Below are 55,595 nucleotides of genomic sequence, written 5' to 3'. Positions count from 1 at the left end.
CAGCGCCCCGGCGAGGTCGGCGGTGATCGCGCGATCGTAGCCGGCCTGCCAATTTCCGCCGTGCAACAGCAATACCAGCGGCGCCGGCTCGCTGCCCGGCGGCAGGTACAGGTCGGCGACCTGATCCGGATGAGCGCCGTAGGCGATGGTGGTGCCGGGCGACGAGGTGGCAGCTGACATGGAACGCGACCTTACGGCCGGCCGGCCGCGGAGTCCGATCGGGCAGCGATGTCCGCCTCGAGTGTTCACCTCGGTGAACAACCGGATTCGCCGCCGCGCAGTGGTCCCGACGCGACCGGGCGGCACGGTATCCGATGTGAAATCCCCGCGCTATCTGGAGATCGCCGATCAGCTCGCCGCCGAGCTGGCCGACTGCCGGCCCGGCACCCGGGTCGCCAGCGAGCACGACATCTCGGTCCGGTTCGGGGTCGGCCGCGCGGCATCCCGATCGGCCTTGCAGGAACTGGAACGCCGCTTGGTCGTGCGGCGGGTGCAGGGCGCGGGCACCTTCGTCAACCGCCGCATCGACTACGTCATCGCCCAGGACCGGCAGCCGTCGTTCACCGCCACCGTCCGCGCGGCGGGCGCGACACCCCGGGTGCAGGTCCGGGTGACCGAGCGGATGCCGCTACCGGCGGACCTGGCCCCGCTGCTGGAGCTCCCGCCCGGCGCCCCGATCCACCACGTGATCCGGGTCGGCTTCATCGACGACGTCCCCTCCGGCTGGTCCCAGGAGTGGATCCCGGTGGAGGTCACCGCCGACCTCGGCCCGGCCCTGCGCGCGACGGAATCACTGGAACTGGTGCTGCGTCAACTGGGCCGGGTCCAACCGGTCCGCTCCTGGTGCCGCGTCGGCCTGGACGTCCCGCCACCCGAGGTGCCGGTCGGACTCGGCACCGACCACGGAATCCCGTTGTGGCACATCGAAAGTCTCAGCCGCGACGCCGACACCACCCGCCCCCTGCTGTACAGCGAGACCTGGCACCGCACCGACTGCCTACGCGTGGTGGTCGAACTCGGCGCCCCCGGCGCGCCCCCGCACCCGTGAATTCCGTTCGGCCCGATACCCTGGTCGGTACCCGTCACCTCCGCCGCCGGGGCGATACCGTCGATGGTGTCGGTGGCGCTGGCGGCCGTCCCGGAGTATCTGTTGATCGACCCACGCGACGGGGTGTGTCTCCGGTTGCGCGAGCCACTGCTCGCCGCGCGCGACTGGCGATTGAAGGCCGACTTCGCATTCGGCGACCGCATCGACCTGTTGTGTTGTCCCGGTACACCTTTGGATACCTCCCGGTTCCCGGCCTACCGCTGAACCGCCTCGCGGCGTGGGCTGCGAGGCGGTTCGACGTCAGGAACCGGAGACCGCGCTCAGTGCCCGGTCCAGGATCTCCAGGGCCGTGGTGACCTCGGCGGCCGTCACGGTCAGCGGGGGTACCAGGTGGATGCGGTTGGCGTTGATCATCGGGAGCAGGCCGCCGGAGCGGCAGGCCGCGGTGATCCGGGCGATGGTGGCGGCGTCCAGGGGTTCGCGGGTGGCCGGGTCGGCGACCAGTTCCACCGCCCAGAAGGCGCCCACGCCGCGGACCTCGCCGATCCACGGGTGCCGCTCCGCGAGCCGGGCCAGGCCCGGTCCGAAGACCTCCTTGCCCAGGGCCTCGGCGTGTTCGACGACCCGGTCGTCCTCCATCGCGCCGATCGCGGCGACCGCCGCCGCACATCCCAGCGGATGACCGGAGTAGGTCAGGCCGCCGGGATACACCGTGGTGGCGAAGGTGCGGTGGATCGGATCGCTGATCGCGACCCCGCCCAGCGGCACGTAACCGGAGTTGACGCCCTTGGCGAAGGTGAGCAGGTCCGGGACGATCGGGCCGTGCTCCACGGCGAACCACTTGCCGGTGCGGCCGAAGCCGGCCATCACCTCGTCGGCGATGTAGACGATGCCGTACCGATCGCACAGCTCCCGCACACCCCGCAGATAGCCCGGCGGGGGCACCATGATGCCCGCTGTCCCGGGCACCGACTCCAGGATGATCGCCGCGATGGTGTGCGGGCCCTCCAGCTCGATCACCCGTTCCAGATGTTCGAGCGCCCGCCGGCTCTCCTCCGCCTCGGTGGTCGCGGCGAAGGCGCTGCGATAGCTGTACGGGCCGAAGAAGTGCACCACACCCTGGGACGCCTGGTCGTTGGCCCAGCGCCGCCAGTCGCCGGTCACGTTCACCGTCAACTGGGTGCCGCCGTGGTACGAGCGGTAGCGCGAGAGCACCTTCGGCCGGCCGGTGTGCAGCCGGGCCATCCGGATCGCGTGCTCGTTGGCGTCGGCGCCGCCGTTGGTGAAGAAGATCCGGTCCAGACCCTCGGGGGTGTGCGAGGCGATCAGCCGCGCGGCCTCGGACCGGGTGCCGTTCACGTAACCGGGCGCCACCGTCGCCAGCACGCCGGCCTGTTCCTGGATCGCCCGCACGATCCGCGGATGCTGGTGACCGAGATTGGTGAACACCAGCTGCGAGGTGAAGTCCAGCAGCTTGGCGTCGTTCTCGTCCCAGATGTAGGAACCCTCGGCCTTGGTGACCACCATCTGGCTGCGGTTGTCCTGGGCCAGCCAGGAGTGGAACACGTGCTTGCGATCGAGGTCGCAGGCGCGCGCGGCGTCCTTGGTCAGGGTTTCGAAATCGGTGCGGGCGGGGTCAGTCATTGCGGGGGAATCCCAGGTTCAGGCCGCCCTCGGGGCGGTTGGACGGATCGATCCAGCGGGTCGTGACCACCTTGGCACGGGTGAAGAAGTGCACACCCTCCGGACCGTAGGCGTGCGAGTCGCCGAACAGCGACGACTTCCAGCCACCGAACGAGTAGTAGCCGACCGGCACCGGGATCGGGACGTTGACGCCGATCATGCCGACCTGGACGTCCTGTTCGAAGCGCCGGGCCGCACCACCGTCGTTGGTGAAGATCGCGGTGCCGTTACCGTACTTGTTGGCGTTGATCAGTGCCACCGCCTCGTCGTAGCTGCTCGCGCGGACCACCGACAGCACCGGTCCGAAGATCTCCTCGGTGTAGACCTCCATGTCCGGGGTGACGTTGTCGAACAGGGTCGGGCCCAGCCAGAAGCCGTCGGCGCCGCCGCGGGCCTGCACGTCGCGGCCGTCGACGACGACCTTGGCGCCGGCCTTCTCGCCGGATTCGATGAAGCCCGCCACCTTGTCCCGGTGCGCGCGGGTGACCAGCGGGCCCATGTCCGCTTCCTTCTCCGCGTACCCCTTGGCGCCGTCGCCGACGACGACGCGGCCGGTGCGCTCGGCGATCTTGGCGACCAGCTCGTCACCGATCGGGTCGACCGCGACCAGCACCGACACCGCCATGCAGCGCTCGCCGGCGGAGCCGTAGCCGGCGTTGACCGCGGCGTCGGCGGCCAGGTCCAGATCGGCGTCGGGCAGCACCACCATGTGGTTCTTGGCGCCCCCGAGGGCCTGCACCCGCTTGCCGTTGCGCGCGGCGTTCTCGTACACGTACTGCGCGATCGGGGTGGACCCCACGAAGCTGATCGCCTTGATGTCCGGGCTGGTCAGCAGCGCGTCGACGGCGGTCTTGTCACCCTGCAACACGTTGAACACGCCGTCGGGCAGGCCCGCGGCCTTCCACAGCCCCGCCAGCCACAGCGCGGCCGAGGGATCCTTCTCCGACGGCTTGAGCACCACCGCGTTGCCCGCGGCCAGCGCGATCGGGAAGAACCACATCGGCACCATGGCCGGGAAGTTGAACGGGCTGATGATGCCGACCACGCCCAGCGGCTCCCGGCGCGAATGCACGTCGTGCCCGGTGGAGACGTTCGGCGACTGCCCGCCCTTGAGCAGATGCGCGATACCGGTGGCGAATTCGACGACCTCCAGGCCGCGGGCGATCTCGCCGAGCGCGTCGGAGTGCACCTTGCCGTGCTCGGCGGTGATGAGCTGCGCCAACTCGTCCTTGCGGGCGTTGAGCAACTCGCGGAAGGCGAACAGGATCTGGGTGCGGCGGGCCAGTGAGGTGCCCGCCCAGCCCGCGCTCGCCCGGACGGCGGCGTCGATGACGGTCTTCGCGTCGGCCTCGTTCGCCAGCGCGACCCGTCCGCTCACCGCGCCGGTGGCCGGATTGGTGACATCGGCCCAGTTGTCGGCGGTTCCGGTGAACGCGGCGCCATCCACCCAGTGGACGATCGGATTGCTCATGTCGGGCTCTCTTCGCTAGTCGCGAGACACGTCGCGGGGACGGTCCTACCGCCTCGATTGTCGCCCGCGGCGGGCCGGGAGGCGAGGTACAGACTGTAGGATCGGACCGCGTTGTTCCGACAGTATGTAGCCGGGGTGCTCGATTGCTCACAATTCGCGACGTCCTCCGCATGCCGGTGCTGCGGGCCGGTGGCGCCGTCCTGGTCGGCGGCCGGTCCGGCGCCGACGGCCAGGTCCGTTGGGTGCACGCCACCGAACTGGCCGATGTCGCACCGCTGTTGCGCGCCGGTGACCTGGTCCTCACTACCGGTATCGCGTTACCCGAGAGCGCCGACGGGCTGGACGAGTTCGTCGCCAGTCTGGTGGCCCGCGGCGTCGCCGGGCTGGTGGTCGAACTGGGCCGGCGCTGGACGGCGGTGCCGCGCGCGCTGGTGTCGGCCTGTGACGCCCGCGGGCTGCCGCTGATCGCGCTGGCCCGGGAGACCAGTTTCGCCGCGGTGACCCAATCCGTCGGCGAGCGCATCGTGGAGCAGCAGCTGGAGGAGTTGCGCGAGGCGCAGCGGGTGCACGACACCTTCACCGAACTCGGCATCGCCGAGGCGGGCCCGGCGCAGATCCTGGACGCGGTGCAGCAGTTGTCCGGGGCCGCGGTGGTGCTGGAGGACGAACAGCACCGGGTGGTCGACTACCGCTCCGGCAGCGCCGACATCGCGGAATTCCTGGTCAACTGGCAGGCCCGCTCCCGGGCGGTGGAGACGACCAGCCGCACGCTGTGGCACGAGGCCGGCGGCTGGCTGGTCACCCGGCTGGGCCGTCGCGACCGCGGCTGGGGCCGGCTGGTGTTGCAGGTGCCGGGCCCGCCGTCGCAACGGCTGATCGCGATGATCGAGCGGGCCGCCGCCGCGCTGGCCATGTACCGGCTGCACGACCAGAATCGCAGCGGCCTGGTCCGCCGCACCCACCACGAACTGCTGCTGGCCCTGCTGACCGACCCGGACGCCCCCGATCTGGCGCAGCGCTGCGAGGTGCTGGGCCTGGAGGTGTCCGGGCGGGTGTTCGTCGGCGTGACCGTGCGCCCGGTGCTGCCGATGGACCGCCCCGGCGGCCCGCCCTCGTCGCTGGCCGACGATGTCATCGCCGCGGTCGTGCGCGCCGCGCACGAGTTGGCGGTGCCGGTCCTGATCGCCACGGTGGAGGGGGAGATCCGGGCGCTGCTGTCGATCGCCGGATCGGCCGACGCCCGGTCGGCGGTCGACGAACTCGCCGACCGGGTGGCCCGGCGGCATCCGGTGGTGCTGGGCGTCGGCCGGACGGTGACGCAGATCAATCTGGCCGACCGGACCCTGAAGGAGGCCCGGCATGTGGCCGAATCGGTGCCGCAGGAGTCCTCCGGCCGGGTGGTGCACCGCATCGACGACGTCCACGTCCGCGGCCTGCTGACCGTCCTCGGCGACGACGAGCGGTTGAGCCTGTTCGTCGATCGTGAGCTGCGCCCGTTGCGCGAATACGACCGTCGCTACGCCGGGGACCTGATGGCGGCCCTGCGCGCGCTGCTGCGTTTCCCGGGCAACAAATCCGAGGCCGCCGCCGCCCTCGGCCTGTCCCGGCCCGCGTTCTACGACCGGCTGGCGAAGATCTCCGCACTGCTCGGGGTGGATCTGGACGATCCCGATATCCGGGTGTCCCTGCATCTGGCCGTGATAGCCGATGAGATGCTGCCCGGTCACAATCGCGTTGCGAATCCGGGCGATCAGCACTAGTTGACAGAGGCAAGCCGTTGTCACGGAACGGTTTCCGGCGTTGCCGCCGCTCGTGTCGTCGTGTTGTCTGGAGACCTGCCGATCTTCGTACGGCAGTGCCGGAACGACAGCGAACGCTCGGAGAGGTCGATGCGATGACGACGCCGGTTGCCGGGTCCGAGGCCCGGCGAATCATCGAGACCGCCGCCGCGTTCTGCGGTGCGGTGGTGGCGAGCATGTCGCTGATGGTCCCGCTGGATCCCCGCATGATGGGCAACACCTCGGCCCTCGAGTTCAGCCTCACGGTGCTGAACGTGCCCCGCTCGGCCGCGGCCGGCGCGATGCTGGCCGTGGTGGCGGCGGTCTACGCGGTGGTCTTCGGCGCGAGGGTGGCGTGGAGTGCGTCCTTCGCCAGTGCCGCGGTGCTGCTGATCGGCGCGGCCGCGGTGCAGGGTTCGGTCAGCAGTGGTTCGCTGGCGATGCTCAGCTTCATCGAATGCATCATGGGCGGCATCCTGATCGGCGCCCTGGCGGCGGCGACCCTGCGGCGGCCCGGCCTGAGCACCGCGTACACCATCGGCATCCTGTCCGGAATCGTCATCGGCGATCAGATCCAGCCGCCGGGGCCGACGGAGCTGGAGTCGCCGTGGCACTGGCTGCTCACCGGCGCGCCGCCGCTGTGGTTGTCGGTGGCGGCGGTCCTGCTGATCGGAGCCGGTCTGTACTGGCATCGCAATCAGGCCCCGATCGTGTCCGAGAGCACCGTGATCAGCGGCATCCCGCTGGTGCCGATCCTGGCCGGCGCGCTGATGCTCAGCGTCATCACGGTCACCTCGGAATGGACCGCCCGCTACGACCTGGGCGCGCCCGGCCTGGTGGCCGCGATCGTGGTGCCGGTCGCGGCCGCGGTGGTGGCGGCGCTGCTGTTGCCGGGGCAGGACGGCACCCTGATGGTGCTGGCCACCGCGATCGCGGCGGCGGGCAGTGCGGTGGTGGCCGTGCCCCATCCGCTCTGGGTCGCGCCGCTGGCCATCCCGACCGTCGCGGCCGGCTTCCTGATCGGGCGGCGCCGGTCGGCGCCACTGGTGGCGGCCGTGCTGGCCACCGCGCTGGCGCTGTTCGCCACACTCACCTGCGGTATCGCGCACACCTATCTGGTGCTGCCGGTGATCGGTTGTCTCGCAACGGCATTCGTTCTCGGCTACGGCTTCGGCGCAGCATTGCCGCACACCGTCTCGGGCATGGTGCTGGGCATCGTGACCGTGGTGGCGCCCGGCATGATCGTGGCCCTGCGGGGCCGGGAGAACGGCACGGTCGGCTACTCGCTGAACTGGTATCGCGATCCGAACCGGACCGAAGGGCTGTTGCCGCCGATCACGGCCATCGCGGTCACCCTCGCCGGCCTGCTCGGCATCCTGCTGGTCCGGCATCTGCGGCCGATCGCCGTGGGGCATGTCCGGCGGCTGCCGGGCCGGGCACCGGGCGGCAAGTTCGCCTGAGGCGATACCGCCTCGCGCCCTGTGTCGATACCGCCTCGCGCCCTGTGTCGATACCGCGTCGCGCCCTGTGTTGATACCGCCTCAGGCGCCGCGCCGGTACAGCGCGGCCGCCGCGGCCTCCGGGGCCTGCCGCAGGCTGTCGCGCTCGCGGGCGAGCAGCCTTCCGACGTGCCGGTGGATGCCGAGTACGCTCGCAGCGCTGGCCTCGGCGATCAGCGCGCGAGCGGTCGCGTCGTGCGCGGAGTCGGGGTGGTACAGCGTGCCGCGGGTGAAGGTGGTGTGCCCGGCGTCGTCCTCGACCAGCCGGTAGCGCAGGCCGACGCCGAGGGTCTCCTCCACCAGCAGGGAATCCCTGCCGTAATCCTGTTCGACGCAGCGCCACACCAGATGGTGTTCGGTGCCGTCGTCGAGCTGCCCGAATTCGTAGACGATGTCGCCGACCCGATACGGCCGCTGGGTCACCCCGGCGATGCCGTGACTCGACACGTGCCACTCCGGCCAGAACCGGGCCTGGGTCACGAGGTCGAACACGGCGTAGGCCGGGGCGTCGAAGGTGACGGTATTGCAGTCGCCGACGATCCAGGTGTCGTAATCGGGCATGGGTTACCGGGGACCGGCCTTGTACCCGACGCCGCGGACGGTGACGACGATCTCCGGGTTGTCCGGATCCTTCTCCAGCTTGGCGCGCAGTCGCTGCACGTGCACGTTGACCAGCCGGGTATCGGCCGAATGCCGGTAGCCCCAGACCTGCTCCAGCAGCATCTCGCGGGTGAACACCTGATTCGGCTTGCGGGCCAGGGTGACCAGCAGATCGAATTCGATCGGGGTCAGCGAGATCATCCGCTCACCGCGGACCACCTTGTGCGCGGGCACATCGATGTCCACGTCGCCGATGGACAGCTGCTCGATCGGCTCGTCGGTGGCGCGGCGCAGGCGGGCGCGGACGCGGGCGATGAGCTCCTTCGGCTTGAACGGCTTGGCGACGTAGTCGTCGGCGCCGGATTCCAGGCCGACCACCACGTCGATGGTGTCGGTCTTCGCGGTGAGCATCAGAATCGGCACATTGACCGATTCACCGCGCAGCGTGCGGCACACGTCCACACCGTTCATCCCCGGCAACATCAGATCCAGCAGCACCAGATCCGGCCGCAGATCGCGGACCGCGTCCAGCGCTTGGGCGCCGTTGTTGATGGCGTACGGTTCGTACCCCTGTTTGCCCAGCACGATGGTGAGCATTTCGGTGAGCGCCAGATCGTCGTCGACGATCAGGATCCGCGGTTTGACCTGACGGTCGCGATTCTGGACCGGCCCGGCATCGATCGCGGTGCGGATCTGCGGGCGGTGTGTGATGCGAATGCCGCCGCGATTCAGATCCTCGACGGGCCGCGGTTCGGTCGCGGTCCGCAGCATCACGTCGGGACCTGCCGGTTCGGCGGTCTCCGCGTACTTCGTGTAATCCGGTAGATACCTGGGCGTGCCGGGACGGATTTGTTGACTCACACCGACTCCATTCTGTCTGCCGCGCTCCGTATCGGTTTTTCCTCCCGTACCCGGACCGGCGGGGCAAATATGTCCTGGTCGTGACCGACGCTAGTTTCGTTACCCGAGTAAAGGCAACCTCCGGCGGTCCAAAATACGTCCGACGAGGCCATTTGATCCCGAGTCGTTACTCTAATTCGACAGAAATGATATTTCGGCGGATCAATTTCGCACCGATGGTACGGCAAACGATCGGCAAATCATGTATTCCCGGTAGCTTCGGTGTCGTGCGCGCGGTACGCGACGTCGTCGACACGGTCACCGTGTGGTCGGCGGCCGTGGTCGCCGGGCTGACGTTGACGATCCCACTGAAATCCGCCTGGATGGCCGACCGGCCGCTGCAGGTGGATCTCATGATCTTCGACGTGCCCCGGGCCACGGCCGCCGGTTCGTTCGCGGCGGTGATCGCGGTGGCGGTCACGGTCACCCTCGGCCACCCCGCTGGCCGGATCGGCGCGCTGATCGCGACGGTCGTGCTGCTGGTGGACCGGTTGCTGCTGCACGGCGCCGGCACCGAATCGCTGACCACGCTGAACTACCTGGACTCCATCTTCGGCGGCGTGCTGCTCGGTGCGATCGGCGCGGTCGGCTGGCGGCGGTACCGGACCGCGGCGGCCTATCTCTTCGGCGGGCTGCTCGGCGCCGAACTCGGCGATCTCGCCGAATCCCCGATCGACCGGTCCGGGATGTCGCCGACCGAGTTGGTGATGTTACAGGCGCCGTCGGTGCTCGCGGTGGCCGCGGTGGGCGCCCTGCTGGTGGCGGCGATCGTGACCCATCGCCACGATGTCGACTCCGTGAACAGCCCGCTCGGGCTCATCCCGAGCGGGCCGTTGCTGGCCGCGGTGATCGTGATTCCCGGGGTGCTGCTGACCTCGGAATGGCTGGTGCGCTCCGGCGATCGGAGCCCGGTGGTGGTCGCCGCCACCGGGCTGGTGGTGCTGGCGGCCGTGGCGGCGGCGCTGGTGCTGCCGGGTCGCGAGGGGATACCGCTGCTGCTCGCGGTGGCCTTCTCGGCCGCCGGTAGCGCGCTGGTCCTGGTGCCGCGGCCGGACTGGGCGCTGCCGGTGCCGATCGGCTGTCTCGCGCTCGGCCTGTATGCCGGGCATCGGCGGCCCTCGCCGGGGTGGGCCGCGATCGCGCTGGTCGCGCTCGGCCTGGCGGGCAGCGTCGGCGCGGTCATCGAGCCGCGCAGCTTCGTGATGCCGCTACTCGGCTGTGCCGCAGCCACATTCGCCGTCGGGTACGCGTTCGCCTCGGCTGCCCCGGTCTATCCGACCAGTATCGTGGTCGCGCTGGCGGTGCTGGTGGTGCCGTCGGCCGGAATGGCGATGCGGGGCCGGTATTTCGGCCGGCTGGCGTACTCGCCGTACTGGTACCGCTCCTCCGGTGTGGCGCAGCACTGGACCGCCGGAGTGGTCGCGGCGGCCGTGGCGGCGGGGTGCGGACTCGGTGTCGTGCTGGTGGATCGGCGCCGCGCCGCCCGGTCCGCTGGCCACCGTGCGGCACCGGCACTCGCGTCAGCACATCCGCCGCGGGACTTGATAGCAATATTCTGGCAAATTGTCGGTGGTGGCCGTAATGCCATCGGATTTCGGCCTCGGACAGAGGGTTTCGGACACGAATCCGCAGCGGTAACAGCGGGGTTTCACGATGGATAACGGAACGCATCGGCCCATGTACGACGAAGATGCCCGGTGTTAGGTTCAATACCGAAGCTCGTCGAATCCCATGAAAGGCAGCGCATCCGGCAGCACATCCGAGCCGGGTCGATCACCCGTGCGTTCGCACGGGCGCGCCCCCTCGACGTCACCGTGCACGGACCGACGACGGTCCGACGTCCCCATCCGCAATTCTTCTGCACGATCGGAGTCCCGGATGAACGATACAGACCTTTCCGTCGTCACCACGGCAGCGCTGCCGGTGAGTTCGGCGAACCGGGGCATGCGGTGGTCGTCCGATCGTCCGGACGCGCCGCGGTCATGAGCACCTCGAGAACGGTCGCGACCGTCGCGGCGCTGCTGGACGCGGTGGATCGCCGGTTCGAGGTGATCGAGGTGCTCGGCACCATCTGCGGGGTCCCCCGGATCACGCTGGCGCCCGGGGTGATGCTGACCGGGGGAGCGCTCTGCTTCGGCGGCAAGGGTGTGCGGCTGACCTGTGACAATGTGCTGGACGACATCTCGGTCGTGACACCGGTCGACGAGGTCGCGATCTACAACGACCTCGAGGTCGAGGATTTCGGCACGCTGTGGCTGCGGCAGGTGCACACCATCGGGCAGGTCTCGTTCACCGTGGGCGGCCGGGTGCGCACCGGACATCTGTGCATCGAGGGCCTGCACGTCGACGAGGCCGATGTCCGCGGCCGCAGCGACCGACCGTCCGGCTACGGGGTCGAGACGATCCAGGGCGCGTTCACGCTGTGGAATCGCAGCGCCGATCCGGAGGTGGTGGTCACCGCCGATCTGACCGATATCGGCGCGGGCACCGCCGAACATCCGATCCGCGGCTGCGGGGTACTGGTCTGCGGGGTACCCGGCGGCGGCACCCTGGGCGTGAAACGCTTGCGCACCGGTGAGATCCACGCGGACGGGCATATCCCGCCGGCCACCACCGATCTGATCGGCGGCGGCGTGCTGGTGCTGTCCGGCGCGCAGATCGGCCAGGTGGTGGCGGCCGGTCCGGTGACCACCTACGGGCACAACGATCTCGCCTTCGACAACTGGGGTGAGGTGGCGCAGTGGACCGTGCAGGGCCCGGCCGTCTCGAAAGGCACCGGCGGCAGCGGTTTTCGCAATCGCGGCGCGATCACCCGGCTGGAGTTCCGGGCGCCGCTGGAGACGTTCGGCCACCGCGCCAACGGATTCGACCTGGAGAGCGGCTCGGTGGGGGAGGCGCGGTTCACCACCATCGTCACCCACGGCGACGGCGCGGTCGGGGCCCGGATCGGCTGCCGGCTGCGGCGGCTGGAGATCACCGGGACGCTGTGCACGCACGGCGGTGAGGCGTTCGCCGGAAACTATCGGGAACCGTTGCCGCCGAAGGCGTTCGCGCTACGCGTCGATCCGGGCAGCGTCGTCGAGGCGGTGCTGATCGGTGGCGGGATCCACACCTGCGGAGACGGTCTGGCCTCGCTGCACGTCGACGGGACGATCGGCGGACTGCGGGTGGGCGGTGAGATCCGCGCCACCGGACGGGGATCGGACGCGGTGCGCTCCGAGGCGCACATCCCCGGTCTGGAGGAGATCACCCTCGTCGCGCGGGACGGCGCCGGACTGGTCCTCCAGCGCGAAACCCGGGCCGATGCGGCCGATCCGGCCGGGACCGTGGTGCCGGCCGCAGAACCGGTCGCCACCCGCGGCGGCGACGGTCTCGGCGGCGGTCGCCGCGGCCGTACCCCGTACACCCCGACGTCGACCGACACCGGCACCGGCACCGAGGATCCGTCGCTGCGGCAACCGGTCTGAGCCACCGGCCCGGCGGCGGTGTCGCCGGGCCGGTTACTTCGTGCGGCTCACTTCTTGCGGCCGACGCCGCCGACGACGCAGCGGCGGACGGGGGACAGTGGCGCCAGATGCGGTCCGGAGGGCCACCAGTCGTCCGCGGCGACCAGGCCCGGCGGCACCATCTCCAGATCGCCGAACATCGCCTCGATCTCGGGAAAGGTACGGAATCGGCCGCTACCCATCGGGCTGTGGATGAACTTGTCCTCCATTTGCTCGGCCAATTCGGTCAATTCGGGCTCCTCGGGATCGAAGAAATGGCAGATCGCCACGTAGGAGCCGGGCGCGAGCGCATCGATGTAGGTCTGCATCAACGCTGCCGAATCATCGCCGAGATAATGGTGCAGGGTGCCGATCTGGAACAGCGCGATCGGCGCGGTGAAATCCAGCTCGTCCCGGATGATCCGGTCGCCGAGCACCTCCAGCGGCTGGAAGATGTCGGCGGTGACGATCGAGGTATCCGGATTGTCCTCCAGCAACGCTCGCGCGTGGGCCAGCACCATCGGGTCGTTGTCGACGTAGACGACCCGCGCGGCCGGGGCGATACGCTGCACCACCTGGTGGGTGTTCTCCGCGGTCGGCAGGCCGGAGCCGAGATCGAGATATTGGCGGATTCCGGCCTTCTGCGCCAGGAATCTCGCCACCCGGATCAGGAAGTCGCGATTGGCGAGCGCCAATTCGGCCGCACCCGGCGCCACTTTCTTCACGTTCTCGAAGACCTGGCGGTCGATCTCGAAGTTGTCCTTACCTCCGAGGAAGGCATCGTAAACTCGCGCGATGCTGGCGCGCGAGATGTCCACTCCCACCGGGACGGCACTCGGATATGTGGCCGACGATTGCGATGACATCGGGAACTCCCCTGGCATCCTCTGTTCAGACATTGCTGTCAAGTCTCCCGCATCCCGGGCATTTTCGCGGAAGTACCGCCGACATTCCCACCCGCCGCGGGCCCGCGCCGCGGTCCGATCACCGATCGCGCGGGCGATCGGTTCGGAATCACGATCGGTACAACCCTGGTGCGCGGGCCCCGGCGCGGTGATGATGGATCGCTGTTTCCGGTAGGAGCGTTGATCGGGAGGACACTCATGGGTCGTGCGAGCATGGCGGCGTTCACCGGCGAGGTGCGCACCGGCGCCGCGATTCCCGAGCGCTATCGGGTGGATCGGTCCGGGTACGAGCCGGTCGGCGCGCCGGAGGTGCTGGTGTGCGCCGCCGACGTCGACGACGTGCGGCACGCGGTGACCTACGCCGCCGAGCGGGGATTGTCGGTCGTGGTGCGCGGCGCGGGGACCGGACTGGCCGGTGGGGCCTGCGCGGGGGCGGGCACGCTGGTGCTCGACGTCACCGGGCTGGATCGCATCCTGGAACTCGCTCCCGCGGACGAACTCGCGGTGGTGCAGCCGGGTGTGTCCGCGGCCGTACTCGACACCGCCGCAGCCGAATTCGGTCTCCGCTACGCCCCCGATCCGGCGAGCGCGGCGATCTCGACCATCGGCGGCAACATCGCCACCGCAGCAGGCGGATTGCGCTGCGTGAAGTACGGCGTCACCGCCGACGCGGTGCTGGGGCTGAGCGTGGTGCTCGCCGACGGGCAGCTGCTGCACACCGGCCGCCGCACCGTGAAAGGGGTTGCGGGCCTGGACCTCACCCGATTGTTCACCGGATCCGAGGGCACCCTCGGCGTGATCGTCGCCGCGACCGTCCGCTTGCAGCCCGTGCCGGTCGATACCGTCACCGTCGCAGCGAGTTTCGACAGCGTGACCGAGGCGGCGGCCGCCGCCTCGGCGGTGATCGCGGCCCGGGTCCGACCGGCGCTGCTGGAACTGCTGGACGAGGCGTCGCTGCGGGAGGCCCGGGATCTGCTCGGCATCGAGGAGCGGGCCGCGGGCGCCTTCGTGGTCGCGCAGGCCGACGGCTTCGGCGCCCGCGCGGAGGCCGACCTGATCGCGGATGCGTTCCGGCAGTTCACCTCCCGGGTCGAGGTCGGCGCCGACGCGGCCGCCGCCGACGAACTGCTGGCGGTCCGCCGGGCGGCGCTGCCCGCACTCGAACGGCACGGCCGGGTGCTGATCGAGGACATCGCGGTGCCGCGCTCGGCCATCGCGGCCGCGGTGCACCGGATCACCGCGATCGCGCAGCGGCACGCCGCCCGCATCCACACCTTCGGGCACGCCGGTGACGGCAACCTGCACCCGATCATCGTGGTACCGCCCGGCGATCCGGCGGCGCAGCAGCGCGCCACCGAGGCCGCCGACGAGATCTTCGCCACCGCACTGGAACTCGGCGGCACCATCACCGGCGAACACGGCGTCGGCGTGCTGAAGCGCCGCTGGCTGGAGCGTGAGCAGGGCCCGGCGGCGCTGGAGGTGCAGCGCTCGATCCGCCGGGCGCTCGACCCCGCCGGGCTGTTCAATCCCGGCAAGGTGGTGTGAATCTCGCGCTCAGTCGGTTCCGGCGCCGCCCGCGACCGGGCGGTCCGGCTCCGAACTCCACTGGGACCAGGAGCCGGGGAACAGGGCCGCATCGATGCCGAGGATGCGCAGGGCGGCCAGGTCGACGGCGGCGGTGACCCCCGAGCCGCAGTAGGCGCCGACCCGCTCGGCGCCCTCGGTCTCGGCGAAGAGGGTCTCCAATTCGCTTGTGGGCCGGAAGAATCCGCGTTCGTCGAGCACCGAGACGCTGGGTACGTTGCGGGCGCCGGGGATGTGGCCGGGCACCCGGTCCACCGGTTCGACCTCGCCGCGGTAGCGCTCGGGGGCGCGGGCGTCGAGCAGGACGCCGGTGGTCGCGAGGGCGGCGGCCTCGTCGGCGGTCAGCGTTTCCGCCGCGCCGGAATACAGGTCGTCGTGGGCGATGTCGATATCGCCGGGCCGCGGCTGGTCGGAGCCCGCGGCGACGGCGTGGCCGTCGGCGATCCAGCCCGCCAGGCCGCCGTCGAGGATGCGCACATCGGTCAGCCCGGCGGCGCGCAGCACCCACCAGGCGCGGGCGGAGCCGGCGCGATTCCAGTTGTCGTACACCACGATCGGGACGCCGGCCCGCAGGCCCGAGCGGCGGGCCGCCGCGCGCAGGTCCGCGCCGGACGGCAACGGGTGGCGGCCGCGGCCGGTCACCTCGTGGTCGGACAGCTCGGTCTCCAGATCCACGTAGACCGCGCCGGGAATGTGGCCCGCCGCGAACGCTTCCCGGCCGTCGGGGTGGTCCAGCTGCCAGCGCACGTCCAGCACGCCGGTCGGGGTCCCGCTGCCGAGTCGCTCGGCGAGTTCGGCGGCCGTGATGAGAGTGTCCGGGCGGGAAGGCATTACGCGACTCCTCGAAGCTGTCGGTCGGATGCGGAACGGTAGTGCGCCGCGATCGCCGCGACGGCGGTCGCCTCGATGCCGCTGCCCAGCCCGCGCCGGGCCACCAGCCGGACGTCGACCGCGCCCATCGCGGGCAGGCCGCGCACCTCGGCGACACCGTCGGGGATGGCGGTGTGGAAGGGTAGCAGGGCGATGCCGAGTCCGGCCCGCGCCGCGGCCAGCACCCCGTCCAGGCTGCCGGATTCGGCGGTCACCGACACCTCGAAGCCGATCTCGGTGAGCCGGTGCACCGCGCGCCGGCGCAGCCCGCAGGGCTCCTCGAAGGCCACCAGCGAGATCGGTCCCGGCGGCACGGGCAACTGCCAGCGCGGCCCGGCGACCCAGCGCAACTCCAGCGCGCCCACCTCGGTCCCCACCGGATCGCCGTTACCGCCCAGCACCACGGCCAGATCGAGGGCGCCCTTCAGCACCGCCTCGGTGAGCGCGGTGGACCGTTCGATCCGGAAATGCAGGTACACGTCCGGATAGGCGGCTCGCAGCACACCCAGCAGTTGCGGTAGCAGGCCGTCGGCGGCGTGTTCGGTCGAGCCGATGGTGATGCGGCGCGGGTCGGCGGGAGCGAATCGGGCCAGCACACTGTCGTGGGCCGCCAGCAGTTTCCGGGCCTCCACGACCAGGCGCTCACCGTCGGCGGTGAAGCGGGAGCCGCGGCCGTCCTTCTCCACGAGCGGGATCTTGAGCCGGCGCTCCAGCAGCCGGACGTGCTGGCTGACCGTCGGCTGGCTCAGGTGCAGGGCATCGGCGGCCCGCCGGAAACCGCCGGTATCGGCGATCGTCACCAACGTGCGCAGATGGGTGAGATCCAAAGGTTCCGGCATGGTCGAATTCTCGTCCGGACAGCGCGACGGAACACCCTTGTACTCAGTGAGATCCCAACCCGCCGATCGGACTCTCCGCTATCGGTTGCTATCGGTGAAACTTATCTATAGCGCTGATTCGAACTCTGTTTCCGCCTTCCCGGGCTCCATAACATTGCCTCCTGCATCGAGCGAGACACCGGAAGAGGACAGCCATGACCGTCGATCCCGCCCCGGCGGATGTGCCCGCCACCGCAGCCACGGAAGTGGAATTCATCAGCCTCACCCACACCAACCCCTCCACCGAGCTGAACCCGCTGCCGACCCGCGGGATCGACCTCGGCTTCGTGCGGCGCTACGTGCGGACCCTGGAGGACGCCGGCTTCGACGCCACCCTGCTGCCCTACGGTTCCAACAGCGCCGATTCGTTCGTCCTCGCCTCCGCGGTGGGTCAGCTGTCGGACCGGTTGAAGCCGATCGTCGCGGTACGCCCGAACACGGTGTTCCCGACCGTCGCCGCCCAGCAGCTGGCGACGCTGGACCAGCTCACCGAGGGTCGCGCGGTGGTGCACCTGATCTCCGGCGGCAACGACACCGAGCAGGCCCGTCAGGGCGACTACCTGTCGAAGACCGAACGGTATTCGCGCACCGGCGAATTCATCGACATCCTGCGCCGCTCCTGGACCGAGACCGCCCCGTTCTCGCATGCGGGGCAACACTATCGGTTCGACGGATTCGGTCCCGGCTTCCCGACCTACGCCGGGTCGATCCCGATCTCCCTCGGCGGCCAGTCCGACGCCGCCTTCGAGATCGGCGGCGGCAAGGCCGATATCTTCTCGTTCTGGGGAGAACCGCTGGCGGACATCAGGAGTCAGATCGAGCGGGTGCACGGCATCGCCGCCGCGGCCGGTCGGGCCGACCGCCCCCGGATCTGGGTGACCTTCCGCCCCATCATCGATCGCACCGACGATCTGGCCTGGGCCAAGGCGCAGGACTACGTCGAGCGGATCGCCCGCACCTTCGAGGCGGCCACCCACCGCCTGGGCTTCAAGGGCGACCCGCAGAACGTCGGCTCGCAACGGGCCCTGGAATTCGCCCGCCGCCAGGAGGTCTACGACCGCGCGCTGTGGACCCGCACCGCGGCCGCCACCAACGCCAACGGCGCCTCCACCGCGCTGGTCGGCAGCCCGGAGACGGTCGCCGCCGCCATCGTGGACTACATCGACCTCGGCGCGAGCCTGGTGTCGATCCGCGGCTACGACACCCTCAACGACGTGATCGACTACGGCCGTTACGTCTTGCCGCTGGTGCGGGAGGAACTGGCCCACCGCAGGGCCACCGGCCGCCGCGGCACCCTCCAGGCCGAACATCCCGGCGCGTTCGCGACGGCGGGGCAGGCGTGAGCACCGCCACCGAGCGCGCGACGCTGACCGTCCCCGATCTGTCCGCTGCCGCACTGGCCGCGCTGACCGCCGAAGTTGCCACTACCGCAAGGGAATACGACCGCAGTGCGGCGATCCCGGTGGCGGGGCTGGCGGCCGCGCACCGCGGTGGTTACCTGACCGCGACGGTGGCTGCTCGTTACGGCGGGCCCGCCGTCGATCCGGTCGGGGTGGCACGCATCCTGGTGGCGCTCGGCGAGGGTGATCCGTCGGTGGCGCTGATCGCGGCCAACAATCTCAACACCCACCAGACCCAGGCCGCGCACGGCACCTGGCCGGAGGACGTGTACGCCGAACTGGTGCGCCGCTCCGCCGCGGCGCCGACGCTGGTGAATGCCGTTCGCGCGGAACCGGAGCTGGGCGCCCCGGCCCGCGGCGGCTTGCCCGCCACCGTGGCTCGTCGTACCGCAGACGGCTGGATCCTCAACGGGCGCAAGACTTTCGCCACCGGCGGTGCCGCCCTGGCCTACCATGTGGTGTGGGCGGTGACCGACGAGAACCCGTACCGCGTGGGTCATCTGCTGGTACCGGCGGATGCGCCCGGCATCACCTGGCACGAAACCTGGGATCATCTGGGCCTGCGCGCCTCCAACACCCACGACGTCGAGTACGCCGACGTCCCGGTGCCTGCGGCGAATTTCGTCGAGATCCCGTTCACCGACGGCGTCTACCGGGATCCGGCGGTCGCGGCCGGGCCCACCTCGTTCGGGCATGCCGCGCTGTATGTCGGCGTCGCGCGGGCGGCCCGGACCGCGTTCGCCGATTTCGCGCGCAGCCGGGTACCGACCGCGCTCGGCCGCCCGATCGCTGAGACCGAGCGCATCCAGGCGGTCGCCGGGGAGATCGAGGCGCAGATCGTGCAGGGCGAAACCCTGCTCTACGGCACACTCGCCCTGCTCGCCGCCGGTGAACCCGCGGTGCCGCACCGCCTTTCGCTGATCAAGGCGCAGATCGCCCGCTCGGTGGTGACCGCGGTGCAGACCGCCGTCGCCGCGCTCGGCAATGCGGCCCTGACCCGGCACAACGACCTCGAACGGCACCTGCGCGACGTGCTGTGCGTGCGGGTGCATCCGCCGCAGGAGGACGCCGCCGTGCTCGCCGCCGGCCGCGCGGTACTTCGCCCCGCGCCCTGACCGCCCGCGTGCCGCCGGCGGCTTCCGCCGCCGATCGCCGGGGGTCGACCACCGTTCGGCACGCCCGTAGTTCCACCGCCACAACCTTTGTCGACGCACCCCGGGCCGCACCGCCCGCCGAATACGAGGAACTGCTTCCGCGATGAACACCAGCACCCCTGCCGCCCGCCGCCGGCGGATCGGACGACGAGCCGCACTCGCGGCCGCTGCCGCCCTGACCCTGCTGGCCGCCGCCTGCGGCAGCGGTGGGAATCAGGCCAGCGGGCCCACGGGCGAGGGTAAGGACCCCGTCCGCGGCGGCACCCTGAACATCGCCTTCTGGCCGGACAACACGGCTTTCCTGTGCATTGATCCGTTCCAGACCTATTGGATCGAACACCGTTCCCTGATCCGCAATTTCGCGGATTCGCTGACCGACCAGAATCCGGACACCGGCGAGATCGTGCCGTGGCTGGCGACGAAGTGGGAGATCAGCCCGGACGGCCTGGACTACACCTTCCACCTGCGTGACGGCGTCACCTTCGCCGACGGCGCCGCGCTGGACGCCGCGGCGGTGAAGACGAATTTCGACGCCTTCCAGGATCTGGTGCGCACCTCCGGCGGTACCACCTTCGGCGCGAGCTACATCGTGGGCCTGCAATCCACCACGGTGGTCGATCCGCGGACCGTGCGCTTCCACTTCGCGCAGCCGAATGCCTCCTTCCTGCAGGCGACCTCGACCACCAACCTGGCGCTGCTGTCGCCCGCGTCGTTCACGAAAACCCCCGAACAGCGGTGCAAGGGCGACATCGTCGGCTCCGGCCTGTTCACGCTGGACAAGTACGTGCCGGAGCAGAGCGTCACGCTCAGCCGCCGGACCGGCTACCGCTGGGGTTCGCCGCTGGGCAAGAACACCGGCGAGGCCTACCTGGACAAGATCCAGGTCAGCTACGTCGCCGAGGACAGCGTGCGGACCGGCAACCTGGTCAGCGGGCAGATCGACGTCGCCTGGCCGCGCAACCCGTTCAGCGTGGAGGACCGCAAGCTGATCACCTCCTCCGGCTCGTACCTGCGCTCGCGCCCGCTGCCCGGAGTCTCGTACGTGTTGTGGCCCAACGTCTCCGACGGGCACCCGCTCGCCGACGACCAGGTGCGGCAGGCGCTCTACCGCGCGGTGGACCTGAAGACCTACGCCGCCACCCTGTACGGCGCCGACTATCCGGTGGTCGCGGGTGACTTCGACAGCACCACACCGTATTTCACCGGCCAGGCGACCAAGCTGGCCTTCGATCCCGATGCGGCGGCGCGAATCCTGGACGCCGACGGCTGGAAGACCGCTCCGGGCGATCAGTACCGCAGCCGGGACGGCAGGCGACTGTCGGTGCAGTTGCTGCTGACCGCGCACGGCACCGGCGCCGACCTGTTCCAGGATCAGCTGCGCAGGGTGGGCATCGAGGTGCAGCAGAAGATCGTGACCGCCGCCGAACGCACCGCCGCCATCGCCAACGGGCAGTACGACCTGGTCGAGAACTACTTCACCCGTGCGGATCCCGGTGCGCTGCAATTCATCCTGAACGACCAGTTGGCCAACTCCAAGGCGCTGGCCCGGGCCATCCAGAAGCCGGACGTCGCGGCGAAGGTGCGGGATCTGCTGACCACGGCCGGCCAGGCCACCGACGAGGGCAAGCGCAAGCAGGCCTACACCGATCTCCAGAATCTGCTCATCGACAGCGGCGTCGGCCTGCCGCTGTTCGAGCGGGTGCAGTACGCCGGATTCCGCAACAAGGTCAACGGCTTCCGCTTCACCTCGGAGAGTTTCCTGACACTCAACGATGTCTGGATCCAGCCGTGATCCGGTACATCGCAGGCCGGGTGGCGCAGGCCGTGGTGGTGCTGTGGGCGGCGTTCACGGTCACCTTCGTGGTGCTGTATCTGCTGCCCAGCGACCCGGTCTCGATCCAGCTGGGCGCCGCGGGCATCGAACCGGATTCGCTGACACCCCAGCAACTGGCCACCGCCAAGGCCAGGTACGGGCTGGATCGTCCACTGCTGGAACAGTATTGGACGCTGCTCACCGGAATGTTGCACGGCAACTTCGGCACCTCGATCGCCAAGGGCACGCCGGTGGGGCACCTGATCGGCGAGCGCATCGGCGGGACGCTGGTGCTCAGCGCGATCGCCGGAGCGCTGGCGGTCCTGCTGGGCACCGGACTGGCCTATCTGGCGGCGTTCGTCCGGGTCCGCTGGCTGCACGTGCTGCTGGATCGGGTGCCCGCGCTCGGCGTCGCGATTCCCGGCTTCCTGGTCGGGCTGGTGCTCATCCAGTACTTCTCCTTCGATCTGGGCTGGCTGCCGTCCTCGGGCAGCGGCGGCTGGAAATACCTGGTGCTGCCGGTGATCACGATGGCGCTGCCGACGGCGGCGCAGCTGGCGCAGGTGCTCGGACGCAGTTTCGAGCAGACGCTGGGCGAGCAGTACATCGTGACCGCGCGCGCGAAGGGCTTGTCGCGCAGCGCGGTACAGCTGCGGCACGCGTTCCGCAATGCGGCGCTGCCCGCCCTCACCATCCTCGGCCTGCTGGTGGGCATCACGGTGACCAGCTCGATCGTGGTGGAGAACGTGTTCAACCGCAACGGGCTCGGCCGGCTGGCACAGGATGCGGTGCTGGCCAAGGACGTTCCGGTGGTGCAGGCCATCGTGGTGATCGCCGCGGGTGGATTCGTGCTGGTGAATCTGATCGTGGACCTGCTGTACCCACTGCTCGACCCGCGCATCACCCACACCGCGAGCACCGAGGTGAACTGATATGGCAACCGATCTCACGGCGGCCGTCGCCGCGCCCGTCCTGCCGGGGCCCGCCGGGACCGACCGGGCGGCGGCCCCGGCGGGCGGGCGGCGGCGGGTGCCGCCGCGGCTGCGCCGGCTCGCCCGGCGGCCGGGTTTCGTGGTGTCGGTCCTGCTGGTGCTGTTCGTGGTGGTGACGGCCTTCGCGCCGGGGCTGTTCACCTCGCGCGATCCGTATGCGACCGTGCCCGCGCAACGACTGCGGCCGCCGAGCGGGGCGCACCTGTTCGGCACCGACGACGTCGGCCGCGATCTGTGGACGCGCACCCTCTACGGCTCCGAACTCACCGTCAAGGCGGCGCTGATCGCGGTGGGTATCGCGCTGGTCGCGGGCCTGACCCTGGGCCTGATGTCCGGCTTCTTCGGCCGCTGGGCCGACACCGTGATCATGCGCGTGGTGGATGTGCAGCTGGCGATTCCGGGCCTGTTGTTCGCGCTGGTGATCGTGACCGCGCTGGGATTCGGGACCGTGCCGGTGGCGATCGCGGTGGGAGTGGCGAGCGTACCGGCCTTCGCGCGCACCACCCGCGCCGAGGTGCTGCGGGTCAGGACCCTGCCTTACGTGGAGGCGGCCCGCGCGGGCGGGGCCTCCTGGACCCGGGTACTGCTGCGGCACGTGCTGCCGAACTCCTGGGGCCCGGTGCTGTCGCTGGCCGTCCTCGATTTCGGTACCACCATCATCTACGTCGCGGCACTGAGCTTCCTGGGCTTCGGCGCCGCGCCGCCGCGCGCGGAGTGGGGGTCGCTGGTGGCCAACGGCCGCAACTTCCTGATCACCGCGCCCTGGGTGTCGCTGCTGCCCGGCGCCATGGTGGTGCTGACGGTGCTGGCGCTCAACCACATTGCCAAATCCCTTCAGGAGGCCCGGCGATGACCGTCATGAGTACCGCCGAAACCGGCTCGGCCACAGCGGAGATCGACACCGCCCCGGTCGTGGACATCACCGGCCTGTCGGCGGGATACCTGCGCGACGGCGACATCGTGCCCGCCGTGCACGACCTCACCCTGCGGGTGCGGCCCGGTGAGATCGTGGCCCTGGTGGGCGAATCCGGCTCCGGCAAGTCGACCACCGCGCACGCGATCATCGGCCTGCTGCCCGATACCGCACGCCTCACCGGCGGCTCGATCACCGTCGCGGGCACCGAGGTGGTCGGCGCGCCGGAGCGGGTGCTGCGGCGACTGCGGGGTTCCACCGTGGGCCTGGTGCCGCAGGATCCGATGGTCGGCCTCAACCCCACCCAGCGGATCGGGCAGCAGGTCGCGGAGGCGGTGCGGTTGCGCGGCGTGCGCGGCCCGGCGGTCGACGCCGAGGTGCTCGAACTGTTGCGCCGGGCCGGTCTGGACGATCCGGAGCACCGGCTGCACCGCTATCCGCACGAACTGTCCGGCGGTCAGCGGCAACGGGTGCTGATCGCGATCGCGCTGGCCGGGCGGCCGGCGCTGATCATCGCCGACGAACCGACCAGCGCCCTGGACGTCACCGTGCAGGCCCGCATCCTGGACCATCTGGAATCGCTGGTGCGCGACAGCGGCACCGCGCTGCTGATCATCACCCACGATCTGGCGGTGGCCGCCGACCGCGCCGACCGGGTGGTAGTGCTGCGCGACGGCCGGATCGTCGAAACCGGCACGCCCGCACAGATTCTCGTCGACAGCGCCGAGCGCGACCCGTACACCCGCCGGTTGATCGCCGCCTCCCCGGCGCTGGCGCACGGCGGTGACCCGGCGCCGTACCACCGCGACGCCGCCGAGCCGGGCGAATCCGCCCCGGTGATCCTCGAACTGCGCGGCGTACGCAAGGAGTTCCGTGCCTCGCGCGGCGGCCGTGGCCCGAACATCGTGGCGCTGGACGACATCTCGATGCGGGTCCCGCGCGGCCGGACACATGCGATCGTGGGGGAGTCCGGCTCCGGCAAGTCCACCGCGCTGCGCATCGCGATGGGCCTGACCGCCGCCACCGCGGGTTCGGTGCGCTTCGACGGCGTCGAGATCACCGGCCGGTCCTGGCGGGCGCTGCGCCCGTTGCGGCGGCGCTTCCAACTGGTGCAGCAGAACCCGTACGCCTCGCTCGACCCGCGATTCTCGGTGCGCGACAGCATCATCGAACCGCTGGTGTCGTTCCGGGCGGGCACCCGCGCGGAACGCCGCGCGCGCGCCGACGACCTGCTGGACCAAGTGGCGCTGCCGCGTTCGTTCGGCGACCGGTTGCCCGCCGAACTGTCCGGTGGACAGCGGCAGCGGGTCGCCATCGCTCGCGCGCTGGCCCTGCAACCGGATGTCGTGCTGCTGGACGAACCGGTCTCGGCGCTGGATGTGTCGGTGCAGGACCAGATCCTGACCCTGCTCGCCGATCTGCAAGAGCAACTGGGACTGACCTACCTGTTCGTCTCGCACGACCTCGCCGTCGTCGCGCGCATCGCCCACACCGTCTCGGTGCTCCGCGCCGGGCGGGTGGTCGAATCCGGCCCCACCGCAACAGTTTTCCGTGCACCCGTCGACGAATGGACGCGCCGGCTGCTGGCCGCGATCCCCGGCCGCCGGGCCGCCCGCCGCTGAGTTCCCGGAGCGGCCCGCCGCCGTCCCCCCTCCCGAAAGGATCACCGTGACCACCTCCACCGACACCTGGCTCACCGACCTGCGGCACTGGCACGACCAGCGCGATGCGCAGGCCACCGCCGCACACGGCACCGCCGCCCTCACCGGCACCCACTGGCTCGACGCCACCCCCGAACCGATCGAGGGCCTGCCCGGAACCTGGTCCGCACTCGACGGCCGGATCGTCGGCACCGCCCCCGGCCTGCGCATCGACCTCGGGCCCGGCGACCGCCACGCCCTCGGCGACCGAGAGTTGGTGGCGCTGGTCCGCGCCGGCCGCCTCGCCCTGCGCGTCTTCGATCCCGCCGCGCCCACCCGCACCACCCTGGCGGGCATCGAATCCTTCGAACCGGATCCGGCCTGGGTGCTCACCGGCACCGCCGAGCGCACCGAGAACAACGAAATCGCCACGCAGCCCCTGAAATTGGAGCACATCGACGGCTTCGTCAGTGACAACACCGGCGTCCGGGTGCGGCTGGAGATCGGCGGCGCCGAGCGCGTGCTCCAGGCCGCCGCCGCGGCGGACGGCGCCCTCCAGCTCACCTTCTCCGACACCACCGTCGGCGACGAGACCGAGAACTTCCGTTTCCTCACCATCCCCGCACCGGACGCCGCCGGCCGCATCGTCGCCGACTTCAACCGCGCCTACCTCCCGCCGTGCACCTTCACCGACCACTACCTGTGCCCGCTGCCCCCGGCCGGGAACCGTCTCGACCTCCCGGTCCGCGCGGGCGAATCCCGCCTGCGCCGGGCAGAGTGAGCACCGGCGCCGGACCGCGGGCCGGGGCCGATCGCCAGATGATCGACAGGTGTGCACAACGGCGCCGAGGGGCGCCGGAGGAGGTGTGATGTGACGCGATATGTGATCGTGGGCGCCGGGGCGATCGGCGCCTGCCTGGCGGTGGAACTGGGCGACCGGGGGCACGAGGTGCTGCTGATCGCGCGCGGCGCGACGCTGGAACATCTTGCGGCGCAACCATTGTCGTATCACACCGACGCGGGTGCGCGACAGGTGCGGCTGCCGGTGGTCGCGATCGGCGACGAGTTGCGGCTGCGGGTCGGCGACATCCTGGTGCTCACGGTGAAGACCCAGGACGTGGCCGGGGCGGTGGCCGAACTGGCCTGGCGTGACGTCGTGGACCGGCAGGGCGGGGTGATCGGCTCGGCCGCCGAACTGGTCCCGATCGTCACCGTGCAGAACGGGCTGGCCGCCGAGCGCATCGCCGCCCGCTGGTTCGAGACGGTGATCGGCGCGGTCTTCCTGATCTCGGCGCAGTACGCCCGCCTCGGCGAAGTCCGCGTCGGCGGATATCCGGCGCTGGGCGGCGTCATCGCCGGGGTGTCCGCGGGCGATCCGGCCACCGGGGAACAGGCGCTGAAGACGTTCACCGCCGATCTGCGGGCGGCCAATTTCGTGGTGGAGCCGGTCGCCGGCATCCGCGCCTACAAGGCGGCGAAGATCCTGTTCAGCGTGCGCAACGGACTGGAGGTGTTCGCCGGTGACCGTGCGGTCAAGCAGGCGCTCGGCGAGGCGCTGGCGGCCGAGGCCCGGAGCGTGCTGGCCGTCGCGGGCATCGAGCACCACGACACCGCGGACCTGACCCTGGACCCGAACCAGCAGAACTTCAGCGAACGTTCCGGCGTCCAGCGCAACCGCCAGTCCACCTGGCAGAGCTTCGCCCGCGGCACGGGCGGCCACGAGGCCGACTACCTCAACGGCGAGATCGTCCGCCTGGCCCGCCTGCACGGTGTCGACGCCCCGCTGAACGCTCGCCTCCAGCAACTGCTGGGCCGCGCCGCCCGGCGCGGCGGCGTGGAACAGCCCGGCCTGGACACCCTGGTGGACCTGCTGCCCGGGAGCTGACGTCGCCGGGCTGGGCCCACAGCCGCCGAGCAGCCGGTCGGCGCCTTCCCGCCGCCGGGGTGTGCGGCGCACCGGCCCGGTCAGCCCAGCGAGAGCGGCACTCCGGCAACACATTCCGCGACGAAGCCGAGCAGGCCCAGATGGTAGGCGCGGGCGGTGTAGCCGATGCTGAGATTGTGCCCGGCCTCGGGCTGGATGTTCACCAGGGTGCGGGTGGAGGCGCGGAACAGGGCGGCGGTGGCGGCGAGATGTTCCGGATCGTTGCGCCAGACGCTCTCGTGGTCGCCCGCCGTCAGCCGCACCGGGACGCGCACCCGCGCGGCCAGGCTCTCGTAGCTGTCCTCCGACCAGTAGGCGGCCGGATCGGTCTCGTGTGGCGGGCGGGGTGAGCCGATCGGCTTACCGCCCAGGATGTCCGGGGGATACAGCCGCTCGGGGATCCACAGCCGGTCCGACGGAACGCGGGGGCGACGGCCCTCCCGCGATTGGCCCGCCAGCAGTGCCAGCACCTCGGGGCGCATCTCCCGGCCGGCGCCGCCGATCTCGAGGCCGAGCAGATCGGCGCCGCGGGGATCGGCGGCCAGGCGCAGCGCGATCTCACTCGCGGCCGAATGGGCGGCGAGGAACACCCCGGCCGCGCGGTCCAGCCCGGCCAGGTGCGCGTCGACGGCGCCGAAGACCAGTTCGACCCGCTCTGCCGGCGTGGTGACCCGATCCGGGCAGACCGCGGAGGCGCCGTAACCCGGCCGGTCCAGGGCCAGCACCGTATACCCCAGGGCGGGTGCCACTCGGAGCAGTGACAGTTCCGTATGACCCGGGCAGTCGAAGTAGGCCGCGGTGGTGCCGCCGCCGTGCAGCGCGACCACGACCGCCCGCGGAGCGGGGGCCACCGCGAGAAGTCCGGACATCGGAACGCCGTTGACCTTCGCAGTCACTCGGACCGGACCGCCGTTGGTAACCTTCATATCGGTTTCCGAAAGTGGCATTCTCTCTCCTGTCGAACTGTATTCTTGCTTCGACCAGACCACAGACCGCCCGGTCACCGCAAGCGGTCCTCGACCCCTATCCACTCCGTTGTGGCTGCGGCCTGGACCACCGCGACAGGGCGCAGCCGCGCCCCGGGTCGCGGCCGAGCGTTGCGGACAGCCGCTCTTCTTCACCTTTTTCCAGCCCATATGTGGGGAGCTGTCAATGAAGATTCGTTCCACTGTTGTCGCCGTGTCCTTCGCCGCGATGACCGCCGTCGGCGCGGGATGGACCACCGTCGCCGCGGCGCCGCTGGTCCACGCCGATATTCCGGCGAGTGACTGCACCGTGTTGAAGCAGGTCGGAGGTTCGGTGGTCGGCACGCTGACGCCGTTGCAGTCGCAGCCGCCGGACCAGGCCGCGGCGGGGATGGCGTCCTATGTCGCCAACCTGCGTGCCAAGGAGGGTCAGCTCAGCTCGCCGGAGGCGCAAGCCGACCTCGAGGGCCTGGCCAGCGCCCTCGAGAACGCCAGCGGCCCGCAGGACGCCTCCTCGATCTACACCGCCATCGGCCGGTTGAACTCCGCCTGCTGACAGTGGTGACAGGCGACGCCCGGGGTGCGGAATCTCTCGCGCCCCGGGCGTCGTCGCGGGTCAGCGGGTCGCGGCGGGCGAGGCCGGCCGGTTGGCGAACCAGACGATCGTGTCGACCATCTTCGCGCTCTTCCAGCCCTCCGCGGTGCGGACCACCTCGTGGTAGTAGTGCCCGCCGCAGTAGCTGAGCTCCGCGGCGCCGGGCAGCCGCATCGGATTGAAGAACAGGGCGCGCACGGTGGCGCGGTCGCCGTCGAGGTCGATCTCCACGTTCGTGATCAGGTGCTGGGTCATCGGCACGTTGTCCAGGCTGGTCGCCCACCAGGCCACCAGATCGTCGCGCGAGCCGGTGGGCTTCGTGCCGGAGGTGGGCAGGTCGATCTCGGCGTCCGGGGTGAACACCGTCCGCAGCAACTCCCAGTCCTTGCTGTCCACGGCGCGGGCGTACCGGGCCAGCAACTCCTGGATCTCCAGCCGGTCGATGACGTGCTGCATGTGGAAACTCGATTCTCTTAAATCAGAACGCGATACTGTATTTATGAGAGCGGATTAAACATCGCGAGTCAATGACGGCACAGCCGCCGTGCGCGGCCGAGGAGAGGAAGACATATGGGAGACGATCTCGGCGCCGCGGGCCTGCGCTTCGAGCGCGAGGGGCCCATCGGCTGGTGCATCATCGACCGGCCCGAGGCGCGCAACGCCCTGACCCCGGCCATGTACTTCGGCATCAAGCGCGCGGTCCGGCTGGTCAACAGCGATCCGGACCTGGCGGCGCTGATCATCACCGGCACCGGCGACGTGTTCGCCCCGGGCGGCGATCTCGGCGGCCGCCGGCAGCCCGGCGACGCGGAGGTGCCCGACGTCGGCCAGGAGATCCTGCCGTTCCTGAACATCCGCGACAGCCGCGCGCCGGTGATCGCCGCGGTGAACGGTATCTGCCAGGCCGGCGGTTTGCTGATCGCCATGCTGTCCGATATCTGTGTGGCCAGCGACCGCGCCACCTTCCGGGTGCCGGAACTGTTGCGCGGCATCCCCGATGCCACCTACGCGGCGGTGCTGCCCGCGCACGTCGGGATCGCGATGGCCCGCGACCTGCTGCTGTCCGCGCGCAAGTTCGACGCGGCGGAAGCCGTTCGGATGGGCCTGATCTCGCGGGTGGTGCCGCACGAGACGCTGCGCGCGGAGGCGCTGAAGGCCGCCGGTGAGATCCTCCGGACCCCGCCGATGGCTCGCATGCACGTGAAGCGGATGCTCAACGAGCGCTACGGATTCATCGACTACCAGACCATGTTCTGGGCGCTGGAGGAATCGCCGGAGCCGCGCGAGGGCATGCGGGCGTTCATGGAGAAGCGCTCGCCGAACTGGGTGCCCGCGGACTTCGGCGGTGATTCCGCCGCCGAACCGAAGGCGCCGCAATGAAACTCGGCTTCCCGATGCCGCACCTGCTGCGGCTGCCGGCGAACTGTCAGCCCTGGGAGTCGGTGGTCACCGGCGCCGACCAGGCCCGCCTGGCCCGCTGGGCCGAGCGGTGGGGCTACGAGATGATCAGCGTGCCCGAACATTTCGTGATTCCCGGGCAGCATGTGGAGCGGTCCGGCGCGCACTACCTCGCCGCGTATCCGACCATGGCGTACCTGGCGGGGGCCACCGAGCGGATCCGGGTGAACTCGTGCATCGCGATTCTGCCGCTGCAACATCCGATCGTCACCGCCAAGGCGCTGGCGAGCATCGACTGGCTGTCCGGCGGCCGGGTCACCGTCACCTTCGGGGTCGGCTGGCTGCCGGAGGAGTTCGCGGCCCTCGGCGTGCCCTTCCACGAAAGAGGCGCGCGCAGTGAGGAATACGTCCGGGCCATCCTGGAGCTGTGGACCGCCGACGAACCGGAGTTCAGCGGCGAGTTCGTCTCCTTCCGGGACGTGCGGTTCGAGCCGAAGCCGGTGCAGTCCCCGCATCCGCCGATCTGGTTCGGCGGCGACGCCGCGCCGGTGCTGCGGCGCGCGGCCCGGTACGGCACCGGCTGGTGGCCGTTCCTGACCAAGCCCGAGGACATTCCGGCCAAGCTGGACTACCTCCGCTCGCAGCCGGACTACAGCGGCGGGCTGACCGATGTCTTCTACGGCTTCGCCACCAGCCGGGTCGGGGAAGGGCATGTCGCGCAGGAGGATCCGCGGGCCCGGCCGGGGATGACCAAGCAGGAGATCATCGATCGGCTGGGCTGGTTCGGTGAACTCGGCGTGACGATCAGCGCGGTGCCGATCCCCGAGGTGCGCCATCTCGACGAGTACTTCGACTACACCCAGTGGGTGGCCGAGGAGATCATGCCCGCGATCGCGTGAGGTGCGTCCCCTCGTTGTTTCCATCACTGATTGAAACAATGATTGGAACGTGTTCTACTGGGGGCATGGCCGACGCAGTCCCCCCGGTACCCGGCACCCGCGAACGGCTGCTGGCCGCCGCCGAGCAGCTGTTGCGGACCGCCCGCTACGACGAGGTGTCCGTCCGTGCGATCTGCACCGCGGCCGGAGCCAATCCGGCCGCGGTGCACTACCACTTCGGCTCCAAAGAGGCGTTGGTCGCGGCGCTGCTCGAGGAGCGGCTCGGGCCGTTGTGGGCCGAGGGACTGGCGCTGACGGCCGGGCACGGCTCGGTCGCCGACGTGGTGGACGCGGTGCTGGCCCCGTTCGTGGCGCTGGCCGCCGATCCGCTGGGCCGGCTGCATCTGCGGCTGCTGGCCCAGTTCGTGCTGGGCCGGCGCGGCACCGACTTCCACGGCCGCTGGTTCCGGCTCGACTCCTGGGTGGGCCTGCTGCCCGGCCTGGACGAGAAGATCGGCCGGCGCCGCTGGATGCTGGCCTTCGACCTCATCATCATGCGTTTCGGCGAGGCCGGGGCCGAGCAACGGCAACTGTCGCCGGACATGCTCGCCACGCTGCGCCGCTTCGTGGTGGCCGGGCTGACCGCCCCGGTCGCGGAACCCGCCCCGGCAGGAGACATGCGATGACGGACATCTTCGACCCGGCCCGGCTCGGCCCGGTGACCCTGCGCAATCGGGTGCTGAAGGCCGCGACCTTCGAGGGCCGCACGCCGGACGCCCTGGTCACCGCCGACCTGATCGACTTCCACCGCGAGATCGCCGCCGGTGGCGTCGGGATGACCACGGTCGCCTACTGCGCCGTGGCCCCCGGCGGCCGTACCGACCGGCACCAGATCTGGATGCGCCCCGAGGCATTGCCCGGTCTGCGCCGGCTCACCGACGCCGTGCATGCCGAGGGCGCTGCCGCCAGTGCGCAGATCGGTCACGCCGGGCCGGTCGCCAACGCCGCCTCCAATCGTGTTCCGGCCCTGTCGCCGAGCCCGATGTTCAGCCCACTGTCGATGAGCCGCATGCACGTTCCCGACGAGGACGAGATCGCCGAGGTCGTCACCGCGCACGCGCACGCCGCCCGGCTGGCCGCCGAATCCGGATTCGACGCCGTGGAAATCCATTTCGGCCACAACTATCTGGTCAGTTCCTTCCTGAGCCCGAAACTGAACCGGCGCAAGGACCGCTACGGCGGGTCCACCGCCAACCGGGCCCGGCTGGCCCGCGAAATCGCCCGCGCGGTACGGGAAGCCGTCGGTGATCGGCTCGCGGTGACCGCGAAGCTGAACATGACCGACGGCGTGCGCGGCGGGCTGGACGTGCCGGAGTCGTTGCAGGTGGCGGCCTGGCTGGAGGCCGACGGCGCGCTGGACGCGCTCGAATTGACCGCGGGCAGTTCGCTGTTGAACCCGATGCTGCTGTTCCACGGCGACGCGCCGCGGCGCGAGTTCGCGAAGGTACTGCCCACCCCGGCCCGGCTGGGCTTCCGGGTGGTGGGCCGGAAGTTCCTGAAGGAGTACCCGTATCGCGAGGGCTTCCTGCTGGAGCGAGCCCGGCACTACCGCCGTGAGCTGTCGATGCCGCTGGTCCTGCTGGGCGGCATCACCAATCTGGAAACCATGGACCTGGCCCGCGCCGAGGGTTTCGACTTCGTGGCCATGGGCCGTGCCCTGCTGCGGGAGCCGAATCTGTTGCACCGCATCCGATCCGACGCCTCCACCCGGTCCGCCTGCGTGCACTGCAACGCCTGTATGCCCACCATCTACACCCGCACCCACTGCGTGTTCCGGCCGGATCAGCCCGCCGAACCGCTGACCCTCGGCCGGCCCGCGGCCGAGCAGTGACGCACAACTACGAAGGTGGCAGCATGAGTGGACGATTGGCGGGCCGGGTGGTCCTGATCAGTGGCGGCGCTTCCGGCATGGGCGCCTCGCACGCCCGCGCCTGCCTGGCCGAGGGCGCCCGGGTGGTCGTCGGCGACATCGCCGACGAGGCCGGCGCGAAGCTCGCCGCCGAACTCGGCGACCACGCTGCCTACGTCCATCTCGACGTCACCTCGGCAGGCGACTGGGCCGCCGCCGTCGCCCGCACCGTCGAGCGGTTCGGCAAGCTGGACGTGCTGGTCAACAACGCCGGCGTGCTCGACGGCGGCGCGTTGGGCGCCTACACCGAGCAGCGGTGGCAGCGGGTGCTGTCGATCAATCTCACCGGCCCGTTCCTGGGCCTGTCCGCGGCCCGCGACGCCTTGGTCGCGGCGCGCCCCGCCTCGGTGATCAACATCTCCTCGGCCGCCGGATTGCAGGGCGTGGCCGGGATGCATGCCTACACCGCCTCGAAATTCGGCCTGCGCGGCCTGACCAAATCGGCGGCGCTGGAGCTGGCTCCCCATGGGGTGCGGGTGAATTCGGTGCATCCGGGCGGCATCCTCACCCCGATGATCGGCGCACCGGTCGGCGCCACCGCCGACCGCGACGCCGACACCCGCACCCGGCTCGGTGTGCCGGAGGAGGTCAGCGGCCTCGTGGTGTATCTGGCCAGTGCGGAGTCCAGCTATTGCACCGGTTCGGAATTCGTCGTCGACGGCGGGATGACCGCGGGCTGAGCGGTCACCGATCCACCTCCACCGGCACGTCGTCCTCCCACGGCTGCCGGGTCACCAGATCCGCCACCTTGATCGTGCCGCGCTCGAATTCCCCGGTGGCGGCGTCGATCAGGCGATAGCGCTGGGTCTGCCGATGGATCGGCTGGGCGTCGAGCAGGATCACCCGGACCTCGCCCGGCTCGAACTCGCAGCGCTTGTGCAGGGCCGCGATCAACTGCTCGTTGTGCAGATGACCGTCGCCGAAGTTCCAGCCGATCGCGGTGCTACAGATACGTTCTCCGTCGGTGACGGTGTACTCGTCCTCGCAGCCCGCCGGAACCGCGCGGTGCACCAGCGTGAACAGTGCCCGGCCGTGCGAATTCATCGCCCGGAAGGCATATCCCAGATACAGCGGGATCACCGCGCGGTCCTTGCCGTAGACCCGTTCCAGCTGGGCCTGCGGCATACTCGCGATCGCCACCACGTGCGCGTCGATCTTCCGCGCCGCCGACGGCCGGACGCACCACAGCGTGGTGTCCCAGTTGCCGGCGTAGTACCGCATGCCCGGCAGAAAGGAGACCTTGCGCGGGAACAGATTTCCGGTGATCACGATGCCCGCGGCCAGGAGGGTCAGCAGTACCGCGGGCCAGACGTGGTGCAGATCGCCGGGCCGCAGCCCGGCATGCGCGACGAACAGCGCCGACACCCCGTAGATCATGAAGACGTTCCACTCCAGCGGTACACCCATCGGGATCGCGGTGAGGATCGCCAGGTGGAAGCAGATCACGACCGTCGCGGCGACCGCGGTCACCGGCCCGCCGCCGGAGCAGATCAGTACCACGCCACCGGTCATCTCGACGGCGGTGGAGACGTGGGCGACCACTCGGGACCACCGGCCCGGCCGCAGATCGTCCGGAAACCGTTCGAAGAAGCGGCGTTTGAGCGCGCGCGGCCGCGTCACCGGGCTGTTGGACATCATGGTCGAGACCACGAACGGGAAGTGCCGGTTCAGTTTCGAGGTCGCCGCGCCCAGCCAGATCACCACGAAGATCAGCTTCGCGCCGATCACCGTATCGGCGCCGCCGAACAGGAAGGTGACCGTCAGCGTCGCGTACACCTCACCGCGCGCGGCCAGGAAGATCACCTTGTCGCGCAGGCCGGCCACCGCCGGCAGCGCCAGGATCAGCACGATCTCCCAGCGCGGCAGCAGTCCCACACCGTGGTGCGACACCGGATTCGCCCCGCCGCCACCGGAACCCAGCGCCACGCAGATCGCCACCAGCACGGCGGCGTACAGTGCGACGTCCACCGGCGTGCGGTCGTCACCCGCGGTGAACGGCACCCGGCCCGGCCACGGTGGCAGCCGAATCGTGCCGGGCCGCAACCAGTACAGGATCGAGCCCATCGGCGGGAAGTACCGGTTGTTCAGCGGCCCGAACCCGCAGCCCAGCCCGACCACCTCGAACAGCATGGTGTACAGCACGATCTTCTCGAACACGATCGGCTCCGACCACCACGAGCCCGCCGCGGTGGGCCCGCCCAGGCCGGGGGTGCTGCCCGCGATCAGCCAGCCGCCGAGGAGGTAGAGACCGATCTTGGCCAGGTAGAACAGGTGCAGGATCACCGGCGTCCCGAAGCCGACCTCGGCCCAGTGCCGGGCCATCGGCCGGATCCGCTCCCCGCGAGTGCCTTTCGACCATTCGGCCAGGTCCACCGTGGGCAACTCCGGCCCGAGAAATCCCATCGGAACGCCTCCGTCCCCGGCGCGACGCCCCGATGCGCTGCCGGTCCGGATACGGTGACACTGTTCGCCGATGCTGTCAATCACGTGATAGACCGGGCCCGGCGCGGGCCCGGCCCACCCGTGGCTACTCGTCGAGTTCGATCGCCAGCGCCGGGCACAGCCGGGCCGCCTGGCGCACGTCCTCGTCCCGGTCGGCGGCCGGATGCTCCTGGAGCAGCACCACGACCGCATCGTCGTCGCGCTGGTCGAACACATCGGCGGCGGCCAGCACGCACTGCCCGGAGCCGATGCACTTCTCCTGATCCACAACAACTTTCATGGGTATCGTCCTCACCAGGTGACGGGCAGGGCATGGACGCCGTAGACGACCATGGCGTGCTTGTACTCGATCTCCTCGAACGGAACGGCCAGGCGCAGCGTGGGAATGCGCCGATACAGCGTGCCGTAGACGATCTGCAGCTCCATCCGGGCCAGCGGCTGACCCAGGCACTGGTGCACGCCGTAGCCGAAGGCGACGTGATGCCGGGCCGGCCGGTGGATGTCGAGGGTGTCCGGATCGGGGAACGCCTCGCCGTCCCGGTTACCCGCGTCGTTGGCGAGGATGATGCCCTCACCGGCCCGGACCAGCTGCCCGCCGACCTCGACGTCGGCGGTGGCCACCCGGCGCCGGCCGGAGTGCACGATGGTGAGATAGCGCAGCAGCTCCTCGACCGCGTTGGCGGTCAGCGCCGGATCCTGCGCGTCGCGCAGTTCGGCGAGCTGATCCGGATGCCGCAGCAGGGCCAGCGTGCCCAGGCCGATCATGTTGGCGGTGGTCTCGTGCCCGGCGATCAGCATGAGCACGCCCATGTCCGCCACCTGGTCGATGGTCAGCAGACCCTCGGCGAGCTGCCCGGAGACCAGGTGGCCGAGCATGTCGTCGGTCGGATGCTGCTGCTTGACGGCGACGAGATCGCGTAGATACGAACGCAATTCGTCACCGGCGGCCATCGACTCCGCGGGTGGGGTCTCGGTGGAGATGATCTTGCGGCTGCACGCCTGGAAGAACTCGTGATCGGCGTACGGCACGCCGAGCAGTTCGCAGATGACCAGCGACGGAACCGGTAATGCGAACTCGCGCACCAGATCCACGGGTTTCGGACCGGCGGTCATCGCGTCGATCAGCTCGTCCACGATCTGCTGTACCCGCGGCCGCAGCGCGTCGATGCGCTTGATCATGAAGTTGCGGGTCAACATCTTTCGCAGCCGGGCATGTTCCGGATCGTCCAACACGATGAACGGCCGGAACTTCCGGCGGCGTTCCTCTGTCGATTCGGATTGGTGCGGGAAACCGGCCCGTAGCGTGTCGGCGCTGAAACGCTGATCGGCCAGTACTTTTCGCTGGGCCTCATATCCGGTTACCAGCCAGGGCGTTTCGCCGTTCCAGATGCGCACCCGGCTGATCGGTTCCACCTCCCGCAGCGGCGGTGGTGGATCGAACGGGCGGTCGGCGGCCCGTGACATGGGATAGGTGGGAAGGGTTTCGGTCACAGTGACCCCCAAGAGTTGTTACCAAACAAACGTTCACTAACTGGACCAGGATAGAACCCTCTCGTTCGCCGGGGCAACGATTCGGGGCGGTGAGTTCAGGCGACGACCAACGAGATCAGCTCGTCCACGAAGTCCAATACCTCGTCCATCTGTGCGTGTGTTTCGCCGGTGTGCCACAACGCCACTCGGCCGTGCACCGCGACGAACACCACCACCGCGGCCCGCTCCGGCGGAATCCGCAGCCGGATCCCGGCCGGCTCGCACCGCTCGAACGCGGCGACCACCTGCCTGCTGAGTTCCTGCATCGGGCCGGAGGTGGTGGCGCGCGCCGTCCGGTTGCTGACCATCAGCCGGTAGTGTCCCGGATTGGCAAGGGCGAAGCCGCAATACGCCTTCATCTGGGCACGGACCCGATCCAATACCGCCGTCGGCGGGTACAGCGCCTCGGCGGTGGCCATCGCCGCCGCCAGCCGCGCGAAGTCGTATTCGGCGAGCCCGCGCACCAGCGCGGACCTGTCGTCGAAGTGCTGGTAGATGCTCGCCGGTGAGATGCCCGCGGCCCGCGCCACCCCGCGGATCGTGAGTCCTTCCGCGCCACCGAGTTCCGACAGCAGCCGGGCCGCCGCGGCCAGGATTTCCGCCCGCAGCCGCTCGCCCTGCCCCCAGGGGTTGCGCACACGTTGCGAGGTCCCGCTCATCGGTGCACTGTAGCCTCCGGAGCCGAATCCGTCTGCCGGACAGTGATAGTGGCCGGTCGGTTTCCTGCCGGCAATCCGTCAACCTACCTAAGCGAACCATATCGGCGATTACGGATGTGGGGTACCTGATCTTCGGGTCATTCTGGGAGACACGAAGTATCGGCCGACACCGCCCGCCCCGGGCGGCGGCCGCCGGACGATAGTTGGGACCCCATGAGATGTCTGTGGACAGCGACAACGCCGCCGCCGATCCGTGCCACATCCACGTGAGCTTCACCAGCCCGCCGGTGGAACTCGACTATCAGGACGACCGGGATGTGGCCGACCGGTTCGCCGCGGCGATGGCCCGCAGCGGGGCGACCGTCACGATCGACGAGGACCTGGGCCGGGACCTGCCCCTGCTGCCGTGCCGCCGCCTCTGGCTCTGAGGGGCGGACGGTCGCGAACCGGCGCATCCGCCCCCCGGCGCGGTGCCGGGGAGGCGGAGGAGCGCAGTGGCCGGGCCGGAACGTCTTTCACGCCCGGCTGGTCGCACCCGGCAGCGTGACCGCGAACAGCAGCCCCGCACCCAGGCAGGCCGCGGCGTTGACGGCCAGTGCGGTGGCGACGCCGTGCCCGACACCACCGCCGACCGCGGTCACGACGGCCGACATGATCGGCGTCCCGAGCGCGATGCCGACCTGCTGGCTCATCGTGGCCAGCCCCGTCGCCAGCCCCTGTTCGGAATCCGGCAGGCCCGAGGTGGCGGTGACCATGAAGCCCACGATCGCCACCAGATTCGCCACTCCGCCGGCGAACGTCGTCACCAGCAGTACCGCGAACCAGCCCGGCATCGAGCCGAGGAACACCAGCGGCAGCGTGGCGGCCGCCTGCACCACCAGACCGGCGGCCACCGCGTACTTTCCGCCGAGGGCGCCGATCACCCGTGGACCGACCACCCCGCCGAGCACCGTGCCCAGTCCCATCACCGCGAAGGTGAGACCCGTTTGCAACGGCGTGAATCCACGGACGTTCTGTAGATAGAGGGTGAGCAGGAAGACCACCGAGGTCTCGGTGGCGAAGGCCAGCACGCCCGCCGGATTGCCCCAGCCGATACCGCGGCGGCGCAACAGGTTCGGCGGCACCAGCGGCTGCGCCACCCGGCGCTCGATGCCCGCGAACAGCGCCAGCAGGATCGTCGCGGCGAGCAGGAAGCCCCAGCACCGCGGATCGCTCCAGGACCGCTGACCTGCCTGGGTCAGCCCGTACACCCCGGCCACCAGCGCCAGCGTCACCGTGATCGCCCCGGGCGCGTCCAGCCGCGGCCGCTGCTCGGAACGATTCTCCCGCAACACCATCGGTCCCGCCGCGAGCACGACCACCGCGACAACCACGTTCACGAAGAAGGCCCACCGCCAGCTGATCAGATCGGTCAGCAGACCACCGAGGATCGCCCCGGTGGTGAATCCGGCCGCCATCAGCGCCCCGTTCAACCCCAGCGCCCGCTCCCGCAGCCGCCCCTCCGGGAACGAGGTGGTGAGCAGCGACAGCGCCGCCGGCGTCACCGCCGCCGTGGCCAGCCCCTGCGCCACCCGGGCCACCAGCAGCACCCACGGTGTGGTGGCCAGCCCACCGGCCAGCGACGCTACGCCGAGCACGGCGATCCCCACCAGGAATTGCCGCCGCCGCCCGAACAGATCCGCGAGCCGCCCGAAGAACAGCGTGAACCCGGCCGCGCACACCGCGAACGCCGTGCCGATCCATTGCAGATCGGCGAGTCCGAACCCGACCTCCGCACCGATGCGGGGGAGGGCCACATTGAGAATCGAGAAGTCCACCGCGAGGGTGAAACTCGCGGTCAGCAGCACCAGCAGCGCCACCCGGTCGCGCCACCCGCCGGCCGGAGCCGGTGCGACGACCGGCGCGGCGAAAGTATTCATGGTCATGCCCCGACCCTCCGCCCGCGCCCGCCCCGCAACCACGCCCGGCGGTGGGTACCACTGCCAGGGGCAGCCTCGTCCCTCGCACACCGGGCACACTGGAACCATGCGGGCATCGGCACAGCACACCCCACGTGACCCGGCCGAGCCTTCGCGACAGCCCGCCAACGAACTCGGCGACTTCCTGCGCACCCGGCGGGCCGCGCTCACCCCGGCCGAGGTCGGCCTCACCACCTGGGGAACGCGGCGGGTGCCGGGTCTGCGGCGGGAGGAGCTGGCGCAGCTGGCCGGGATCTCGATCAACTATTACATCCGGCTGGAACAGGGCCAGTCCGCCAACGCCGGCGATTCCATCATCGAGGCGCTGGCCCGCGCGCTGCGGCTGGCCGAGGACGAGCGCGCCCACCTGTACGCCCTGGCCCGCCCCGCCGCCGCCCGCCGCGCTCGGTCGGCCCGCCCGGAGACGCCGAGTCCCGGCGCCGTGCGGCTGCTGGAATCCATGCGCGACGTGCCCGCCGTCCTGCTGGGCCGCCGCAACGACTTCCTGGCCTGGAACCCCCTGGGCCACGCCCTGATCGCGAGCCACCTCGATCCCGACTCGCCCGCGGACCCCGCGCGCCGCCCCAACCAGATGCGCCTGCTGTTCCTCGACCCGCATACCCGCGAGCTCTACCGTCGTTGGTCCGACGAGGCCGCCCTGGCCGTCTCCTCGCTGCGCTACACCGCCGCCGACTACCCCGACGACCGCTTGCTGGCCGAACTGATCGGCGACCTCAGCATCCGCAGCCCCGAATTCGCCACCCTCTGGGCCCGCCACGACGTCCGATTGTGTTCGCGCGGCACCAAATTGCTGCACCACCCGGAGATCGGTGACCTGGAACTGCACTACGAGGCCATGCAGCTCCCCGACACCCACGGCCAGCGCCTGTTCACCTACACCGCCGAGGCCGGTTCCCCCTCCGAGGACGCCCTGACCCTGCTGCGCCGCCGCCCCTGACCTGGTTGCGCCGCCACCGGGCCGGCCGATCGGGGCCGGTCGCCGATCGAGTCGAGTCGCTGCTCGGTGTCCGATCGAGCTCAGTCGTCGCTGCCGCGGCGGTCGCCGAGGAAATGCAGCAGGGCCCGGTCGGCGGAGGTGAAGCGGTCCACCTCCTCGCCGCCGGTGCACGGGTAGAGGCCGACGGTCACCCGATCGCCCCGGTGATCGATCACACGCCAGACCGCGCCGGCGGTCTCCCATCGCGTCAGCACCCCCACCGGGTCCGATGGTTCACTACCGGACCAATTTGTGTTCATATTCCCGATTATCCGTAACCGAGCGTTCACTGACGTAGACTCCCGGGTGCTATGCGGTCACGGAGCAAGATCCTCGACGCCACGCTCGAGCTGATCCGGAGCGGGGGCTTCGAGGTGGTCAACATCGCCGCGGTCGCGCATGCGGCCGGGGTGACCAGGCAGACCGTGTACTCGAACTTCGGCACCCGCGAGGATCTGGTCTCGCAGGCGCTCATCGTGCTGGTGCTGCGGGCGCTCGCCGACATTCGCGCGAAACTCGCTCCGGTGCACGACATTCCCGGATATATGATCGAATTGTTCGTGGCGCTCCGGGCCGCGGTGCGCGACGATCCGGTGCTGGCCCGGTTGCTCGGCGCCGAAACCAACAATCCGCTGTTCGATCCGATGATGATCACCCGCGCGAAGCCGGTTGCCAGAGAGTTGCTCATGCCGGTGCTGGAGCTGGATCCGGGCCTGGAATCGGATCTGGACGACATCATCCAGATCGTGGTCCGACTGGGCTTGTCGGTGGTCGTCTTCGACGACGAGGACATCCGTTCGGACGATGATCTGCGCCGTTTCGTGGCCCGATGGGTGGTACCCGCACTATCGGCCCGGGGTGTTCTTCGGGACTGATCCCAATCGCGGGAAGTGTTCTTGACACTCACCCCCGGAAGTGTCTATTTTGACGACGGCTCGAAGATCATGTTCGGGCGCACTGCCCGCAAATCGGTTCTTTCGCAGGGCAAGTCGACGTGTCACCCGGTAGCCGGGCCGCGCCCCGGCTTGTCCTGATGCGTCATGGAGGTCGGTCATGTCCGGATTCACGCGCCGCTCGTTCCTGGGAGCGGCCGGTGCCGCCGCGGTCGGGCTGGCGGCCGGTGCGGTGGCACGGGCGGACACCGGCACTCCCGCCCGGGTGCCCGTGACCCGCGAGGACCACCGGGTGATCGTGATCGGCTCGGGTTTCGGCGGTGGCGTGGCCTCGCTGCGGCTGGCGCAGGCGGGGGTGCCGGTGCTGCTGCTCGAACGCGGAATGCGCTGGCCCACCGGCCCGAACATGCAGACCTTCCCGCTGGCGAGCAACCCCGACAAGCGGATCATGTGGTACCGCTCCAGCCAGCGGGTATTCGGCCCGGCACTGGACGTCGAACCCTACACCGGCCTGATCGAGGCGGTGTCCGGGGACAACATGACCGCGCTGTGCGCGGCCGGCGTCGGCGGCGGATCGCTTGTCTACCAAGGGATGTCGCTGCAACCGGCGGAGGATGTGTTCCACACCCAGTTCCCCGCGGAGCTCGACTGGGCGCTGATGAACCGGGTGCACTACCCGCGCGTGGCCGCCATGCTGCAACTGGCCGTCGCCCCCGACGAACTGATCGCCAGCCCGAACTACCAGGCCGCGCGGGTCTTCGCCGACCGGGCGCGGGCCGCCGGGCTGCCGGTGTCGAAGATCCCGATGCCGATCGACTGGAACTACGCGCTGGACGAACTGGCCGGCAAGATGACCCCCTCCTACACCAACGGCGCCGGGGCGCTCGGCGTCAACAACGGCGGCAAGCACTCCGTCGACGTCACCTACATCGCGGCGGCCGAGGCGACCGGACGGGTCGAGGTCCGGACGCTGCACCAGGTCACCGACGTGGAACGGGCCCCGGACGGCCGCTGGACGGTCCACGTCGAGCGGATCGACACCACCGGCGCGGTCCTGGAGAACCTGATCCTCACCACCGGTGCGCTGATCATGGCCGCGGGCAGCCTCAACACCACCAAACTGCTGGTGCGCGCCGCGGCCAAGGGCCAGATCCCCGACATGCCGGACGGGCTCGGCGGCAACTGGGGCACCAACGCCGATCGCATCTACGTCTGGACCGATCTGCAACAGCCGCTGAGCAGCCCGCAGGGTGGCCCGGTCGTGTACGGCAGCCTGAACTGGTCCGATCCGGCCGCGGCGGCCACCGTGATCCAGGCGTCGATCCCGCCGATCAGCGTCGATCCGCACAGCACCATCCTGGTCGGCTACGGGGTCAGCTCCGGCCGCGGCCGATTCGACTACGTCTCCGCCGCCGACGACGCCATGCTGCGCTGGCCCGGCGACGGCGACGCGAAGATCCAGGACTCGCGGATCGGCCCGCTGGTCCAGGCCATCGCCGGACCCACGAGCAAGCTCACCGACACCAACGCCGTGTTCCCGTCCACCTGGCATCCGCTCGGCGGCGCCTCGATGGGTTCGGTCTGCGATCTGGACGGCCGGGTGCTCGGCCAGCGCGGCCTGTACGTGCTCGACGGCGCCCTGATCCCGGGTAACTGCGCGGCCTGCAACCCCTCGATGACCATCGCGGCCGTGGCCGAGCGCGCACTCGACAACCTGGTCACCCAGGACGTCGGCTCGATCATCTGAGATACGGACGGGACGCGACGCGGCGAGGTGGCCGCGCGCGGCCGGAAAGAAGGAAGAGGATGTTCGGACGACGACGTCATGTTCAGCCGAATGAGCAGCGGCGCAGACACTGTCGCGCCGTGATCGCGACCGCACGTGCGCGCCGCCCGGCCGCCGCGGGCACGCGTGCGCTGGCCGCCGCGGGCACAGTGCTGCTGGCCGCCGCACTCGCCGTGGCGGGCCGGGTCCCGGTGTCGGCCGATCCGGTCGACGAGTTCTATGTGCCCCCGGCACAATTCGACACCTCCGTCGGAGCGGTCGTCCGGACCGCCGACATGCCGGTCTATCTGGCGCAGCCCGCCGCGGGCGGGGGGTGGCCGGTCGCCGCGAAGCGGGTCATGTACACCACCCGCACGCAGGACGGCGCCCCGGTCGCGGCGACCGGTGTGTACATCGACAGTGAATTGCCCTGGCACGGTACGGGTCCCAGGCCGACGATCGTGATCGCGCCGGGCACCACCGGCCAGGGCGACCAGTGCGCGATGTCGCTGGCCTTCTCCACCGGGATCTACGCGCGCATCACGCCGCCGACCTTCTCCGCCAATCAGGAAGCACTGGCGGCGCTGGCGTGGAATGCGCTGGGCGCCCGGGTTTTCGTGCCCGACTACATCGGCATGGGCACACCCGGCGTGCACACCTACGTGAACCGGATCGAGGAGGCGCACGCGGTGCTGGACGCCGCCCGCGCCGCGAACACGTTGTCCGGCACCGGAACCGGCACCCCGCTGGCCTTCTGGGGATACTCGCAGGGCGGCGGCGCCACCGCCGCGGCCGCGGAGATGCAGCCGGACTACGCTCCGGAGCTGAACCTGAAGGGCGCCTGGGCCGGCGCCCCGACCGCGGATCTGGCCGCGATCCTGGAGCACGTCGACGGCGTATTGATCGGCGGCGTCATCGGATTCGCCGTCAACGGCCTGGTCGCCCGCTATCCGGATCTGCAACCGCAGATCGATGCCCGGCTGACCCCGGCCGGTCGCGGCCTGCTGCGCGACCTGAGCGACGAGTGCATCGGCGATGTGATCCTCCGGCAGCCGTTCCTGCACACCGCCGACTATTCGGTGGACCATCGCCCGATGTTCGCGCACCTGCAGGAGATTCCCGAGGCCGAGCAGATCCTGGCGCGGCTGCGCATCGGTTCGCTCACCCCCGCCGTCCCGGTGCTGATCACCAGCGGGATCAACGACGACACCGTGCCGTACGCCCAGGCCCGGCAGCTCGCGACCGACTGGTGCGGCCACGGCGCCACCGTCACCTTCCGCAGCAACGAACTGCCGCCGATCCTCCCCGGGACCACCCTGCCCGGCCATTTCGGCCCGGAGCTGATCGACGGCTTCGGACCCGACAGTGCCATCGGCTATCTCGTCGATCGCCTGAACGGCGCCCCGATCTCGGGCTGCACGTTCGACTGACCACCCGGATCACCGGCCCGGCGCGTCGTCGCCGGGCACAGTGACGACCAGTTTGCCCCGGATGTGCGCGCCGGCCAGGTCGGCGTAGGCGCGCGGCGCGTCCGCCAGTGGATAGCGGCGGGCGACGGTGTCCGGCAGGATGCCCGCGACGGCCTGCTCCGCGAGCAGGTCCAGGTCGCCGGGCCCGGCGGTCCCGTACACGGTGTGCGCGCGTACGTCCGAGCGCACCGAATCTGCGGGGTCGGGACCGCCGTAGACGATATCGAGCAGCCGGCCGCCGGTCGCGACGACCGCGCCGATCTCCCGCAGGGCCGGTCCGGTGAGGGCGAGGTTGAGTACCGCGTCGACCCCGTCCGGGAACAAGCGCCGGGTCTCCGCGGCGGTGCCGACGGCCCGGTAGTCGATCACCTCCGCCGCCCCGAGCCCGCGCAGCAGGTCCTGATCGGCCGCGATCGCGGTGGCGACGACCCGGACGCCCGCGGCGGCCAGCAGCGGCACCACCGCGCACCCCACCCCGCCGGCCGCGCCGACGACGAGAGCCGTGTGCCCCGTACGGAATTCACCGGCCCGCAGCAGTGCCAGCGCGGTCAATCCGGCGATCGGCAAGGTGGCGGCGCGGTCGGCGGCCAGCCCCGGCGGCCGCACGGCCAGGGCCGGGGTATCCGCCTCGAACACGGCGTATTCCGCCATCGCGCCGGTGGTCAGCGACGCCGGTGTGGACAGCAGATCCGCCAGGGCCGCGGCGCCGCGCGGCAGCCCGGCCCCGAAGATCTCGTCGCCGGGCGCGAAAGAGGTGACATCCGAACCGATGTCGATCACCGTCCCGGCGAAGTCGGCTCCCGGGGTGTACGGGAACGACAGCGGCACCATCTCGCGCACACTGCCGTCCAGATTGCGCAGGTCCATCGGATTGAGCCCGGCAGCCCGGATCCTGACCAGGATCTGCCTCGGACCGGGTTGCGGCACAGCCGTTTCGGTGACTCTCAGCACCTCGGGTGTGCCGTATTCGTGTGCGACGACCGCTCGCATGATATGTCCTCCCGGATAAGTTGACCAGACGGTCATATTCGAACTCTAACGGCAACATGACCATGTGGTCAATATCTGTTAGCGTGGGACGATGTTGCGCGCCGACGCCGCCCGGAATCGAGAACTCGTGATGGCGGCCGCCGGTGCGGAGCTGGCCGAGCACGGCCCGGACGTCTCGGTCGCGCGGATCGCGCAGCGGGCGGGCGTCGCCAAGGGCACCGTCTTCAACCACTTCGCCAACAAGGACGAGCTGGTCGCGGCGGTTATCGCCGACCGCCTCGACGCCATGACGGCGCTGGGTGCGGACCTGCGGGAGCGCGCCGACCCGGAAACGGCGCTGGCGCAATTCCTCACCGCGGTGGCCGAATTGCAGATGGTCGACAAGTCGTACTGCGAGGTCACCGGTGCCGTGCGCGGCCATCCTGTGGTGCGCGCCGCCACCGAGCGGCTCACGGCGGTGATCGAGGCGCTGGCCGCCGGGGCGCGCGCGGCCGACGCCCTGCGCGCGGATGTCACCAGCGGCGACATCGTCCTGCTGCTCGGCGCGGCTGTCCAGATCGCCGCCCCCGTCGCCGGCACCCGCCCGGACCTGTGGCGCCGCTACCTGGCGCTGCTCCTCGACGGCCTGCGCCCCGTCGGCACCGGTCCGCTACCGGCCGCCCCACCACAACCGCACGATTTCACGCAACCGTAGGCACCGTCCGCTCGGAATTCGGGTACGGCCGGCCGGGATCAGCGGTACCGCACCGGATTCTCGCCGGAATCGACCAGCAATCGGCCGATGCGCAGCGATCGCCGATTGCGGATCATGAAGTTTCCCTCCATCATCGGCACGATCTTCCGTGCCGGAAGTTCGCTCACGTCCAGCGCGATGTAGTGCGAGAGCGAGACGGACAGTCCGAGGTAATTCTCCAACTCCACATCGGTGTGTGTGCCCGGCCGGATCGTCGTGAGGAACTGCCCGCGACGATCACCGGGCCCCCACGCCGGGCGCAGTCTGCCGCTGCCGAGAATGCCTTCGAGGCCCTCGCCGGAGGTGTAGTGGTACAGGATGCGTGCCGGTCTCTCCGATCCGGTGGCGGCCTTCGCCGCAGCGTATTCGTCTGCCACCGAACGCCTTTCGACGTCTTCGGCCGTACGGATCACCGGTGCGGCGGCCCGTTCCCCGGCCTCCAGCGCCGCCGCGGAATCCGTGGCTGCGTGCGCGATCCCGCCCAGCCACTCCGCGAACGCTCGCCCGACACGTCCGGCGGTGTTGCCGAGCCCGTCGGCCACCGCCTTCATCAGCTCGATCGGTGCTGTCATCCACACTCCCGGGCACTCGGCAGGCAAGCGCCACGAGTACTAGCCTACGGTCAGCGGCTCACCGGGGGCGAGCACGTGAACTCGGGTGCCGGGTGCGTGTTTCGCGACCGCCTGCCGGAATCGTTCCGGCGTGCCATCGTATTTCAGGAAGAAGCGGTCGCGCAGTGGGCCGGCGGTGAACGCGTAGTGAATCGGGACCGCGAGTGCGGGCCGCAGCACCGCGCAGAATTCCCCGGCCTCTTCGGCATTCATCACCACCTGACGATCGAAGGCCGGGCGGATGCGCAGGCCGTTGATCGGCAGCAGCGCCAGGTCGATCGCCGGGAAGCGCTCGGATATCTCGTCGAGTCCGGGAATGCGCAGGGTGTCGGCGCCGAAGAAGACCGTGCGGCCCGCGCCCTGGAGCACGAAGGTGATCTCCGGAACTCCGTGCTCGGCCGGGGCGGCGGTGATGGTGAGATCGCGCACCGAGATCTGTTCCCACGGTTCGATTTCGGTGACGGCGGTGAAGCCGGCCCGGCGCGCCTTCCCGGCCATGCCGCGTTTGACCAGGAACGGCACGTTCTTGTCCGGATATGCGGCGAAGGCATCGATGTCGTAGTGGTCGTAATGGTCGTGGCTGGCGACGACCGCCGCCAGCGGCGGCAGCGTGGCGGGGGTGTGGGCGAGGGGTTCGCCCCGCAGGTACCCGGGCTTCTCCGAGAACCACGGGTCGGTGAGAACGTACCGTCCGTCGAAGTTCAGCAGTGCGCAGGAATGGGTCACACGGGTCACGGTCGTGGTCGGCATCGGTGGACTCCCAGCGCTCGATCCCGGTGGCGGGATCAGATCGGCTATCTAAGATAATATCTGTAAGCTTACGAGTATTAGCTTATGATTGCGCTCGACGACTCGTCAAGCGGCGGAACCGCTTCGGGATATCGGCGGCGTCAGGAGGAGATGTGGACACCGGCACGGGCAGGCGGCCCAGGAACGCGCGGGGCGAGGGGGAACGGTTACGTGCCGATCTGGTCGAGGCGGCGGCCGGGCTGCTCGCCGACAGCGGCGACGCCCGGCTGCTCACGCTGGCGGCGGTCGCGCGTGCGGTCGGCGTCGCGACACCGTCGATCTACCGGCACTTCCCGGATCGGGGGCAGTTGGTGGCGGCGGTGGTTGCCGACCTGTTCGGGCGTCTGGATGCTGCCCTGGTCGAGGCGATGCGCGCGAGCGCCGATCCGGCCGGGCGGTTGCGTGCTTGCTGTGTGGCGTATTGCCACTTCGGGCTGGAGAATCCGGGCCACTATCGGGTGTTGTTCAACGCCGAACTGGCGCTGGATCCGGCCCGGCCGGGCGAGCGGCCGGGGGAGCGGGCGTTCGAGCGCCTGGTGGTGGCCATCGAGGCGGGGATGGCGGCCGGTGTTGTCGCACCGGGCGATCCGGAATTCACCGCCCTCACCCTCTGGGCGGCCCTGCACGGCATCGTGTCGTTGCGGATCAGTCGCCCGCACCGCCGCTGGCCCGCCCCGGAGGCGCTCGTCGACGCGGTCCTGCCCGGCCCGGCCGGACCGTCGTGATATCGACGGGAACCGCAGTGCGCGAACGAGTTTCGCGAGCTAGGCGCGGCCGTACCCGGCCATGATCGGCACCAGCTCGTCCGGTGCGGCGCCGTGCAGGATGATCCGGTCCGCGCCGTATCCGAACTCCTCCCGGATACGCGCCACGCACTGCGCCGGGCTGCCGGTCGCGGCGGCCGACAACCAGTGGTCCGGCAGCAGGGTGGCAATGTGTTCCAGCTGTTCGGTGTTCGCCTTGCCATCGATCGCGCCGGGCACCGAGAGCACCACCGGATCGCTGCGGAAGCGTTGCAGCACAGCCGGATCCCAGCCGTTGGTGCGCACCATCAGATCGCCGTAACCCTGGAGGTAGGTGGCCAGCCGGCCGACGGTCTTGCGCAGCCGCAACTCCTCGGGCAGATGGTCGCCGACGGTGGCCAGGCAGGACCAGACCCGGACCGCCCCGGGGTCGCGCCCGGCCTGCTCGGCCGCCTTCTTCACCGTCGCGACGCAGCGTTGCAGTGTTTCCGGTGGGAAGTACGTGTGCAGGACGATGTCGTCGAAGGCGCGGCCGCCGAGCGCCAGCGACTGTGGCCCGAACGCCACCAGCGCCAGCCGGATGTTCTCGTCGAAGTCGGGATCCAGGAACAGCACCGGATACTTGCCGATCGGCCCGTCGTGATTCAGGATCACCTCGCCGTGCCACAGCCGCCGCATCACCTGCGCCCAGTCCTCCAGTTGCGCGGTGGTGACGGCGGGAATGGCGTGGGCGGCGTGCAGTGCGGCGATGCCGCGCCCGATGCCGAGGGTGAATCGGCCGCCGGACAGGCGGTGCAGGGTGGTCGCCATGGACGCGGTGATCAGCGGATGGCGGGTGTTGTAGTTGGTGGCCGCGGTGGCGATGGTCATCCGCGTGGTCACCGCGCACGCGGCGCCGGACAGCGCCGAGGCCTCCTTGACGTTCCACCGCTCGGAGATGAACGCGGTGCCGAAGCCCAGTTCCTCACCGCGCCGGGCCTCGTGCATCAGGGTCGCGGGGCCCTCGCCACCGGCCCCGGCGAGCAGGTAGTAGCCGAGTTCGTCGAAGGTGCGTGTCACGGGCCAACTCCTTGCCGGCGGCGATGCCGAAATCCTGTGTCCGGCCGTCTCGGCCGCGCACCCACATAAGATAACAGGGTTATCTTCTTCGAATGGGGAGTTGCCGCCATCGACCCGCACACTGCCCGGCCTCGCCACCGGATGTGGCCGCGGACATGGTGCTGCGCAGTGATCTTGCCCGCCGGGGCCGATAGCGGTGGCGAGCACGGAACTTCCGGGGTGCGTCGCGCGATTTCCGGATTTCGGACTGTTCTGGTGGTTAAGATAACTCTGTTTTCCGTAGTCGTGGCCGGAGACCCGAGGCCCGGAGTGAGGAGCGCGCAGGAGTGCCGAAGCCGTTGCTGAGCGCAGAGGCGATCTTCGACGAAGCGCTGCGAGTGCTGGCGGAGGAGGGCGCCGCGGGCCTCACCATCCGTAATCTGGCGGCGCGGCTGCGGTGTTCGAACAAGACCCTCTACCAGCAGGTGGGCAGCTACGAGGTGCTGGTGCGCGGGGTCGTGGCCCGTGCCTTCGCGCGGCTGGAGCTCGGCTTCGCCGCCGACGCCGTGTGGGAGGTGGCCGTCGAGTCGTGGTGCACCGAACTGCGCGCGGCGCTGCTGGCCAACCCCGACCTGTGCACCCTGATGACGGTCGCCGATCGCGATGTCGTCGTCGACCACGTGCATCGGCTGATGTCCGTGCTGGAACGAGACGGTTTCAGCCACAGCCGGGCGGTGGAGGCCGGCGGCATCCTCGCCCACGTCACGCTCAGCATGACGTTGTCCGACGTCGCCGCGCCGGGTCTGTGGGACGACCCGCGCGTGTTCGCGACCACCGTCCGCTGGCTGGTCCACGGCATGGCCCTTTCCCGCGCCCAGGAATCGCTGCGCCACGACCGGCCGAAGCACCGCGAGCCGAGCAGCCGCGGCCTCGAAAAAGGAATGCATCATGAACCTATCGCCGAGGCGGGCCGCTGACGCCCTGCCCGCGCTGCCTGCTGACGCCCTGCCTGCGCTGCCCGCTGACGCCCTGCCCGCTGACGCCTCGCCCGCGCTGCCCGCCGACGCCCTGCCCGCGCTGCCCGCTGACGCGCCCGCGCTGCCCGCCGATCCCGCGCAGCTCACCGCCGAATGGCTCGGAGCCGTTCTGGGCGTGCAGGTCTCGTCGGTGCGGGTCGACGCGGTCGGCACCGGTCAGACCGGCGCCACCTACCGGATCACCCCCACCTATGCCGATCCGGCGCAGCACCCGCACACGTTGATCGCGAAACTGCCGTCGCAGCGGCAGGAGGTGCGCGATCGGGTCGCTGTCGGCTATCGGGCCGAGCACGCCTTCTACACCCGGGTCGCCGATACCGTCGCGGTGCCGCTGCCCCGGGTCCACCACTGCGACATCAGCGCCGACCACACCGAATTCGTGCTCCTGATGGCCGATCTGCGGCCCGCGGTGCAGGGCGACCAGATCCGTGGCTGTACCGAGGCCGAGGCCCGGGTGGCGGTGCGGGCGCTGGCCGGGCTGCACGGCCCGCGCTGGTGTGATCCGGCCTGGCTGACCTTCGAGGGCCCGGCCATGCCGCGGCCCGATGCCGACTTCGCACGCGGTATGGGCGATCTCGCCCGCCACGCCCTGGGCGTCACCCTGGGCAGCAGCCTCGGCGACCGGCTCGGTGCCGAGGACCGCGCCACCCTGACCGAGGCGGCCGATCTGACGGCGGGCTGGCTGGGCATCCACCCGGACCGGTTCTGCCTGTTGCACGGCGACTATCGCCTGGACAACCTGATGTTCGATCCGGCGACGGGCACGGTGACCGTCGTCGACTGGCAGACGATCAGCGTCGGACTACCCGCCCGGGACCTCGCCTACTTCCTCGGCACCAGCCTGGACCCGGCCGTGCGGGAGCGGATCGAGGCCGAATTCGTCGAGGTTTACCACCGGGAGCTGCTCGGTCACGGGGTGAGCGGCTACTCGGCGTCGGAATGCTGGACCGACTATCGGATCGGCATGCTCCAGATCCCGATGCTGACCACCCTCGGCTACGCCTTCGCCACCGAGACCGACCGCGGCGACGAGATGTTCCTGGCGATGCTGGCCCGCGGCTGCGCCGCCATCCGGCACCTCGGCACCCTCGAACTCGTGCGCAGCCTGGCCTGATCGGGCCCGATCCGGGCGGACCTCGGTACCGTGGGAGCGTGCCCGATACCGCTGCTGCCACCCCGGACGCCAGTGTGCTGGTCGTCGACGACGACGCGAGCATTCGCGACCTGCTGTGTGCGGCATTGCGGCTCAACGGTTTCCACACCTACGGCGCCGACAGCGGGCAGGCCGCGCTGACCGGCTACGCGACGCATCGCCCGGACATCGTGGTGCTCGACGTGGGCCTGCCCGATATCGACGGCTTCGCCGTGGCGCGGCGGCTGCGTGAGGCGGGCAATCAGGTGCCGGTGCTGTTCCTCACCGCGCGGGGCACGGTGGCCGACCGGATCGAGGGCCTGGCCGCCGGGGGCGACGACTATGTCGGCAAGCCGTTCAGCCTGGAGGAGGTGGTGCTGCGGCTGCGCGCGATCCTGCGCCGCACCAGCGGTCCCGCCGACGAGAATCTGCTGCGGTACGCCGATCTGATGATGGATGTCTCCGCGCATCGGGTGGTCCGGGCGGGCGCCGACATCCTGCTGTCGGCGACGGAGTTCAACCTGCTGCACTACCTGATGGTCAACGCCGAGGTGGTGGTCAGCAAGGACAAGATCATCGACCGGGTGTGGCATGCCGACGCCGGCCGGGAGAGCCGGGTGGTGGAGTCGTTCATCAGCCAGCTGCGGCGCAAGGTGGACGCGGTGGATCCGCCGCTGATCCACACCATTCGCGGCGTCGGCTACGTGTTGCGGCGGTCCTGAGACCGCCGCGACCGCAGGCCGCGCCGGGGCGGATCAGCGCGGGGTGTCGGCGGGTGCCGGCTGCACCGTCACCTCGGGGGTCGCAGTGGTGGCGTACTTGCTGGTGCCGTCGGCGGAGTCCAGCGTGTTGATCAGGTCGAGTCCCGAGGCGATCAGCGTCGGCCCACCGGTGGCGACGGTGCCGACCACCCCGCCGATGCCGGCGCCGGTGGCCAGTCCGGTGACGCAGCCCGCGGCGATGGTGACCACACAGCCGATGGTCGCGCCGACCGCGGTGCCGACGAAACTGCCGATGCCGGTGGCCAGGCCGAACTTGGTGCTGAAATCGGCCATCGCCTTCTGGTTCTCCGAATCGGAGGCGATCACCCTCGCGGTCGGCACGGTGGCTGCCGCACTGACCGCCACCGGACGCGACACGTCCAGTCCGGTGGGCCGCTGCGGGGTCAGCTCCAGCACGGTGGCGTCGTCGCGCACGACCGCCGCCACCGGGATGGTGATCCCGGCGAGGCGGAAGTTCAGCGGCAGCGTGGCCACGGTCCGGCCGGTCTCGTCGCGCACATCGGCGACATCGATCACGTCGGCGATGTCGGCGGGCTTGCCGTCGGCCTCGAAGACCGCTCCGTCGTGCTGGGTCAGCCGGGTGTCCAGCCCCGCCGACAGGTCCCGCTCGTGCGCCTTGGACAGCGTGAAGGTGCCGCCCTTCAGGGTGGTCACGACGGTGCGGTCGACCAGTTTGGCCGAGTAGCGAATGTTCTGCTGCGGCTGCGCGTCCGGCTCGGCGTGTGCGGCGCCCGCACCGGCGGTGAGCGCGCCGAGCGCGAGCAGGCCGGCGGTCACGGCGCTGGTGAGCTGGGCGGTGGTACGGCGGTCGCCGGCTCCGAAAACGGGCACGGGGTGGACCTTTCCCTCGGCGACGGGCACAGGTACCGTCGAAATGCTTGTGTTACAAGGATTTTCCCTGCAAGAACCGGAACGGCCCGGTTCGCGTGGACAGTGTCCCGGATCTGTATCGGGGGAAGCTACGCCGGAGCTGTGAAACACATAATCATCGCTGCTCGGAGCCCTGTCGATCCGTCACCGGATCCGCCGCCCCGGATCCGGGGTGAGCGCCCGCGCGGCGCACCACTGGGTGGCCGCCACCCGTCCCCGGTCGTTCCCGGTGGCGATCACGAATTCGACCAGGCCGAGCCAGCTCCCGTCGCTGCACCGCGCCCAGGCCAGCAGCCGGCCCGGCACGGTCCGGGTCAGATCCAGCCCACCGGCCTTGACCCGCATCGGCAGCGTGTCCCGCCCGAACCGGCCGCCGGGGGAGTGCGGGATCGCGAGCGAGAGCTCCACCAGCACCGGCTCCGGCGGCTCGACAACCCGCCGCATCGACGGGCTGAAGATATCGGCCCAACAGTCGAACATATGTGCGAACTATAGTTGACGTGTCCTGGAATGGAAGCGTCCGGTAGGTGCCGGTTACCGGTCGCGTCGGCGGTGGGCGGCGCTCGCTCAGGGGGCGAGGTAGGCGACCAGGGAGCCGATCAGGCCGTCCAGGGCGTCGTCGAGATTGCCGTAGGTGCCGAGGGCGCGTTCGGAGACGATGCCGCGCATGGCCGCGGGGATCAGCGCGGCCACCTGGCGGATCTTCGTCGCGTCCACGCCCAGATCCGCGAAGGCTCGCTCACATGCCTTGTCCCAGTTGGGTTTCCATGAGGCCAGTTCGGCGGCGGTGAGCGGGAAGTCGCGTTCCAGTTCGGCCTGGTCGCGCGGCAGTGCGGCGCGCAGGGTCTCGATGGCCAGCGATTCCGGGGTGCGCAGGCCGACGGCCATCACCCGGATCAGCGTGTCGACGCGTTCGCGCAGGGTGCCGTCGGGTTTCAGCCCGGCGGGCAGATCGCCGCGCTTGTCGGCGGTGTGCCGCAGCACCGCCGCCCACAGGCCGTCGATATCGCCGAACTGGTACTTGACCACTCCCCAGGTGGCGCCGATGTCGCGGGCGATCCGATTGCCGGACACGGCCGCGGGATCGCCGGTGGCCAGCGAGGTGATCGCCGCCTCCAGCATGCTCTCCCGGGTCGCGAGGCCACGCCTGTTCGCGCGCCGGCCGCCGATCGCCACATCTGTCACGAGGGTCGAGTGTACCGGCCCTGAGCAGGGGGTTCAATTATCACACAACCCTCTTGCATTCTTTCAAAGAGGGTTCTATGCTCAGTGGCGCCGAGTGGTCCGGGTCACAGCGCCCGGCTGGGGGTCGCCGGGCGGGCCCCTCGGGATCGGGAGGATCGAGATGGCGAGAACACCACTGTCGATGGAGCCCACGGGCTGGTTCCAGGTGGCGTGGTGCACGGAGATCGAGGTCGGTGCCGTGCACCGGATGAAGTACTTCGGCCGCGACATGGTGGCCTGGCGCTCGGCGTCCGGGCAGGTCACGGTGTTCGACGCCTACTGTGAGCACCTCGGCGCGCACCTCGGGTACGGCGGGCGGGTCGAGGGCGAGAACCTGGTGTGCCCGTTCCACGGCTGGGAGTGGAATCGCGAGGGCCACAACGTCTGCGTCCCGTACGAGAACCATCCCAACCGGGGTCGCCGCATCCGCAGCCATCCGGTCGTCGAGCGCAACGAGGCGGTCTGGATCTGGTACGACATCGACGGCCGCCCACCGCATTTCGAGATCCCGGACATCTTCACCGCGTTCGGCGACGACAAGACCGCGGCCGACTACTATCCGCCGGTGCCCGGCGCCACGCTGTTCCGGCCGGGCCTGGAACTGCATCCGCAGTACATCATGGAGAACGGCGTCGATTTCGCGCATTTCAAGTTCGTGCACAAGACGCCGTTCACCCCGGAATTCACCCGGCACGACTTCTCCGGCCCGGTGTCCTTCGTCGATTTCACCATCGCCTTCGATCCGGGTGTCGCCGAGGACGAGGTGGCCAGCGGCGTCGAATCGATCAACGCCGGACTCGGCTGCTCGATCACCAAGAGCTGGGGCATGGTCGACAACCGCACGATGCCGGCCGTCACACCGGTCGACGAATCCACCTCCGACGTCCGCTTCACGGTGTGGATCGGCCGCCGCCCCGGCGACACCGCCGGGGAGCTCAACCGCTACGGAAAGACGATGGCGGACTTCGTCATCGAGCAGTTCGCCGCCGACGTCGAGATCTGGGCGCACCAGCGGTACTCGGATCCACCGGGCCTGTCGCGCAAGGAATATCAGGGCTTCACCGCGTTGCGCCGCTGGGCGGCACAGTTCTATCCCGAGACGGTGAACAGAAAGGCGTCAGCACGATGAGCAACTCCGGGAAGATCCGGGTATTCCAGGTCGCCACCGGCAATCTCGGCACCGAGATGATCGGCCGCATCCGCGACCATCCGGATCTCGAACTCGTCGGATTGCACTGCTACACACCGGACAAGATCGGCCGCGACGCCGGCGAGATCGTCGGTATCGGTCCCGTCGGCGTCACCGCCACCGGTTCGGTCGAGGAGATCATCGCGGCCCGGCCCGATGTGCTCACCTTCCACGGCGTGTTCCCCGACGAGGATCTCTACGAGAAGGTGCTCGAGGCGGGCATCGACGTGGTGACCACCGCCGATTGGATCACCGGATTCCACCGCGACCGCAATCACGCGCATCCCTCCGGCCGCAAGGTCAGCGCGGTCATCGCGGCCGCCTGTGAGCGCGGGAAGTCCACCTTCTACGGCACCGGCATGAATCCCGGCCTGTGCCAGATCCTCGGCATCGTGCACACCG

The 55,595-nt window shown here is 70.2% G+C and carries 56 protein-coding genes (2 of these 56 running past the window's edge); 33 read left to right on the top strand and 23 right to left on the bottom strand.

The features are described 5' to 3' along the window. A protein-coding gene (locus LBW94_RS26585) for an alpha/beta hydrolase family protein (RefSeq protein ID WP_225054688.1) crosses the window boundary here: on the bottom strand, positions 1–180 show its 5' portion. The gene continues 603 nt to the left of window position 1, outside the view; only the first 180 of its 783 coding nucleotides appear in the window; the start codon lies at positions 178–180; its stop codon lies off the left edge, out of view. A 136-nt stretch (positions 181–316) separates the two neighbouring features. Between LBW94_RS26585 and LBW94_RS26580 the strand changes: the two genes are divergently transcribed. Further along, positions 317–1,048 (top strand): GntR family transcriptional regulator, encoded by a 732-nt coding sequence (locus LBW94_RS26580; protein WP_225054686.1) that lies wholly within the window; start codon positions 317–319, stop codon positions 1,046–1,048. Positions 1,049–1,111: 63 nt separating this feature from the next. Then, positions 1,112–1,312, top strand: coding sequence for a hypothetical protein (locus tag LBW94_RS26575; RefSeq protein ID WP_225054685.1), 201 nt, complete (start codon positions 1,112–1,114; stop codon positions 1,310–1,312). A gap of 36 nt (positions 1,313–1,348) precedes the next feature. Here LBW94_RS26575 and LBW94_RS26570 read toward each other — a convergent pair whose 3' ends face one another. Together LBW94_RS26570 and LBW94_RS26565 are read right to left on the bottom strand one after the other, a co-directional pair. Then, positions 1,349–2,692 (bottom strand): aspartate aminotransferase family protein, encoded by a 1,344-nt coding sequence (locus tag LBW94_RS26570; protein ID WP_225054683.1) that lies wholly within the window; start codon positions 2,690–2,692, stop codon positions 1,349–1,351. Continuing rightward, positions 2,685–4,202, bottom strand: coding sequence for a CoA-acylating methylmalonate-semialdehyde dehydrogenase (locus LBW94_RS26565; RefSeq protein WP_225054682.1), 1,518 nt, complete (start codon positions 4,200–4,202; stop codon positions 2,685–2,687). Before LBW94_RS26565 ends, LBW94_RS26570 begins: the two co-directional genes overlap by 8 nt. A gap of 143 nt (positions 4,203–4,345) precedes the next feature. Between LBW94_RS26565 and LBW94_RS26560 the strand changes: the two genes are divergently transcribed. Both LBW94_RS26560 and LBW94_RS26555 read left to right on the top strand, forming a co-directional pair. Next, the gene (locus LBW94_RS26560) at positions 4,346–5,962 is read left to right on the top strand and encodes a PucR family transcriptional regulator (RefSeq protein ID WP_225054680.1); all 1,617 of its coding nucleotides are present in this window, start codon (positions 4,346–4,348) and stop codon (positions 5,960–5,962) included. Positions 5,963–6,096: 134 nt separating this feature from the next. Continuing rightward, positions 6,097–7,440 carry a hypothetical protein gene (locus LBW94_RS26555; protein ID WP_225054678.1) on the top strand — a complete coding sequence of 448 codons (1,344 nt, stop codon included), beginning with the start codon at positions 6,097–6,099 and terminating at the stop codon, positions 7,438–7,440. A gap of 81 nt (positions 7,441–7,521) precedes the next feature. Here the strand turns inward: LBW94_RS26555 and LBW94_RS26550 are convergent, their stop codons facing one another. After that, on the bottom strand, positions 7,522–8,040 hold the full coding sequence (locus LBW94_RS26550; protein WP_225054676.1) for an SRPBCC family protein: 519 nt from the start codon (positions 8,038–8,040) through the stop codon (positions 7,522–7,524). A 3-nt stretch (positions 8,041–8,043) separates the two neighbouring features. Continuing rightward, a complete protein-coding gene (gene mtrA / locus LBW94_RS26545) occupies positions 8,044–8,760 on the bottom strand; it encodes an MtrAB system response regulator MtrA (protein ID WP_266272291.1) in 717 nt (238 codons plus the stop codon). 446 nt (positions 8,761–9,206) lie between these two features. Between mtrA and LBW94_RS26540 the strand changes: the two genes are divergently transcribed. After that, entirely contained in the window at positions 9,207–10,640 is a 1,434-nt protein-coding gene (locus tag LBW94_RS26540) for a hypothetical protein (protein ID WP_225054674.1), read from the top strand. 321 nt (positions 10,641–10,961) lie between these two features. Next, complete coding sequence (locus LBW94_RS26535; protein ID WP_225054673.1) at positions 10,962–12,446, top strand: hypothetical protein; 1,485 nt, start codon at positions 10,962–10,964, stop codon at positions 12,444–12,446. Positions 12,447–12,493: 47 nt separating this feature from the next. Here LBW94_RS26535 and LBW94_RS26530 read toward each other — a convergent pair whose 3' ends face one another. Further along, complete coding sequence (locus LBW94_RS26530) at positions 12,494–13,330, bottom strand: SAM-dependent methyltransferase (RefSeq protein WP_225054671.1); 837 nt, start codon at positions 13,328–13,330, stop codon at positions 12,494–12,496. A 237-nt stretch (positions 13,331–13,567) separates the two neighbouring features. Between LBW94_RS26530 and LBW94_RS26525 the strand changes: the two genes are divergently transcribed. Beyond that, positions 13,568–14,914, top strand: coding sequence for an FAD-binding oxidoreductase (locus LBW94_RS26525; protein WP_225054670.1), 1,347 nt, complete (start codon positions 13,568–13,570; stop codon positions 14,912–14,914). Positions 14,915–14,923: 9 nt separating this feature from the next. Here the strand turns inward: LBW94_RS26525 and LBW94_RS26520 are convergent, their stop codons facing one another. Together LBW94_RS26520 and LBW94_RS26515 are read right to left on the bottom strand one after the other, a co-directional pair. Further along, entirely contained in the window at positions 14,924–15,784 is an 861-nt protein-coding gene (locus LBW94_RS26520) for a sulfurtransferase (protein WP_225054668.1), read from the bottom strand. After that, a complete protein-coding gene (locus LBW94_RS26515; protein WP_225054667.1) occupies positions 15,784–16,662 on the bottom strand; it encodes a LysR family transcriptional regulator in 879 nt (292 codons plus the stop codon). Before LBW94_RS26515 ends, LBW94_RS26520 begins: the two co-directional genes overlap by 1 nt. 194 nt (positions 16,663–16,856) lie before the next feature. Between LBW94_RS26515 and LBW94_RS26510 the strand changes: the two genes are divergently transcribed. The 8 genes from LBW94_RS26510 to LBW94_RS26475 all read left to right on the top strand — a co-directional run bounded on the left by LBW94_RS26510 (position 16,857) and on the right by LBW94_RS26475 (position 26,498). After that, positions 16,857–18,044, top strand: coding sequence for an LLM class flavin-dependent oxidoreductase (locus tag LBW94_RS26510; RefSeq protein ID WP_225054665.1), 1,188 nt, complete (start codon positions 16,857–16,859; stop codon positions 18,042–18,044). Beyond that, the gene (locus tag LBW94_RS26505) at positions 18,041–19,216 is read left to right on the top strand and encodes an acyl-CoA dehydrogenase family protein (protein ID WP_225054664.1); all 1,176 of its coding nucleotides are present in this window, start codon (positions 18,041–18,043) and stop codon (positions 19,214–19,216) included. The genes LBW94_RS26510 and LBW94_RS26505 overlap by 4 nt, the downstream gene beginning before the upstream one ends. A 142-nt stretch (positions 19,217–19,358) precedes the next feature. After that, a complete protein-coding gene (locus LBW94_RS26500) occupies positions 19,359–21,047 on the top strand; it encodes an ABC transporter substrate-binding protein (protein ID WP_225054662.1) in 1,689 nt (562 codons plus the stop codon). Beyond that, positions 21,044–22,000 (top strand): ABC transporter permease, encoded by a 957-nt coding sequence (locus LBW94_RS26495; protein WP_225054660.1) that lies wholly within the window; start codon positions 21,044–21,046, stop codon positions 21,998–22,000. The genes LBW94_RS26500 and LBW94_RS26495 overlap by 4 nt, the downstream gene beginning before the upstream one ends. Position 22,001: 1 nt before the next feature. Then, positions 22,002–22,913: an ABC transporter permease gene (locus tag LBW94_RS26490; RefSeq protein ID WP_225054659.1), complete on the top strand. Its 912-nt coding sequence runs from the start codon at positions 22,002–22,004 to the stop codon at positions 22,911–22,913. Then, positions 22,910–24,595, top strand: a complete 1,686-nt coding sequence (locus LBW94_RS26485; RefSeq protein ID WP_225054657.1) for a dipeptide ABC transporter ATP-binding protein — start codon at positions 22,910–22,912, stop codon at positions 24,593–24,595. Before LBW94_RS26490 ends, LBW94_RS26485 begins: the two co-directional genes overlap by 4 nt. A gap of 46 nt (positions 24,596–24,641) precedes the next feature. Beyond that, complete coding sequence (locus tag LBW94_RS26480; RefSeq protein ID WP_225054655.1) at positions 24,642–25,394, top strand: DUF1684 domain-containing protein; 753 nt, start codon at positions 24,642–24,644, stop codon at positions 25,392–25,394. A 90-nt stretch (positions 25,395–25,484) separates the two neighbouring features. Beyond that, positions 25,485–26,498 (top strand): ketopantoate reductase family protein, encoded by a 1,014-nt coding sequence (locus tag LBW94_RS26475; protein WP_225054653.1) that lies wholly within the window; start codon positions 25,485–25,487, stop codon positions 26,496–26,498. 80 nt (positions 26,499–26,578) lie between these two features. Here the strand turns inward: LBW94_RS26475 and LBW94_RS26470 are convergent, their stop codons facing one another. Beyond that, a complete protein-coding gene (locus LBW94_RS26470) occupies positions 26,579–27,484 on the bottom strand; it encodes an alpha/beta fold hydrolase (protein WP_225054651.1) in 906 nt (301 codons plus the stop codon). A 205-nt stretch (positions 27,485–27,689) separates the two neighbouring features. On the opposite strand from LBW94_RS26470, the gene LBW94_RS26465 reads away from it, so the two are divergent. Then, on the top strand, positions 27,690–28,058 hold the full coding sequence (locus LBW94_RS26465; protein ID WP_225054650.1) for a hypothetical protein: 369 nt from the start codon (positions 27,690–27,692) through the stop codon (positions 28,056–28,058). Positions 28,059–28,118: 60 nt separating this feature from the next. Here the strand turns inward: LBW94_RS26465 and LBW94_RS26460 are convergent, their stop codons facing one another. Beyond that, on the bottom strand, positions 28,119–28,553 hold the full coding sequence (locus LBW94_RS26460; protein WP_225054648.1) for a nuclear transport factor 2 family protein: 435 nt from the start codon (positions 28,551–28,553) through the stop codon (positions 28,119–28,121). A gap of 114 nt (positions 28,554–28,667) precedes the next feature. On the opposite strand from LBW94_RS26460, the gene LBW94_RS26455 reads away from it, so the two are divergent. The 5 genes from LBW94_RS26455 to LBW94_RS26435 all read left to right on the top strand — a co-directional run bounded on the left by LBW94_RS26455 (position 28,668) and on the right by LBW94_RS26435 (position 33,022). Continuing rightward, a complete protein-coding gene (locus tag LBW94_RS26455; RefSeq protein WP_225054646.1) occupies positions 28,668–29,477 on the top strand; it encodes an enoyl-CoA hydratase/isomerase family protein in 810 nt (269 codons plus the stop codon). Then, positions 29,474–30,394 carry a TIGR03619 family F420-dependent LLM class oxidoreductase gene (locus LBW94_RS26450; RefSeq protein WP_225054644.1) on the top strand — a complete coding sequence of 307 codons (921 nt, stop codon included), beginning with the start codon at positions 29,474–29,476 and terminating at the stop codon, positions 30,392–30,394. The genes LBW94_RS26455 and LBW94_RS26450 overlap by 4 nt, the downstream gene beginning before the upstream one ends. Positions 30,395–30,459: 65 nt before the next feature. Then, the gene (locus LBW94_RS26445; RefSeq protein ID WP_225054642.1) at positions 30,460–31,059 is read left to right on the top strand and encodes a TetR/AcrR family transcriptional regulator; all 600 of its coding nucleotides are present in this window, start codon (positions 30,460–30,462) and stop codon (positions 31,057–31,059) included. Further along, entirely contained in the window at positions 31,056–32,264 is a 1,209-nt protein-coding gene (locus tag LBW94_RS26440; RefSeq protein ID WP_225054641.1) for an NADH:flavin oxidoreductase, read from the top strand. The genes LBW94_RS26445 and LBW94_RS26440 overlap by 4 nt, the downstream gene beginning before the upstream one ends. 23 nt (positions 32,265–32,287) lie before the next feature. After that, on the top strand, positions 32,288–33,022 hold the full coding sequence (locus LBW94_RS26435) for an SDR family oxidoreductase (protein WP_225054639.1): 735 nt from the start codon (positions 32,288–32,290) through the stop codon (positions 33,020–33,022). Positions 33,023–33,026: 4 nt separating this feature from the next. Here LBW94_RS26435 and LBW94_RS26430 read toward each other — a convergent pair whose 3' ends face one another. The 4 genes from LBW94_RS26430 to LBW94_RS26415 form a co-directional block, all read right to left on the bottom strand. After that, entirely contained in the window at positions 33,027–34,745 is a 1,719-nt protein-coding gene (locus tag LBW94_RS26430) for a DUF3556 domain-containing protein (RefSeq protein ID WP_225054638.1), read from the bottom strand. Positions 34,746–34,869: 124 nt separating this feature from the next. Next, positions 34,870–35,064: a ferredoxin gene (locus tag LBW94_RS26425; protein WP_225054636.1), complete on the bottom strand. Its 195-nt coding sequence runs from the start codon at positions 35,062–35,064 to the stop codon at positions 34,870–34,872. A gap of 11 nt (positions 35,065–35,075) precedes the next feature. Next, on the bottom strand, positions 35,076–36,248 hold the full coding sequence (locus LBW94_RS26420) for a cytochrome P450 (protein ID WP_225055081.1): 1,173 nt from the start codon (positions 36,246–36,248) through the stop codon (positions 35,076–35,078). 122 nt (positions 36,249–36,370) lie between these two features. Beyond that, positions 36,371–36,973 (bottom strand): TetR/AcrR family transcriptional regulator, encoded by a 603-nt coding sequence (locus LBW94_RS26415; protein WP_225054634.1) that lies wholly within the window; start codon positions 36,971–36,973, stop codon positions 36,371–36,373. 218 nt (positions 36,974–37,191) lie between these two features. On the opposite strand from LBW94_RS26415, the gene LBW94_RS26410 reads away from it, so the two are divergent. Further along, entirely contained in the window at positions 37,192–37,401 is a 210-nt protein-coding gene (locus tag LBW94_RS26410) for a hypothetical protein (RefSeq protein ID WP_225054633.1), read from the top strand. An 87-nt stretch (positions 37,402–37,488) separates the two neighbouring features. Here LBW94_RS26410 and LBW94_RS26405 read toward each other — a convergent pair whose 3' ends face one another. Further along, positions 37,489–38,898, bottom strand: a complete 1,410-nt coding sequence (locus LBW94_RS26405; protein WP_225054631.1) for an MFS transporter — start codon at positions 38,896–38,898, stop codon at positions 37,489–37,491. A 100-nt stretch (positions 38,899–38,998) separates the two neighbouring features. Between LBW94_RS26405 and LBW94_RS26400 the strand changes: the two genes are divergently transcribed. Continuing rightward, entirely contained in the window at positions 38,999–39,889 is an 891-nt protein-coding gene (locus LBW94_RS26400; RefSeq protein ID WP_225054630.1) for a helix-turn-helix transcriptional regulator, read from the top strand. 80 nt (positions 39,890–39,969) lie between these two features. Here the strand turns inward: LBW94_RS26400 and LBW94_RS26395 are convergent, their stop codons facing one another. Then, complete coding sequence (locus LBW94_RS26395; protein ID WP_225054628.1) at positions 39,970–40,188, bottom strand: hypothetical protein; 219 nt, start codon at positions 40,186–40,188, stop codon at positions 39,970–39,972. A 51-nt stretch (positions 40,189–40,239) separates the two neighbouring features. On the opposite strand from LBW94_RS26395, the gene LBW94_RS26390 reads away from it, so the two are divergent. From LBW94_RS26390 to LBW94_RS26380, 3 genes are all read left to right on the top strand, one after another. Beyond that, the gene (locus LBW94_RS26390; RefSeq protein ID WP_225054626.1) at positions 40,240–40,803 is read left to right on the top strand and encodes a TetR/AcrR family transcriptional regulator; all 564 of its coding nucleotides are present in this window, start codon (positions 40,240–40,242) and stop codon (positions 40,801–40,803) included. A gap of 178 nt (positions 40,804–40,981) precedes the next feature. Then, positions 40,982–42,568: a GMC oxidoreductase gene (locus LBW94_RS26385; RefSeq protein WP_225054624.1), complete on the top strand. Its 1,587-nt coding sequence runs from the start codon at positions 40,982–40,984 to the stop codon at positions 42,566–42,568. Positions 42,569–42,627: 59 nt separating this feature from the next. Then, positions 42,628–44,016: a lipase family protein gene (locus tag LBW94_RS26380; protein ID WP_416276952.1), complete on the top strand. Its 1,389-nt coding sequence runs from the start codon at positions 42,628–42,630 to the stop codon at positions 44,014–44,016. 9 nt (positions 44,017–44,025) lie between these two features. Here LBW94_RS26380 and LBW94_RS26375 read toward each other — a convergent pair whose 3' ends face one another. Next, positions 44,026–45,045 (bottom strand): NADP-dependent oxidoreductase, encoded by a 1,020-nt coding sequence (locus tag LBW94_RS26375; protein WP_225054622.1) that lies wholly within the window; start codon positions 45,043–45,045, stop codon positions 44,026–44,028. Between the two features lie 91 nt (positions 45,046–45,136). On the opposite strand from LBW94_RS26375, the gene LBW94_RS26370 reads away from it, so the two are divergent. Beyond that, a complete protein-coding gene (locus tag LBW94_RS26370) occupies positions 45,137–45,739 on the top strand; it encodes a TetR/AcrR family transcriptional regulator (RefSeq protein ID WP_225054620.1) in 603 nt (200 codons plus the stop codon). A 38-nt stretch (positions 45,740–45,777) separates the two neighbouring features. On the opposite strand, the gene LBW94_RS26365 is transcribed toward LBW94_RS26370, so the two are convergent. Both LBW94_RS26365 and LBW94_RS26360 read right to left on the bottom strand, forming a co-directional pair. After that, complete coding sequence (locus LBW94_RS26365) at positions 45,778–46,350, bottom strand: HYD1 signature containing ADP-ribosyltransferase family protein (protein ID WP_225054618.1); 573 nt, start codon at positions 46,348–46,350, stop codon at positions 45,778–45,780. 39 nt (positions 46,351–46,389) lie between these two features. Beyond that, on the bottom strand, positions 46,390–47,139 hold the full coding sequence (locus tag LBW94_RS26360; protein ID WP_225054616.1) for an MBL fold metallo-hydrolase: 750 nt from the start codon (positions 47,137–47,139) through the stop codon (positions 46,390–46,392). 152 nt (positions 47,140–47,291) lie between these two features. Between LBW94_RS26360 and LBW94_RS26355 the strand changes: the two genes are divergently transcribed. Next, positions 47,292–47,903, top strand: a complete 612-nt coding sequence (locus LBW94_RS26355) for a TetR/AcrR family transcriptional regulator (RefSeq protein WP_225054614.1) — start codon at positions 47,292–47,294, stop codon at positions 47,901–47,903. Between the two features lie 39 nt (positions 47,904–47,942). Here the strand turns inward: LBW94_RS26355 and LBW94_RS26350 are convergent, their stop codons facing one another. Then, positions 47,943–48,980: a TIGR03857 family LLM class F420-dependent oxidoreductase gene (locus LBW94_RS26350; protein ID WP_225054612.1), complete on the bottom strand. Its 1,038-nt coding sequence runs from the start codon at positions 48,978–48,980 to the stop codon at positions 47,943–47,945. 326 nt (positions 48,981–49,306) lie between these two features. On the opposite strand from LBW94_RS26350, the gene LBW94_RS26345 reads away from it, so the two are divergent. The 3 genes from LBW94_RS26345 to LBW94_RS26335 are packed head-to-tail and all read left to right on the top strand — an operon-like array spanning position 49,307 to position 51,850. Next, complete coding sequence (locus tag LBW94_RS26345) at positions 49,307–49,936, top strand: TetR/AcrR family transcriptional regulator (protein ID WP_225054610.1); 630 nt, start codon at positions 49,307–49,309, stop codon at positions 49,934–49,936. Beyond that, a complete protein-coding gene (locus LBW94_RS26340; RefSeq protein ID WP_225054609.1) occupies positions 49,908–51,110 on the top strand; it encodes a phosphotransferase family protein in 1,203 nt (400 codons plus the stop codon). The genes LBW94_RS26345 and LBW94_RS26340 overlap by 29 nt, the downstream gene beginning before the upstream one ends. A 38-nt stretch (positions 51,111–51,148) precedes the next feature. Then, on the top strand, positions 51,149–51,850 hold the full coding sequence (locus LBW94_RS26335; protein WP_225054607.1) for a response regulator transcription factor: 702 nt from the start codon (positions 51,149–51,151) through the stop codon (positions 51,848–51,850). 33 nt (positions 51,851–51,883) lie between these two features. Here the strand turns inward: LBW94_RS26335 and LBW94_RS26330 are convergent, their stop codons facing one another. The 3 genes from LBW94_RS26330 to LBW94_RS26320 form a co-directional block, all read right to left on the bottom strand. Beyond that, a complete protein-coding gene (locus LBW94_RS26330) occupies positions 51,884–52,741 on the bottom strand; it encodes a hypothetical protein (protein WP_225054605.1) in 858 nt (285 codons plus the stop codon). 183 nt (positions 52,742–52,924) lie between these two features. Continuing rightward, on the bottom strand, positions 52,925–53,260 hold the full coding sequence (locus LBW94_RS26325) for a hypothetical protein (protein WP_225054603.1): 336 nt from the start codon (positions 53,258–53,260) through the stop codon (positions 52,925–52,927). Between the two features lie 87 nt (positions 53,261–53,347). After that, complete coding sequence (locus tag LBW94_RS26320) at positions 53,348–53,956, bottom strand: TetR/AcrR family transcriptional regulator (RefSeq protein ID WP_225055078.1); 609 nt, start codon at positions 53,954–53,956, stop codon at positions 53,348–53,350. 169 nt (positions 53,957–54,125) lie between these two features. Between LBW94_RS26320 and LBW94_RS26315 the strand changes: the two genes are divergently transcribed. After that, positions 54,126–55,133 carry a Rieske 2Fe-2S domain-containing protein gene (locus tag LBW94_RS26315; protein WP_225054602.1) on the top strand — a complete coding sequence of 336 codons (1,008 nt, stop codon included), beginning with the start codon at positions 54,126–54,128 and terminating at the stop codon, positions 55,131–55,133. Continuing rightward, on the top strand, positions 55,130–55,595 hold the 5' portion of the coding sequence (locus tag LBW94_RS26310) for a dihydrodipicolinate reductase (protein ID WP_225054600.1). Its footprint extends 620 nt past the window's final position; the window shows 466 of its 1,086 coding nt (coding positions 1–466); its start codon is at positions 55,130–55,132; its stop codon lies off the right edge, out of view. Before LBW94_RS26315 ends, LBW94_RS26310 begins: the two co-directional genes overlap by 4 nt.

This window comes from Nocardia sp. alder85J, assembly GCF_020176955.2.
In the GTDB taxonomy this organism is placed as follows: domain Bacteria; phylum Actinomycetota; class Actinomycetes; order Mycobacteriales; family Mycobacteriaceae; genus Nocardia.
This window is presented reverse-complemented; position numbering and strand designations above follow the sequence as displayed.

Excerpts from the sequence above, each read along its gene's own strand:
- LBW94_RS26460 (WP_225054648.1), bottom strand. The coding sequence starts at position 28,553 with ATGCAGCACGTCATCGACCGGCTGGAGATCCAGGAGTTGCTGGCCCGG.
- LBW94_RS26550 (WP_225054676.1), bottom strand. The coding sequence starts at position 8,040 with ATGCCCGATTACGACACCTGGATCGTCGGCGACTGCAATACCGTCACC.
- LBW94_RS26555 (WP_225054678.1), top strand. The coding sequence starts at position 6,097 with ATGACGACGCCGGTTGCCGGGTCCGAGGCCCGGCGAATCATCGAGACC.
- LBW94_RS26455 (WP_225054646.1), top strand. The coding sequence starts at position 28,668 with ATGGGAGACGATCTCGGCGCCGCGGGCCTGCGCTTCGAGCGCGAGGGG.
- LBW94_RS26490 (WP_225054659.1), top strand. The coding sequence starts at position 22,002 with ATGGCAACCGATCTCACGGCGGCCGTCGCCGCGCCCGTCCTGCCGGGG.
- LBW94_RS26415 (WP_225054634.1), bottom strand. The coding sequence starts at position 36,973 with ATGAGCGGGACCTCGCAACGTGTGCGCAACCCCTGGGGGCAGGGCGAG.
- LBW94_RS26445 (WP_225054642.1), top strand. The coding sequence starts at position 30,460 with ATGGCCGACGCAGTCCCCCCGGTACCCGGCACCCGCGAACGGCTGCTG.
- LBW94_RS26340 (WP_225054609.1), top strand. The coding sequence starts at position 49,908 with ATGAACCTATCGCCGAGGCGGGCCGCTGACGCCCTGCCCGCGCTGCCT.
- LBW94_RS26435 (WP_225054639.1), top strand. The coding sequence starts at position 32,288 with ATGAGTGGACGATTGGCGGGCCGGGTGGTCCTGATCAGTGGCGGCGCT.
- LBW94_RS26485 (WP_225054657.1), top strand. The coding sequence starts at position 22,910 with ATGACCGTCATGAGTACCGCCGAAACCGGCTCGGCCACAGCGGAGATC.
- LBW94_RS26510 (WP_225054665.1), top strand. The coding sequence starts at position 16,857 with ATGACCGTCGATCCCGCCCCGGCGGATGTGCCCGCCACCGCAGCCACG.
- LBW94_RS26365 (WP_225054618.1), bottom strand. The coding sequence starts at position 46,350 with ATGACAGCACCGATCGAGCTGATGAAGGCGGTGGCCGACGGGCTCGGC.
- LBW94_RS26535 (WP_225054673.1), top strand. The coding sequence starts at position 10,962 with ATGAGCACCTCGAGAACGGTCGCGACCGTCGCGGCGCTGCTGGACGCG.
- LBW94_RS26370 (WP_225054620.1), top strand. The coding sequence starts at position 45,137 with ATGTTGCGCGCCGACGCCGCCCGGAATCGAGAACTCGTGATGGCGGCC.
- LBW94_RS26570 (WP_225054683.1), bottom strand. The coding sequence starts at position 2,692 with ATGACTGACCCCGCCCGCACCGATTTCGAAACCCTGACCAAGGACGCC.
- LBW94_RS26405 (WP_225054631.1), bottom strand. The coding sequence starts at position 38,898 with ATGACCATGAATACTTTCGCCGCGCCGGTCGTCGCACCGGCTCCGGCC.
- LBW94_RS26375 (WP_225054622.1), bottom strand. The coding sequence starts at position 45,045 with ATGCGAGCGGTCGTCGCACACGAATACGGCACACCCGAGGTGCTGAGA.
- LBW94_RS26315 (WP_225054602.1), top strand. The coding sequence starts at position 54,126 with ATGGCGAGAACACCACTGTCGATGGAGCCCACGGGCTGGTTCCAGGTG.
- LBW94_RS26380 (WP_416276952.1), top strand. The coding sequence starts at position 42,628 with ATGTTCGGACGACGACGTCATGTTCAGCCGAATGAGCAGCGGCGCAGA.
- LBW94_RS26395 (WP_225054628.1), bottom strand. The coding sequence starts at position 40,188 with ATGAACACAAATTGGTCCGGTAGTGAACCATCGGACCCGGTGGGGGTG.
- LBW94_RS26500 (WP_225054662.1), top strand. The coding sequence starts at position 19,359 with ATGAACACCAGCACCCCTGCCGCCCGCCGCCGGCGGATCGGACGACGA.
- LBW94_RS26385 (WP_225054624.1), top strand. The coding sequence starts at position 40,982 with ATGTCCGGATTCACGCGCCGCTCGTTCCTGGGAGCGGCCGGTGCCGCC.
- LBW94_RS26450 (WP_225054644.1), top strand. The coding sequence starts at position 29,474 with ATGAAACTCGGCTTCCCGATGCCGCACCTGCTGCGGCTGCCGGCGAAC.
- LBW94_RS26520 (WP_225054668.1), bottom strand. The coding sequence starts at position 15,784 with ATGCCTTCCCGCCCGGACACTCTCATCACGGCCGCCGAACTCGCCGAG.
- LBW94_RS26425 (WP_225054636.1), bottom strand. The coding sequence starts at position 35,064 with ATGAAAGTTGTTGTGGATCAGGAGAAGTGCATCGGCTCCGGGCAGTGC.
- LBW94_RS26325 (WP_225054603.1), bottom strand. The coding sequence starts at position 53,260 with ATGTTCGACTGTTGGGCCGATATCTTCAGCCCGTCGATGCGGCGGGTT.
- LBW94_RS26400 (WP_225054630.1), top strand. The coding sequence starts at position 38,999 with ATGCGGGCATCGGCACAGCACACCCCACGTGACCCGGCCGAGCCTTCG.
- LBW94_RS26420 (WP_225055081.1), bottom strand. The coding sequence starts at position 36,248 with ATGTCACGGGCCGCCGACCGCCCGTTCGATCCACCACCGCCGCTGCGG.
- LBW94_RS26410 (WP_225054633.1), top strand. The coding sequence starts at position 37,192 with ATGTCTGTGGACAGCGACAACGCCGCCGCCGATCCGTGCCACATCCAC.
- LBW94_RS26530 (WP_225054671.1), bottom strand. The coding sequence starts at position 13,330 with ATGTCATCGCAATCGTCGGCCACATATCCGAGTGCCGTCCCGGTGGGA.
- LBW94_RS26390 (WP_225054626.1), top strand. The coding sequence starts at position 40,240 with ATGCGGTCACGGAGCAAGATCCTCGACGCCACGCTCGAGCTGATCCGG.
- LBW94_RS26565 (WP_225054682.1), bottom strand. The coding sequence starts at position 4,202 with ATGAGCAATCCGATCGTCCACTGGGTGGATGGCGCCGCGTTCACCGGA.
- LBW94_RS26440 (WP_225054641.1), top strand. The coding sequence starts at position 31,056 with ATGACGGACATCTTCGACCCGGCCCGGCTCGGCCCGGTGACCCTGCGC.
- LBW94_RS26360 (WP_225054616.1), bottom strand. The coding sequence starts at position 47,139 with ATGCCGACCACGACCGTGACCCGTGTGACCCATTCCTGCGCACTGCTG.
- LBW94_RS26515 (WP_225054667.1), bottom strand. The coding sequence starts at position 16,662 with ATGCCGGAACCTTTGGATCTCACCCATCTGCGCACGTTGGTGACGATC.
- LBW94_RS26430 (WP_225054638.1), bottom strand. The coding sequence starts at position 34,745 with ATGGGATTTCTCGGGCCGGAGTTGCCCACGGTGGACCTGGCCGAATGG.
- LBW94_RS26470 (WP_225054651.1), bottom strand. The coding sequence starts at position 27,484 with ATGCCACTTTCGGAAACCGATATGAAGGTTACCAACGGCGGTCCGGTC.
- LBW94_RS26525 (WP_225054670.1), top strand. The coding sequence starts at position 13,568 with ATGGGTCGTGCGAGCATGGCGGCGTTCACCGGCGAGGTGCGCACCGGC.
- LBW94_RS26575 (WP_225054685.1), top strand. The coding sequence starts at position 1,112 with ATGGTGTCGGTGGCGCTGGCGGCCGTCCCGGAGTATCTGTTGATCGAC.
- LBW94_RS26465 (WP_225054650.1), top strand. The coding sequence starts at position 27,690 with ATGAAGATTCGTTCCACTGTTGTCGCCGTGTCCTTCGCCGCGATGACC.